Source organism: Ensifer sp. EB106-05-01-XG146 (assembly GCF_058791875.1).
The window spans coordinates 450321-506959 of the sequence record NZ_JBYTDX010000003.1 but is presented as its reverse complement, the minus strand read 5'-3'; the positions used below and the strand labels follow the sequence as shown (position 1 = coordinate 506959).

Annotated in this window: 57 protein-coding genes and 1 pseudogene (2 of these 58 cut by a window edge); 24 read left to right on the top strand and 34 right to left on the bottom strand. The window is 60.7% G+C overall.

The features are described 5' to 3' along the window. Window positions 1-197: the final stretch of an FAD-binding oxidoreductase gene (locus AC3WVQ_RS31105; RefSeq protein WP_192444530.1), read on the top strand. The gene continues 889 nt to the left of window position 1, outside the view; only the last 197 of its 1086 coding nucleotides appear in the window; its start codon lies off the left edge, out of view; the stop codon is at window positions 195-197. Between the two features lie 45 nt (window positions 198-242). Here AC3WVQ_RS31105 and gfa read toward each other — a convergent pair whose 3' ends face one another. From gfa to AC3WVQ_RS31075, 6 genes are all read right to left on the bottom strand, one after another. Continuing rightward, window positions 243-815 (bottom strand): S-(hydroxymethyl)glutathione synthase, encoded by a 573-nt coding sequence (gfa, locus tag AC3WVQ_RS31100; protein WP_060609992.1) that lies wholly within the window; start codon window positions 813-815, stop codon window positions 243-245. A gap of 118 nt (window positions 816-933) precedes the next feature. Then, entirely contained in the window at window positions 934-2061 is a 1128-nt protein-coding gene (locus AC3WVQ_RS31095) for an S-(hydroxymethyl)glutathione dehydrogenase/class III alcohol dehydrogenase (RefSeq protein ID WP_077961485.1), read from the bottom strand. 91 nt (window positions 2062-2152) lie between these two features. Next, entirely contained in the window at window positions 2153-3094 is a 942-nt protein-coding gene (locus AC3WVQ_RS31090; RefSeq protein WP_192444531.1) for an electron transfer flavoprotein subunit alpha/FixB family protein, read from the bottom strand. 22 nt (window positions 3095-3116) lie between these two features. After that, window positions 3117-3866: an electron transfer flavoprotein subunit beta/FixA family protein gene (locus AC3WVQ_RS31085; protein ID WP_192340531.1), complete on the bottom strand. Its 750-nt coding sequence runs from the start codon at window positions 3864-3866 to the stop codon at window positions 3117-3119. 45 nt (window positions 3867-3911) lie between these two features. Beyond that, complete coding sequence (locus AC3WVQ_RS31080; protein ID WP_060607854.1) at window positions 3912-4517, bottom strand: dimethylsulfonioproprionate lyase family protein; 606 nt, start codon at window positions 4515-4517, stop codon at window positions 3912-3914. Between the two features lie 2 nt (window positions 4518-4519). Continuing rightward, window positions 4520-6556, bottom strand: coding sequence for an NADH:flavin oxidoreductase (locus tag AC3WVQ_RS31075; protein ID WP_060607857.1), 2037 nt, complete (start codon window positions 6554-6556; stop codon window positions 4520-4522). A gap of 147 nt (window positions 6557-6703) precedes the next feature. Here AC3WVQ_RS31075 and AC3WVQ_RS31070 point away from each other — a divergent pair, with 147 nt between their 5' ends. The 7 genes from AC3WVQ_RS31070 (at window position 6704) to AC3WVQ_RS31040 (ending at window position 14400) form a co-directional block, all read left to right on the top strand. Continuing rightward, complete coding sequence (locus AC3WVQ_RS31070; RefSeq protein WP_034799984.1) at window positions 6704-7333, top strand: TetR/AcrR family transcriptional regulator; 630 nt, start codon at window positions 6704-6706, stop codon at window positions 7331-7333. Between the two features lie 7 nt (window positions 7334-7340). Then, the gene (locus AC3WVQ_RS31065; protein WP_034799983.1) at window positions 7341-8141 is read left to right on the top strand and encodes a pyrroline-5-carboxylate reductase family protein; all 801 of its coding nucleotides are present in this window, start codon (window positions 7341-7343) and stop codon (window positions 8139-8141) included. Window positions 8142-8206: 65 nt separating this feature from the next. Continuing rightward, a complete protein-coding gene (locus AC3WVQ_RS31060) occupies window positions 8207-9208 on the top strand; it encodes an ABC transporter substrate-binding protein (protein ID WP_060519180.1) in 1002 nt (333 codons plus the stop codon). Between the two features lie 103 nt (window positions 9209-9311). Next, window positions 9312-10199, top strand: a complete 888-nt coding sequence (locus AC3WVQ_RS31055; protein WP_060519178.1) for an ABC transporter permease — start codon at window positions 9312-9314, stop codon at window positions 10197-10199. Further along, on the top strand, window positions 10192-11271 hold the full coding sequence (locus tag AC3WVQ_RS31050; protein WP_060607859.1) for a quaternary amine ABC transporter ATP-binding protein: 1080 nt from the start codon (window positions 10192-10194) through the stop codon (window positions 11269-11271). Before AC3WVQ_RS31055 ends, AC3WVQ_RS31050 begins: the two co-directional genes overlap by 8 nt. 122 nt (window positions 11272-11393) lie before the next feature. Continuing rightward, a complete protein-coding gene (locus tag AC3WVQ_RS31045) occupies window positions 11394-13379 on the top strand; it encodes an oxidoreductase (protein WP_192357281.1) in 1986 nt (661 codons plus the stop codon). A 1-nt stretch (window position 13380) separates the two neighbouring features. Further along, on the top strand, window positions 13381-14400 hold the full coding sequence (locus AC3WVQ_RS31040; RefSeq protein ID WP_192357283.1) for an Ldh family oxidoreductase: 1020 nt from the start codon (window positions 13381-13383) through the stop codon (window positions 14398-14400). A 62-nt stretch (window positions 14401-14462) separates the two neighbouring features. Here AC3WVQ_RS31040 and AC3WVQ_RS31035 read toward each other — a convergent pair whose 3' ends face one another. The 3 genes and pseudogenes from AC3WVQ_RS31035 to AC3WVQ_RS31025 all read right to left on the bottom strand — a co-directional run. Further along, on the bottom strand, window positions 14463-14597 hold the full coding sequence (locus AC3WVQ_RS31035; protein WP_083523726.1) for an FCD domain-containing protein: 135 nt from the start codon (window positions 14595-14597) through the stop codon (window positions 14463-14465). A gap of 189 nt (window positions 14598-14786) precedes the next feature. Further along, entirely contained in the window at window positions 14787-15608 is an 822-nt protein-coding gene (gene proC, locus AC3WVQ_RS31030; protein ID WP_192444532.1) for a pyrroline-5-carboxylate reductase, read from the bottom strand. A gap of 261 nt (window positions 15609-15869) precedes the next feature. Continuing rightward, window positions 15870-16184: pseudogene (locus AC3WVQ_RS31025) on the bottom strand (AMP-binding protein); the annotation flags it as partial. A gap of 276 nt (window positions 16185-16460) precedes the next feature. On the opposite strand from AC3WVQ_RS31025, the gene AC3WVQ_RS31020 reads away from it, so the two are divergent. Next, a complete protein-coding gene (locus AC3WVQ_RS31020) occupies window positions 16461-17432 on the top strand; it encodes an antitoxin Xre/MbcA/ParS toxin-binding domain-containing protein (RefSeq protein ID WP_492383433.1) in 972 nt (323 codons plus the stop codon). A 415-nt stretch (window positions 17433-17847) separates the two neighbouring features. Here AC3WVQ_RS31020 and AC3WVQ_RS31015 read toward each other — a convergent pair whose 3' ends face one another. Further along, on the bottom strand, window positions 17848-18057 hold the full coding sequence (locus AC3WVQ_RS31015) for a dodecin (RefSeq protein WP_034799975.1): 210 nt from the start codon (window positions 18055-18057) through the stop codon (window positions 17848-17850). A gap of 272 nt (window positions 18058-18329) precedes the next feature. Here AC3WVQ_RS31015 and AC3WVQ_RS31010 point away from each other — a divergent pair, with 272 nt between their 5' ends. The 5 genes from AC3WVQ_RS31010 (at window position 18330) to AC3WVQ_RS30990 (ending at window position 24007) form a co-directional block, all read left to right on the top strand. After that, window positions 18330-18608 carry a hypothetical protein gene (locus tag AC3WVQ_RS31010; protein ID WP_034799974.1) on the top strand — a complete coding sequence of 93 codons (279 nt, stop codon included), beginning with the start codon at window positions 18330-18332 and terminating at the stop codon, window positions 18606-18608. Window positions 18609-18628: 20 nt separating this feature from the next. After that, complete coding sequence (locus AC3WVQ_RS31005; RefSeq protein ID WP_162766055.1) at window positions 18629-18820, top strand: hypothetical protein; 192 nt, start codon at window positions 18629-18631, stop codon at window positions 18818-18820. Between the two features lie 415 nt (window positions 18821-19235). Further along, window positions 19236-20048 (top strand): aminoglycoside 3-N-acetyltransferase, encoded by an 813-nt coding sequence (aac(3), locus tag AC3WVQ_RS31000; RefSeq protein ID WP_192357285.1) that lies wholly within the window; start codon window positions 19236-19238, stop codon window positions 20046-20048. 785 nt (window positions 20049-20833) lie between these two features. Continuing rightward, window positions 20834-22777 (top strand): hypothetical protein, encoded by a 1944-nt coding sequence (locus tag AC3WVQ_RS30995; RefSeq protein ID WP_060607870.1) that lies wholly within the window; start codon window positions 20834-20836, stop codon window positions 22775-22777. A 3-nt stretch (window positions 22778-22780) separates the two neighbouring features. Then, window positions 22781-24007, top strand: coding sequence for a transporter substrate-binding domain-containing protein (locus AC3WVQ_RS30990; protein ID WP_060607873.1), 1227 nt, complete (start codon window positions 22781-22783; stop codon window positions 24005-24007). Window positions 24008-24540: 533 nt separating this feature from the next. On the opposite strand, the gene AC3WVQ_RS30985 is transcribed toward AC3WVQ_RS30990, so the two are convergent. From AC3WVQ_RS30985 to AC3WVQ_RS30945, 9 genes are all read right to left on the bottom strand, one after another. Continuing rightward, window positions 24541-25722 carry a T6SS phospholipase effector Tle1-like catalytic domain-containing protein gene (locus AC3WVQ_RS30985; RefSeq protein WP_060607876.1) on the bottom strand — a complete coding sequence of 394 codons (1182 nt, stop codon included), beginning with the start codon at window positions 25720-25722 and terminating at the stop codon, window positions 24541-24543. A gap of 65 nt (window positions 25723-25787) precedes the next feature. Next, complete coding sequence (locus AC3WVQ_RS30980; protein WP_192444533.1) at window positions 25788-27542, bottom strand: glycoside hydrolase family protein; 1755 nt, start codon at window positions 27540-27542, stop codon at window positions 25788-25790. 1142 nt (window positions 27543-28684) lie between these two features. Beyond that, complete coding sequence (locus tag AC3WVQ_RS30975) at window positions 28685-29740, bottom strand: ABC transporter substrate-binding protein (protein WP_060607884.1); 1056 nt, start codon at window positions 29738-29740, stop codon at window positions 28685-28687. Between the two features lie 17 nt (window positions 29741-29757). Then, window positions 29758-30900, bottom strand: a complete 1143-nt coding sequence (locus tag AC3WVQ_RS30970) for an NAD(P)/FAD-dependent oxidoreductase (protein WP_060607885.1) — start codon at window positions 30898-30900, stop codon at window positions 29758-29760. Further along, window positions 30897-32300: an FAD/NAD(P)-dependent oxidoreductase gene (locus AC3WVQ_RS30965; RefSeq protein WP_060607888.1), complete on the bottom strand. Its 1404-nt coding sequence runs from the start codon at window positions 32298-32300 to the stop codon at window positions 30897-30899. Before AC3WVQ_RS30965 ends, AC3WVQ_RS30970 begins: the two co-directional genes overlap by 4 nt. After that, window positions 32293-32607 carry a (2Fe-2S)-binding protein gene (locus AC3WVQ_RS30960; protein WP_060519053.1) on the bottom strand — a complete coding sequence of 105 codons (315 nt, stop codon included), beginning with the start codon at window positions 32605-32607 and terminating at the stop codon, window positions 32293-32295. The genes AC3WVQ_RS30965 and AC3WVQ_RS30960 overlap by 8 nt, the downstream gene beginning before the upstream one ends. Window positions 32608-32613: 6 nt before the next feature. Continuing rightward, a complete protein-coding gene (locus AC3WVQ_RS30955) occupies window positions 32614-33408 on the bottom strand; it encodes an ABC transporter permease (RefSeq protein ID WP_060607891.1) in 795 nt (264 codons plus the stop codon). Between the two features lie 4 nt (window positions 33409-33412). After that, on the bottom strand, window positions 33413-34285 hold the full coding sequence (locus AC3WVQ_RS30950) for an ABC transporter permease (RefSeq protein WP_060607894.1): 873 nt from the start codon (window positions 34283-34285) through the stop codon (window positions 33413-33415). Next, on the bottom strand, window positions 34285-35343 hold the full coding sequence (locus AC3WVQ_RS30945; RefSeq protein WP_060607897.1) for an ABC transporter ATP-binding protein: 1059 nt from the start codon (window positions 35341-35343) through the stop codon (window positions 34285-34287). Before AC3WVQ_RS30945 ends, AC3WVQ_RS30950 begins: the two co-directional genes overlap by 1 nt. 335 nt (window positions 35344-35678) lie before the next feature. On the opposite strand from AC3WVQ_RS30945, the gene AC3WVQ_RS30940 reads away from it, so the two are divergent. Both AC3WVQ_RS30940 and AC3WVQ_RS30935 read left to right on the top strand, forming a co-directional pair. Then, a complete protein-coding gene (locus tag AC3WVQ_RS30940) occupies window positions 35679-36503 on the top strand; it encodes an IclR family transcriptional regulator (RefSeq protein ID WP_060607900.1) in 825 nt (274 codons plus the stop codon). Between the two features lie 12 nt (window positions 36504-36515). Further along, entirely contained in the window at window positions 36516-36791 is a 276-nt protein-coding gene (locus tag AC3WVQ_RS30935; protein ID WP_082566333.1) for a helix-turn-helix domain-containing protein, read from the top strand. Here AC3WVQ_RS30935 and AC3WVQ_RS30930 read toward each other — a convergent pair. The 10 genes from AC3WVQ_RS30930 to AC3WVQ_RS30885 form a co-directional block, all read right to left on the bottom strand. After that, a complete protein-coding gene (locus AC3WVQ_RS30930) occupies window positions 36715-37458 on the bottom strand; it encodes an amino acid ABC transporter ATP-binding protein (RefSeq protein ID WP_034799947.1) in 744 nt (247 codons plus the stop codon). The genes AC3WVQ_RS30935 and AC3WVQ_RS30930 overlap by 77 nt on opposite strands. Beyond that, window positions 37455-38429, bottom strand: a complete 975-nt coding sequence (locus AC3WVQ_RS30925; protein ID WP_034799945.1) for an amino acid ABC transporter permease — start codon at window positions 38427-38429, stop codon at window positions 37455-37457. The genes AC3WVQ_RS30930 and AC3WVQ_RS30925 overlap by 4 nt, the downstream gene beginning before the upstream one ends. Before the next feature lie 58 nt (window positions 38430-38487). Beyond that, window positions 38488-39318, bottom strand: coding sequence for a transporter substrate-binding domain-containing protein (locus AC3WVQ_RS30920; protein WP_060607905.1), 831 nt, complete (start codon window positions 39316-39318; stop codon window positions 38488-38490). A gap of 139 nt (window positions 39319-39457) precedes the next feature. Next, window positions 39458-39847, bottom strand: coding sequence for a carboxymuconolactone decarboxylase family protein (locus AC3WVQ_RS30915; protein ID WP_034799942.1), 390 nt, complete (start codon window positions 39845-39847; stop codon window positions 39458-39460). Then, window positions 39840-40649, bottom strand: a complete 810-nt coding sequence (locus tag AC3WVQ_RS30910) for an alpha/beta fold hydrolase (protein WP_034799940.1) — start codon at window positions 40647-40649, stop codon at window positions 39840-39842. Before AC3WVQ_RS30910 ends, AC3WVQ_RS30915 begins: the two co-directional genes overlap by 8 nt. Window positions 40650-40651: 2 nt before the next feature. After that, window positions 40652-41728, bottom strand: coding sequence for an LLM class flavin-dependent oxidoreductase (locus AC3WVQ_RS30905; protein WP_192444538.1), 1077 nt, complete (start codon window positions 41726-41728; stop codon window positions 40652-40654). A 34-nt stretch (window positions 41729-41762) separates the two neighbouring features. Then, window positions 41763-43277, bottom strand: coding sequence for an aldehyde dehydrogenase (locus tag AC3WVQ_RS30900; RefSeq protein WP_060607908.1), 1515 nt, complete (start codon window positions 43275-43277; stop codon window positions 41763-41765). A 1-nt stretch (window position 43278) separates the two neighbouring features. After that, window positions 43279-44274 (bottom strand): flavin reductase, encoded by a 996-nt coding sequence (locus AC3WVQ_RS30895; RefSeq protein WP_060607910.1) that lies wholly within the window; start codon window positions 44272-44274, stop codon window positions 43279-43281. Window positions 44275-44454: 180 nt separating this feature from the next. After that, on the bottom strand, window positions 44455-46257 hold the full coding sequence (locus AC3WVQ_RS30890; protein ID WP_060607913.1) for a helix-turn-helix domain-containing protein: 1803 nt from the start codon (window positions 46255-46257) through the stop codon (window positions 44455-44457). A 171-nt stretch (window positions 46258-46428) separates the two neighbouring features. Continuing rightward, window positions 46429-47772: an amidohydrolase gene (locus AC3WVQ_RS30885; RefSeq protein WP_060607915.1), complete on the bottom strand. Its 1344-nt coding sequence runs from the start codon at window positions 47770-47772 to the stop codon at window positions 46429-46431. Window positions 47773-48071: 299 nt separating this feature from the next. Between AC3WVQ_RS30885 and AC3WVQ_RS30880 the strand changes: the two genes are divergently transcribed. From AC3WVQ_RS30880 to AC3WVQ_RS30865, 4 genes are all read left to right on the top strand, one after another. Beyond that, entirely contained in the window at window positions 48072-48674 is a 603-nt protein-coding gene (locus tag AC3WVQ_RS30880) for an amino acid synthesis family protein (protein WP_060519031.1), read from the top strand. 37 nt (window positions 48675-48711) lie between these two features. Next, the gene (locus AC3WVQ_RS30875; protein WP_060607921.1) at window positions 48712-49188 is read left to right on the top strand and encodes an Lrp/AsnC family transcriptional regulator; all 477 of its coding nucleotides are present in this window, start codon (window positions 48712-48714) and stop codon (window positions 49186-49188) included. 746 nt (window positions 49189-49934) lie between these two features. Next, entirely contained in the window at window positions 49935-50192 is a 258-nt protein-coding gene (locus AC3WVQ_RS30870) for a hypothetical protein (protein WP_192444540.1), read from the top strand. A 101-nt stretch (window positions 50193-50293) separates the two neighbouring features. After that, entirely contained in the window at window positions 50294-50554 is a 261-nt protein-coding gene (locus AC3WVQ_RS30865) for a Y4lK-related protein (protein WP_234798879.1), read from the top strand. Between the two features lie 118 nt (window positions 50555-50672). Here AC3WVQ_RS30865 and istB read toward each other — a convergent pair whose 3' ends face one another. Then, on the bottom strand, window positions 50673-51464 hold the full coding sequence (gene istB / locus AC3WVQ_RS30860) for an IS21-like element helper ATPase IstB (protein ID WP_089046329.1): 792 nt from the start codon (window positions 51462-51464) through the stop codon (window positions 50673-50675). After that, a complete protein-coding gene (gene istA, locus AC3WVQ_RS30855; RefSeq protein ID WP_034804431.1) occupies window positions 51461-52759 on the bottom strand; it encodes an IS21 family transposase in 1299 nt (432 codons plus the stop codon). Before istA ends, istB begins: the two co-directional genes overlap by 4 nt. Window positions 52760-53110: 351 nt before the next feature. Here istA and AC3WVQ_RS30850 point away from each other — a divergent pair, with 351 nt between their 5' ends. Further along, complete coding sequence (locus tag AC3WVQ_RS30850) at window positions 53111-53353, top strand: hypothetical protein (protein ID WP_034799922.1); 243 nt, start codon at window positions 53111-53113, stop codon at window positions 53351-53353. Window positions 53354-53441: 88 nt separating this feature from the next. Here the strand turns inward: AC3WVQ_RS30850 and AC3WVQ_RS30845 are convergent, their stop codons facing one another. Next, entirely contained in the window at window positions 53442-53570 is a 129-nt protein-coding gene (locus AC3WVQ_RS30845; protein ID WP_255382115.1) for a hypothetical protein, read from the bottom strand. Window positions 53571-53791: 221 nt separating this feature from the next. Between AC3WVQ_RS30845 and AC3WVQ_RS30840 the strand changes: the two genes are divergently transcribed. The 3 genes from AC3WVQ_RS30840 to AC3WVQ_RS30830 all read left to right on the top strand — a co-directional run bounded on the left by AC3WVQ_RS30840 (window position 53792) and on the right by AC3WVQ_RS30830 (window position 55352). Beyond that, the gene (locus AC3WVQ_RS30840) at window positions 53792-54175 is read left to right on the top strand and encodes a transcriptional regulator (protein ID WP_192445500.1); all 384 of its coding nucleotides are present in this window, start codon (window positions 53792-53794) and stop codon (window positions 54173-54175) included. Window positions 54176-54266: 91 nt separating this feature from the next. Then, entirely contained in the window at window positions 54267-54788 is a 522-nt protein-coding gene (locus AC3WVQ_RS30835) for a hypothetical protein (protein ID WP_127890335.1), read from the top strand. A gap of 39 nt (window positions 54789-54827) precedes the next feature. Next, window positions 54828-55352, top strand: a complete 525-nt coding sequence (locus AC3WVQ_RS30830) for a hypothetical protein (protein ID WP_127890334.1) — start codon at window positions 54828-54830, stop codon at window positions 55350-55352. 527 nt (window positions 55353-55879) lie between these two features. Here the strand turns inward: AC3WVQ_RS30830 and AC3WVQ_RS30825 are convergent. Together AC3WVQ_RS30825 and AC3WVQ_RS30820 are read right to left on the bottom strand one after the other, a co-directional pair. Then, window positions 55880-56071: a hypothetical protein gene (locus tag AC3WVQ_RS30825; protein WP_034799920.1), complete on the bottom strand. Its 192-nt coding sequence runs from the start codon at window positions 56069-56071 to the stop codon at window positions 55880-55882. A gap of 367 nt (window positions 56072-56438) precedes the next feature. After that, window positions 56439-56639 carry the 3' portion of a methyl-accepting chemotaxis protein gene (locus AC3WVQ_RS30820; protein WP_244496854.1) on the bottom strand. Its footprint extends 1878 nt past the window's final position, so only the last 201 of its 2079 coding nucleotides appear in the window; its start codon lies off the right edge, out of view — the gene reads right to left on this strand; its stop codon occupies window positions 56439-56441.

Below are 56639 nucleotides of genomic sequence, written 5' to 3'. Positions count from 1 at the left end.
TTTCCTGCGCAAAGAAAGCGGGCGTAAAACTCGCCTCATCGTGTTCGAACGGCGTCTGCGGCACGTGCAAGTCCAAGCTCGTATCGGGTTCGGTCGAGATGAACCACAATGGCGGGATAAGGCAACGAGAGATCGATGCTGGGCTTTTCCTTCCTTGCTGTTCGAAGCCGCTCAGTGATCTCGTCGTCGATCGCTAGGCTTGGCCTAGCGATCGACATAGCGGACAGTCAGCGGTCTGACTATTAGGCAGGAAGCGCGCCGCTCTTCTTGGCCGCCCAGGTGGCGAGAACGTCCATCAGGACTGGGTTGAGACAGTCATAGGGTTCGAGGCCCAGTTCGCGCAGCCGCGCGCGCATGCTGTCCATTCCGGCCGGGTCATAGCCGCTCTCGATGATCGACGATACGAAGGCGGCAAAACCCGGTTTTGCCCAGCCTGCCTCCTGGAAGCGCTCAGGATGAACGAAGGAAAGCCCCTTGAACGCGTGGTCACGCTCGACCGGGCCGTACATGTGTACGCCGCAATCCTTGCACGCATGGCGCTGGATCAGCGCCGCCGGGTCCACGACCGCAAGCTTGTTGCCGTTTTCCAGCACCTCGACGTTGGCCGTCGGTGCGACGGCAACGACCGAAAACACCGCACCTTCGGGTTTCCAGCACTTTGTGCAGCCGCAAGCATGGTTGTGGGCGATATCACCCTTGACGCGCACTTTCACGGGATTGCTCGCGCAGTTGCAGACCAGCGTGCCGCCGGAAAAGGCAGCGTCCGTCGCCTTGAACCCGCTGTCGAGGGATGGATGGATCGCAATGCTTGGCATGGGCTTCTCCTCCTTCTGGCCGGCGCACAATGCCCGGCTGCTTGTTGGCGCCGCCGGCTAGATCACGCTGCGGCGCAAAAAGTGCATTTGCAGTCTGGAAACGGTCCTCAACCCGCGCTCAGTATAACACCACGCTGCGGATGCTCTCGCCCGAATGCATCAGTTCGAAACCCTTGTTGATGTCTTCGAGCGGCATCGTATGGGTGATCATTGGGTCGATCTCGATCTTGCCTTCCATGTACCAGTCGACGATCTTCGGCACGTCGGTGCGGCCGCGCGCGCCGCCAAAGGCGGTGCCCATCCAGCTGCGGCCGGTGACGAGCTGGAATGGCCGGGTAGAGATCTCCTGGCCCGCGCCGGCAACGCCGATGACCACCGACTTGCCCCAGCCGCGATGCGAGGCCTCGAGCGCCTGGCGCATCACCTTGGTGTTGCCGGTGCAGTCGAAGGTGTAGTCGGCGCCGCCGATCTGGTCGGCTCCGCGCTTGGTCATGTTGACGAGGTAAGGCACGATGTCGTCGCCGACCTCCTTCGGGTTGACGAAGTGGGTCATGCCGAAGCGTTCGCCCCAGGCCTTCTTGTCGTTGTTGAGGTCGACACCGATGATCATGTCGGCGCCGGCAAGACGCAGGCCCTGAATGACGTTGAGGCCGATGCCGCCGAGACCGAAGACGATCGCAGTCGCACCCATTTCCACCTGTGCCGTGTTGATGACGGCGCCGATGCCGGTCGTCACGCCGCAGCCGATGTAGCAGATCTTGTCGAAGGGGGCGTCCGGGTTGACCTTGGCAACCGCGATCTCCGGCAGCACCGTGTAGTTGGCGAAGGTCGAGCAGCCCATGTAGTGGTGGATCTTGTCCTTGCCGATCGAGAAGCGCGAGGTGCCGTCGGGCATCAGGCCTTGGCCTTGCGTCGAGCGGATCGCGGTGCACAGATTGGTCTTGCGCGACAGACACGACGGGCAGGAGCGGCACTCGGGCGTGTAGAGCGGGATGACGTGGTCGCCCTTCTTCACCGAGGTCACGCCCGGGCCGACGTCGACGACGATGCCGGCGCCTTCATGGCCGAGGATCGCAGGGAACAGGCCTTCCGGATCGGCGCCGGACAGGGTGAAATCGTCGGTGTGGCAGATGCCTGTGGCCTTGACCTCGATCAGCACTTCGCCGGCCCGCGGGCCTTCGAGCTGAACCGTCATGACCTCGAGCGGCTTGCCTGCCTGAACGGCAACGGCGGCGCGTACATCCACTGTGGTATCCTTTTCGTTGATGCTTCAATCGCGTGGAAGGGCCAACCGAACCACGGTCAGCCCACCTGGGTTCGGTCGCTTAAAAACGGACCTACGAAGCCTTCTGCAACTCCGGCAGAGCGTCGAAGAGATCGGCAACCAGTCCGTAGTCGGCGACCTGGAAGATCGGCGCCTCTTCGTCCTTGTTGATGGCGACGATGACCTTCGAGTCCTTCATGCCGGCGAGGTGCTGGATGGCACCGGAAATGCCGCAGGCGATGTAGAGATCGGGGGCAACGACCTTGCCGGTCTGGCCGACCTGCCAGTCGTTCGGAGCGTAACCGGCGTCGACCGCAGCGCGCGAAGCGCCGACGGCAGCGCCGAGCTTGTCGGCCACCGGCAGGATCACTTCCTGGAACTTTTCCGACGAGCCGAGCGCACGACCGCCCGAGATGATGATCTTGGCAGACGTCAGCTCCGGGCGGTCGGACGACGACAGCGCGTCGGCGACGAAGGAGGAAACGCCAGGGTTGGCGGCAGCCGAGACGCTCTCGATCGCGGCCGAGCCGCCTTCAGGGGCGGAAGCGAAGGAAGCGGTGCGCACGGTGATGACGCGCTTGGCTTCGGTCGTCTGTACGGTCTGGATGGCGTTGCCGGCATAGATCGGACGTTTGAAGGTGTCGGAAGAGACGACCTCGATGATTTCGGACACCTGGGAAACGTCGAGCAGCGCTGCAACGCGCGGCATGACGTTCTTGCCGACCGAGGTGGCGGCGCTCACGATCGTGTCGTAGCTGCCAGCGAGCGAGACGATCAGGGCAGCGAGCGGCTCGGCAAGGTTGTTGGCAAGCGAGGCGTCGTCGGCAACGAGCACCTTGGAAACGCCTGCAAGCTTGGACGCCTGTTCGGCAGCCTGCTTCGCGCCGGCGCCGGCAACGAGAACATGCACATCGGCTCCAGTCCCACTGGCGATTTTCGAGGCCGCGCTCAGCGCCTTGGCGGTCTGGTCGGAAAGGTGGTTGCTGTCGTGGTCAGCCAGAAGAAGAATGGCCATGATAAAATCTCCCTTCCTTAAATCAGAGGACGCCGGCTTCGACTTTAAGCTTTTCGACGAGCTCGGCGACCGACTTGACCTTGATGCCGGCCTTGCGGCCCGACGGCTCCTCGGTCTTCAGCACCTTGAGGCGGGCGGCGGTGTCGACGCCGAAGTCGGCCGGGGTGTGTCTGTCGAGCGGCTTCTTCTTCGCCTTCATGATGTTCGGCAGCGAGGCGTAGCGCGGCTCGTTCAAACGCAGGTCGGTGGTGACGACGGCCGGCAGCTTGATGTCGATGGTCTGCAGACCGCCGTCGACTTCGCGCGTCACGGTTGCTTTGCCATCGCCGATCTCGACCTTGGAGGCGAAGGTGCCTTGCGCCCAGCCGAGCAGGGCCGACAGCATCTGGCCGGTCTGGTTCGAATCGTCGTCGATTGCCTGCTTGCCGACGATGATCAGGCCCGGCTGTTCAGCCTCGGCCACGCCCTTGACGATCTTGGCGACAGCGAGCGGCTCGACCTGGTCTTCGGTCTCAACCAGGATGGCGCGGTCGGCACCCATGGCAAGCGCCGTGCGCAGCGTCTCTTCGGCCTTGGCCGGACCAACGGAAACGACGACGACTTCCTCAGCCTTGCCGGCTTCCTTCAGCCTGAGCGCCTCTTCGACCGAGATTTCGTCGAACGGGTTCATCGACATCTTCACGTTCGCAAGTTCGACGCCCGAACCGTCTGCCTTCACCCGGATCTTGACGTTGTAGTCAACGACCCGTTTCACCGTCACAAGTATTTTCATGGCAAACCTTTCTCCCGCGCTCGGTCTCGGCCGAACGCCCTTTCGTCAGTGCCTCGGTCGATCAGGCAACAATGCCCAGAATGCAAACAGCGGTTTTTCACCCGACCGCATGGCGTGTCTGACGCCAGGCGGATTGTAGAAGGAACCTCCGATCCCGGGTGAGAACCATTCGGAATCGCCATGCTGAAACTCGCCTTCCGACAGGACGAGGTACGTCTCTTCCGGGGCGTGGTCGTGGTCGGGATAACGCACATACGGCGCCATCAGCGTCGCGCCGAGCCAGAGGTCCCTCCGGTCCTCCAGGCCGCCCGGTCCGGCGATCATCGCATTGGCGTGGCTCACCAAGAAATTTTCGCTGGCCGTATGGTCGTAGACCGAGCGCCACTTCCATTCGAGCATCGGTTCAAGGTCCGAGAAGCGTCTGATTAGCGTATCCAGGGACGATCGGCCGGTTTCTGCAGCCAGCACACTGTCGAGATGTTGGCTGCAGACCGGGAGGCGCTTGCCGATGTCCAGACGTTGCGGTTGCGGCGCTTCAAGCTGGGCAAAAATCTGCATGAGTGACTGGCGCGCCCTCAGATCCTGTGAAAACTGGTTGAACGCGACAAAGGCCGCGTCCAAAAACGCTTGCAAGGCGTCAAACCGCGCCATTCTCAGATGTCCTTGGCAAGACGCAGCGCATCGTAGATGGCCGCATGTGTATTGCGGGCCGCAACGGCATCGCCGATCCGGAAGAGTTGATAGGCGCCCTCCGGGTTGCGTTCGACGGACTGCGGCGTGCCGGCAATAAGCTCGTCGTAGGAGACTTCGCCAAGGTTCCGCGAGCCAGGCTTCAATTCGAAATAGAGGTCGTCCAGCGGGATGGTTCCGTGGTTGACGACGATCTGGTCGAAGGTCTGCTGCTTGGCAACGCCGCCATAGTCACTGCCAACATGGGCGATGATCTGGTTGCCACTCTTTTCAACCGACTCCAGCCGGTACGTGACTGTGAAGGTGACGTCGAGTTTCTGCAGCGAGCGCATGTAAGGAACGAGGTTCATCGCCATGACTTCGGGCGCGAAGGAGCGGTCCGGTGTCATGATTTCCACCTTGGCACCGGCCTTGGCGAGGAACTCGGCAGCCTGGAGGCCCGCATGGTCGCCGGCGTCGTCGAAGATGAGCACGTTGGTTCCAGGCTTCACATCACCGGAGATGATGTCCCAGGAGGAAACGACGAGTTCGTTGCCCTTCGACAGCACCTCTGTGTGCGGCAATCCACCGGTAGCGATAATGACGACATCGGGCTTTTCGGTGAGTACCGTCTCAGCCTCGGCCCAGGTATTGAACCGGAAGGTGACGCCGAGCTTTTCGCACTGGCTCATGCGCCAGTCGATAATGCCGATCATTTCCCGCCGGCGCTCGCTCTGGGCCGTCAGGCGGATTTGACCGCCCGGATTGTTCGCGGCCTCCAAAACAACGACCTCATGACCCCGTTCCGCCGAGACGCGAGCAGCCTCAAGGCCGGCCGGACCGGCACCGACGATGACGACCTTCTTGCGAACGGCAGCCTTCGGGATCCGGTGCGGCATCGTTTCTTCGCGACCGGTCGCCGCATTGTGAATGCAGAAAGCCATGCCACCTTGATAGATGCGGTCGAGACAGTAGTTGGCGCCGACGCAGGGGCGAATATCATCCTCGCGCTTTTCCATGATCTTCCGCACGATATGCGGGTCGGTCATGTGGGCGCGGGTCATACCGATCATGTCGACCTTGCCGGCAGCGATTGCGTGACGAGCCGTCGCCACGTCCTGGATCTTGGCGGCATGAAAGGTTGGAAACTTGGTTGCCGCGCGCACATCGCCGGCAAAATCCAGATGTGGTGCGCTCGCCATCCCCTGAATCGGGATGACATCTGTGAGGCCCGGATCCGTATCGATATGACCGCGGATGACATTCAGATAATCGATGAGGCCGCTTTCCTTGAGACGACGGGAAATCTCCAGGCCTTCGGCCTTTCCTGTCCCGCCGGGAAGACATTCGTCTGCCGTATAGCGAACGCCAAGGATAAAGTCGCTGCCGACCCTTTCGCGCATGGCCCTGAAGACGTCGAAACAAAAGCGCAGGCGGTTATCGAGCGAACCTCCATAAGGACCGTCGAGTTCGTTGGTGAGCGGCGAGGTGAACTGGTCAATAAGATGCCCGTAGGCTTCCAGCTCGACACCATCCATACCGCCCGCCTTCATCCGTTCGGCGGCGTCCGCAAAGTCCTTGATAATGCGCTCGATATCCCAGTCTTCGAGCTTCTTGGGAAAGGCTCGGTGCGCTGCCTCGCGATGATGTGAGGGTGCAACGACCGGGAGCCAATCGCCCTTGTCCCAGCGGGTACGCCTGCCGAGGTGCGTGAGCTGGATCATGATCGCAGCCCCCTCTTCATGCACGGCGTCGGTCATTTGCCGGATCCAAGGCACGATCTCGTCCTTGTATGCGAGCAGGTTGTTGAAGACCGGAGGGCTGTCCTTGGACACTGCCGCCGAGCCGGCGGTCATCGTCAGCGCCACCCCGCCCTTGGCCCGCTCAACGGTATAGGCGCGGTAGCGGTCCTTCGGCATGCCGTCTTCGGGATAGGCAGGCTCGTGAGACGTAACAATGATGCGGTTGCGCAGGGTCAAATGCTTCAACTGAAACGGCTGAAGCAGGGGATCGTTCGACATGCGACGGGCTCCGGTTTATGGGAATTTATCGCAACGGTAAGCGGAAATGTACATAGGTGTCAATAATCAAAAACACCGTGGTTCAGATATTCGACACATATGTACATTTTGCTTGAAACGGCCGTTTGGATTTGTTAGGAGGCAATCATGGAACAGGCGATGACTGACACTGGCTGGCGCGGTTCTCAGGAGGGATGGCTCGAGGCCGCCTATGACTCCCTGCTCGAGTCGGGCGTGGACTCGGTGAAGATCCTGCCGTTGGCCAAACGGCTCAATCTTTCCCGGACCAGCTTCTATTGGTTCTTCAAGGACCGGGAGGAACTGCTGAGTGCCCTCGTCGCGCGCTGGAGGGAGAAGAATACCGGCAATCTGGTCAAACAGTCCGAAGCCTATGCGGAGTCCTTGGCCGAGGCGATGCTGAACGTTTTCGACTGCTGGGTGAACAAGGAACTGTTCGACTCCCAGTTCGAGTTCGCCGTTCGCAGCTGGGCGCTGCAATCGCCCGAGATACAGGCCGAAGTCCATGAGGCCGATCAGGCGAGAATGGAGGCGCTGGGCCGCATGTTCATGCGGTTCGGATATGACGCGGGACCGGCGGACGTTCGCGCACGAACGACCTACCTGGTCCAGATTGGATACATCTCGATGCAGTCCAAGGAGGATCTTGCGCTCCGCATGAAGCGCATTCCGGAATACATCGCGATTTACACCGGACAAACACCACAGCAGAGGGAGCTCGATCGCTTCTTCGCCCGGCATGGCTACAAACCAGAGTGAGAGAAGCATGGAAACGGGCGGGCCTTTGAGGGTTGGCGTAATTGGTGGTGCGGGATGGCTGGGCGGAGCAATCGCCGACGCCATTCTCGACGCCGGCATCGTCGAGCCTCAGAACCTGTCGCTCTCCTATCGCAGCGAGCGCCCCGACCGTTTCAACCGCTCCTTCTGGACATCGGACAATCAGGCACTTGCCGACCGCTCGGACGTCATCGTTCTCTCCGTCCGTCCGGCTGACTGGCTCAGCCTGAACGTTGTCGCCGAGGGCAAGCTTGTCATCTCCGTCATGGCGGGCATCCGCCTCAGCGCCCTTGTTGAGCATCATCGGACGGACCGCGTGGCCCGAACCCTGCCAAATGCGGCGGCCGAAGTCCGCAAGTCCTACACGCCGTGGGTCGCAGCCGCCGGGCTGCAGAACGACGATCGAGACATCATAAGGGCGATCTTCGATGCTTGCGGTTCTCAGGATGAAGTGCATTCAGAAGCGGAAATCGACTATCTGACCGGCCTCACCGGATCCGGGCCTGCCTTTCCGGCGCTGCTCGCCGAAGCGATGATGGCAGACGCCGTCTCGCAAGGACTGGCTCCCGAGATCGCCAAGCGTGCCGTCAATACCCTTATCACGGGTGCCGGTCGGCTGCTTGAGCAGCGTGACGACTGTCCGACCGACATTGTCCAGACCTTCCTCGACTATCGCGGCACCACCGCGGCCGCGATAGAGGAGATGCGCGCGGCCGGATTCGATACCGCCGTCTCACGCGGATTGAGGGCTGCGTTCAGGAAATCGGTTCGCATGGGAGAAGCCTCCTAGCGTCGTTGAGACGGGGTCCGCGGCGCCCCGCCTCAGAAGAAAAGCCGCCAAAAGAGGGAACGATAATGAAAAGCTTGCTTGCATCGACATGCCTGTTCCTTGGGACCGTCGCCGGTTCGTCGCTCGCCAGCGCGGCAGACTGCGGCAGCGTCACCATCGCCAGCATGAACTGGCAAAGTGCCGAGGTCATTTCCAATCTCGACAAGATCATCCTCAATGAAGGTTACGGCTGCAGCGCCGAAATCACCATCGGCGATACCGTACCGACGATCACCTCCATGGCGGAAAAAGGCGAGCCGGATATCGCGCCCGAGGCCTGGATCGATCTGCTTCCCGACGTGGTCAAGAAGGGAACCGAAGAAGGCCGTATCGTAAAGGTCGGGTCTCCGCTGCCCGATGGCGGCGTTCAGGGCTGGTGGATCCCGAAGTATTTCGCCGATGCCCATCCAGACATCAAGAGTATTCCCGATCTCCTGAAGCATCCCGACCTCATCAAGGATCCTGAAGACCCGAGCAAGGGCGCGATCTTCAATGGTCCACAGGGTTGGGGTGGAACGGTCGTGACCGCACAGCTCTACAAGGCCTTCGAAGCAGAGAAGGCCGGCTGGACGCTGGTCGACACCGGCTCGGCAGCAGGCCTCGACGGCTCGATTGCCAAGGCCTATGAGCGCAAGGAAGGCTGGGTCGGCTATTACTGGGCACCGACCGCCCTGCTTGGCAAATACGAGATGGTGCAGCTTGAGGCAGGCGTCCCCTATGACGCAGCCGAGTGGAAGCGTTGCATTACGGTTGCCGAATGCACTGACCCGAAGCCGAGCGCCTGGCCGGTCGATACGATCGTGACACTTGTCGCCAAGCCCTTTTCCGAAAAAGCTGGCCCCGAGGTCATGGAGTACCTCAACAAGCGCTCCTGGAGCAACGAGACAATCGCCAAGTTGATGGCCTGGATGACCGACAACCAGGCGAGCGGCGAGGAAGGTGCAAAGCACTTCCTCGAAGAAAACCCGGATATCTGGAAGAAGTGGGTCTCCCCGGAGGCCGCCGCCAAGATCGAGGCTGCGCTGTAGTCAGCACGGCCGAAAACCCGGTGCGGTGTGCCTTCAGCATATCGCACCGTTCTCGCCGACATAACAACAAGAACGCATCGGCTCTTTCGAGAAGGGGAACCGAATGGACTGGTTTTATCAATTTCCCAGCATGGACGACAACGCGCTTCGAAACCTCAAGAAAGTCATCGACGAAACGTTTCGCGGCTTTACCCGAAACTACGGTGATCTGATCGAGGGCTTCTTCGCGCCGCTCCAGCATTTTCTAATCGCTTCTGAACGGTTCATGACCAAGACGCCCTGGCCGATCATCACGCTCCTCATCCTCGCCATCGCCTGGTCAGCGACCAGAAGCATTCGCATCGCCGCCGGCTGTCTCGTGACGCTGTTGCTCATCGGCTACTTCGACATGTGGGACGATACGATGCGGACGATCTCGATGATCTTCGTCTGCACGATCCTGTCGATCGCGATCGGCCTGCCGATCGGCATTCTCATGTCGCGCTCCGACAGGGTCCAGCGGGTCGTCAACCCGGTGCTCGACGTCATGCAGACCATGCCAAGCTTCGTCTACCTGATCCCCGTCGTCATGCTGCTCGGCATTGGCAAGGTGCCGGGCCTGATCGCCGTCGTCATCTACGCGATCCCGCCGATGATCCGGCTCACCAATCTCGGCATTCGCCTGGTCGACAAGGACGTACTGGAGGCGGCCGATGCCTTCGGCGCCGACAACCGGCAGAAGCTCTTCAAGGTGCAGCTCCCGCTTGCGCTGCCGACCATCATGGCAGGGATCAACCAGACGATCATGATGGCGCTTGCCATGGTCGTCATCGCCTCGATGATCGGTGTTCAGGGTCTTGGCCAACCCGTACTGAAGGCGATCGCCAACCAGTACTTCACGCTCGGTATCTTCAATGGTCTTGCGATCGTCGGCATCGCCATCATGTTCGACCGGGTCAGCCAGGCCTATGGCGAACGATTGCAGAAGCACCGGGAGGTGGTCCATGGCTGAGCACGCTTTCGGCGGCATCGCAATCCGCCATCTCTATAAGATCTTCGGACCGAATGCCGGGGCTCATGTCGAGGCGGTTAAGAACGGCCTCACCAAGACCGAACTGAACGAGCGTCACGGGCACGTGCTCGGCCTTCGCGACATCAACATCGAGATGCCGTCGGGCTCGATCCAGGTGATCATGGGGCTTTCCGGCTCGGGCAAGTCGACGCTCATCCGGCATATCAACCGGCTGATCGATCCGACGGCCGGCGAAGTTCTCGTCGACGGCGTCGATGTGGCGAAGATGCCAGAGGCGGAACTGCGCGAGTTCCGCCGCCACCAGACCGCCATGGTGTTCCAGAAGTTCGCGCTGCTTCCGCATCGAAGCGTGCTCGACAACACGATCTTCGGCCTTGAAATCCAGGGCGTAGCGCGCGCACAAAGCATCGATACTGCCATGCGCTGGCTGGAACGGGTTGGACTTAAGGGCTTCGAGCACAAGTATCCCAATCAGCTCTCCGGCGGCATGCAGCAGCGCGTCGGGCTCGCCCGCGCGCTTGCCAACGACGCACCGGTGCTTTTGATGGATGAGGCCTATTCAGCCCTCGATCCTCTCATCCGCACGGACATGCAGACGGTGCTTCTGGACCTGCAGAAGGAGATTAAAAAGACGATCGTCTTCATCACCCACGACCTCGACGAAGCGCTGAGGCTCGGTGACCAGATTGCCATTTTGCGCGACGGCGAGGTCATCCAGCAGGGCACGAGCCAGGATATCGTGCTGAGGCCTGCCGACGACTATGTCGCCAATTTCGTCAAGGAGGTGAACCGGGGCCGCGTTGTCCATGTGGAGGCGATCATGGCACCGCTTGGTGCAACTGCAGCCGACAGTGGGCAACGGATTGCCGCCGATCTCACAATCGAAGAAGCGGTCCGTACGCTCGCCTCTGCACCCGAAGGTGATATCACCGTCGTCGATCCGTCCGGAATGCCTCTCGGCACTGTCACCTTCCGCCAGCTCGCGGGCGCCATGGTCAATGCGCACGAGACGAACGATCGCGCAATGGCAATCGCGGCCAACGCGGCGTAAGCGCGGATCGGCCGGCGAATGCCATTCCTCCGTGCGGCCGGTCCTCCGCCCGGAAAAGCGCCAAGGGTGGCTCCTCCCTCATTCCATTCCAGTCCCGACCCCTCCCCGCCAGGAGTTGCGCCATGTCCAAGAAATTTCCTCGGCTGTTTTCCCCTCTCAAACTGCGGTCCCACACGCTGAAGAACAGGATCGTGTTCGGCGCGCACACGGCGAACATGGCGGTCGAGGGTCTGCCGACCGAACGACATACCGCCTATTACCGGGAACGAGCGATCGGCGGCGCCGCGATGATCGTCGTCGAACCCATGCCCGTCCATGCCGCAGCCGTTTTAACTCGCGGCAATTTTCGCCACTCCGATGACAGTGTCATCCCCCATTTCAAGAAGGTGGTCGAGGCGATCAAAGGGCATGGAGCCATAGCGATCCAGCAGCTCTATCACGTCGGAGCGCATGGGGATTCCGACAATTCGTTCCATCCGCATTGGTCGCCTTCGGGCGGGCCGAGCTATCATGACAGCGACGGCTCGCATCCGATGACCGAAGCGGAAATCCTGGAAACGATCGATGGCTTCGTTGCGGCGGCACGTCGCTGTCGGGACGCCGGCTTTGACGGCGTCGAAGTATGGGCTGCCTATCTCGGTTTGGTCGACCAATTCTGGACGCCATGGTGCAATCGGCGCGACGATCAGTGGGGCGGTTCGCTTGAAAACCGCACGCGGATGTCTCGGGAAATCCTGACGCGGATCAGGGACGTCTGCGGGCCGGATTTCATTGTCGGCCTTGCCGTCAGTGACGAACCGGACGTGAAGGTTGCGCTTCAACGCGACGAGCTTGCCGAAATCATCCGCCTGCACGACGAACTGGGCCTTATCGATTATGTCACCTGCGGCTCTGGCGGCTACCTCGATTTCTACAAGCTGATGCCCACGTTCCTCTATCCGGAAAAACTTGGCGCCGATCTCGCTTCAGTCCTGAGGAGTGTCGTCAAGAACGCGCTTGTGATCGCCGAAAGCCACATCCGCACCCCCGAAAACGCCGAAACGGTGCTCGGCCAGGGAGCAGCCGACCTCGTTTCGATCGTGCGCGGGCAGATCGCTGATCCGCATCTTGCAAAGAAGGCGGCCGAAGATCGCCCGGAGGACATTCGCGGCTGCATCTCGTGCAATCAGATGTGCTGGGGACGCCGGTCGCGCGACTACTGGATCAGCTGTCTGATCAACCCGTCCGTCGGCCGCGAGGCCGAATGGAACGGCGACCGCTTTTTGAAGACCAGCGATCCCCAGCGCGTGCTGGTCATCGGTGGCGGCCCAGCCGGACTGGAGGCCGCCCGGGTGGCCGCCGAGCGTGGCCACGAAGTCGCGCTCGCCGAGGCGTCGAACCGGCTCGGCGGTAACTTCCTGCTCGCAGGCATGCAGCCACGAAGGGCCCAGATCCTCGATCTCATCGCCTGGTATGAGCGCCAGCTCGAAAAACTCGGTGTAGAGGTTCGCCTCAACTCCTATGTCGAGGCCGAGGACATCGATCCTTCCGAGTTCGGGCGTGTCATCGTCGCCACCGGCTCCTATTCGCCGGAGACGGTGTTCCAGAAAGCGCTGCCGGCGGTCGAGGCGATGCCGGGCCTGGCGAAGGGTAACGTCTTCACAGTCGAAGCCGTCATGGCGCGGCAGGCAAGGCCGGGCAAGCGCGTTCTGCTTTTGGATGAAGGCGGCGGCTGGCGCGGCTGCGGCACCGCCTGGAAGCTCGCCGAGGAGGGCCACGAGGTGGCGCTCCTGACGCCCGACCCGTTCGTCGGCAAGGAGCTGCAGCGAACCGCAGCCGACGTTCCGATGCGGCAGGCGCTCAGGAAACTCGGCGTCACATGGATCGTCGAAGCCAGCGTCATCGAATGGCACGGCAACGGCGCGACCATCGTCGACCACACCACGGGAGAGTGTCGCTTCATCGACGCGGATGCCTTGGTGACGGCCACCACGAATGCCCCGGCCGACTGGCTGATGCCGGGGCTCGCCGAACGCGGTATCGCTACGCGCCAGATCGGCGATTGCGCCGCACCGCGGCAGGCACCCTATGCGTTTTATGAGGGTAGGAAAGCGGGACTGGAGATCTGAGATGGAAGAGGTCGAACTCAACCAGAGGCAAGCAGAAGATCTGGCGATGAGAGCTTGCCTTGGTGCCGGCGCCAATCCGGCGAGCGCCCGATCGCTCGTGGACGCAACAGTGTCGGCCGCCCGCTTCGGCCCGAGCGCGGTCGGGTTTCCGCACCTCGTCGATTATCTGAACAGTTTTCGCGAGGGGCGCATCAATTGCGATCCCACGCCGGCCGCCACGCGCCCCTTCCCCGCTCACATCACCTGCGATGCCGACCGAGGCATCGCGCAGCTCGGTTTCGACCTTGCCTTCCGCGATTTCGTGGATGCTGCCCGCAACTTCGGGATCGCGCTCTTCACCCAGAAGAACAGCTATACAACGGGCGAGCTCGGCTACTACGTGCGCAGGCTCGCGCTGGAAGGCCTGAGCGGTCTTGCGGCGACCAACGCGAATGCCATGGTCGTAGCGAAGGCAGGAGGACCGGCTGTCTACAGCACGAACCCCATCGCCTTCGGATTTCCGCTCGGCGCCAACGCGCCGCCACTCATCGTCGACCAATCGTCAAGCGCGACTGCCTACGTCAACATTGCCGCCGCCGCCGCCGAGGGGCGAGAAATCCCGGAAGGATGGGCGGTCGACAACGAAGGCGCCGATACCCGGGACGCCGAAAAGGCACTCTTAGGCGCGCTGCTACCCTTCGGTGGCCGCAAGGGTGCGAACGTCGCGCTCCTCGTCGAAATGCTGTCGGCCGGACTTTCCGGTGGCTCCTGGTCGCTGGACGCATCAAGCTTCAGAACGGGCGATACCTCGCCCGCCGTGGGTTTGACGGTGATTGCGATGATGCCGGGCCCGCCAGGGAGCGACCACATCGCCCGCGCCCACCAACAGGTCCGGCGGCTCAAGGAACTTGGTGTCTACGTTCCAGGCGTTAGCGGCAGGCCTCGCTCGATTGACCAGCCATTTCGCGTGTCGCGCGCTGTCTTCGACGTCATTGGTCGCTTCGCGTCCAAGTGGGATCAATCGACTGGCGCACGAACGTAAGAATACCTGCCGTCTCAGATACGCTACACGCCGAGAGAAATCGCCATCCCTTCCTGGGCGGCCTACACCGCCATGTTCTTGCGCGACAGATCGAGGTGAGCGCGAACCAACGCCTCAGCTCGGTCAGGATCGTGGTCCGCAATTGCATCGATCATTTCGTCGTGCCGGCGTGACGCTTCGTGCAACTCTACCAACATGATGCCATATCCGAACGGCAACCTGTTTGAGCCATGGACAGCCGTGTCCGGTCATGACGCAGGCGACCGCAGAATTCATCGGTGCAACGGCACTCGAAGCGCCAACGCTCTAGCGAGGGCGACATCGCTATCCTTGAGCGAATGAACGAGGCGCACCGGTCCGTCATTGTCTCGCACAGGCATTACCGCTCAACCGACCACAGCAAGCTCGAGAGCCCGCTGATGCGCGGCCGCGGCTGCCTCCCTCAGCAAAGCCGCCAGACTCGGCTCGGCCATGAGGACCTCAAGTGCCGCAGCAGTCGTGCCGTTCGGGCTGGTTACTTGCTGGCGGAGCTCCGTGGGAGAAAAGACGCTGGCGCTGGCGAGAGTTGAAGCACCGTCAACCGTCTGCTTCGCCAACGCATGCGCAGTCTCTACCGGCAGACCGACAGCGATACCTGCCTCGGTCAAGCACTCGATGAAATGGAAGAGGTAGGCCGGCCCCGACCCCGATATTGCAGTCGCGGCATTGATGAGCTCTTCTTCCGGCAGCCAATGGACGTTTCCGACGGCTGCCAGAAGATCACTCACATAGGCAATCTGAACGTTACCGGTGTGCGCGTTGGCAAAAGCGGCAATAACTCCCATGCCGATCGACGCCGGCATGTTGGGCATGGCGCGCACGATCGGCACCGCACCAAGCGTCGCCTCGAAGGTCGCGATCGGCACGCCGGCGGCGATGCTGACAAAGGCGGCGGTTGCGCTAAACCGCCGGTATGTCGCAAGCATCGAGCCGATGACCTGCGGCTTGACGGCGACAATGAAGGCGCGCGGCTGCAGTGCCTGCGGCAGCTCGGACGCATCCGCGTAGGCCGCAGCGCCCGCTGCCACTGCGCGCCGGCGGAGGGCCTCCACCGGCTCGACCACATGAATTCGGTCAGCGGCAATGCCAAACCGGGCCACCCAGCCTTCAAGCAGCGCAAAACCCATGTTGCCGCAACCAACCAGCACGATTTCGCCAGACTGATCCATACCGTCGCTTCCCTTCATGCGCGCACTCGGCCCAAAGCACGCCAGCCCTATTGCTGCGCCAGTCGGTCCCAGCAATCGCCGAGTGCGACAGGCGACCGATTCTTCATGATCCGCTGGCTCGGCGTGCGTTCGAACTCGTCGACAACGGCGATGTTGCGCGAATGAGCCGGAATCGCCGGTGTGCAGCGCGCCCTCCAGCGAAGTGCGCACGACGATCTCGCCCCTGCCCCCTGTCGGCACCGGCTCGCCCTTTTCGTCGAGGATATCGACCGAGAACCAGGGCATCGGTTGACCCACGGCGCCGACAACGCCGGTGGCGTTGCAGGTGGTGATGCTGGAGGCTTCGGTCATGCCGTAGCACTCGCGCATATCTATACCAAAACGCTCCTTGAAGAGCGGCCACACCTCCTTTGGGCAGCCGCCGCCCCACGCGACCCGCACCGGATGCTCGCGGTCACCTTTGCTTTCGGGTTGCTTTAGGAGAATCTGGAGAATCCCGCCGAGGTAGTGGATGGGGGTGGCACCGTAGGTTCTCACCTGATTCCAGAAGCGGCTGGCGCTGAACCGGTCGACCATGGCAAGTGACAGGTCCTCGACGATCGGCAGAACGATCGACTGCGACGGATAGGGCAATTCGATTGCGAATTTCGCAAGGCATGCCTATTTTAGCGGCCTACAAGGCCAAATCGTTGGCTTCGAAGCGCAAACGACCGTCAAATCCAATTGACTATAAGCCCTCCCAACACTATGTTGGCAGTTAACAACTAACCCAGCATCCTGAGAGACATGGGCTCCGGGCGGTTGGGGGAAAAAGCCGGCGCAAGCCGGTTTTTTTATGCCCGGGAGCAAGGAGTGCCAGCGTTACGAACACGCGTCTATATCGACGGCTATAATCTCTATTATGGATGCCTACGCAAGACCGCGTTTAAATGGCTCGATGTTCTCGCCCTATTCGAGGCGCATATACTGCCGAGCATCCTTTATCGTCCCGAACCGGGCGCCGATCCGGCGACGATGATCCTGCACCCGGACTGTGCGATTAAATACTTCACGGCGAAGATTATCGACAGCGCGGCCAAGGGAGAGGATTCGGTCTCGTCGCACGCTCACTACCACAATGCCCTGACGGCGCATTGTGCCGGACGGCTTTCCTTCGTGATGGGCTATTATTCGCTCTACAAGGCCAACCAGCATATCGTTCCGGCGGATGATCCGAAACGCTGGCCGCGTGACTGCGACAAGATCCAGGTGTGGAAGCTTGAGGAAAAGCAGTCGGATGTGAATCTGGCGCTCCAACTCTACGACGACGCGCTGAGCGGGGACGTCGACCAAGTGGTACTTGTCACCAATGACACGGACCTGGCGCCGGCACTTGAGATGCTGAAAGCGCGTTGCCCCCATATCGTCCGTGGGCTGGTGATCCCGACGCGCAATGTCGGCGCTGGCGGCGATCTTGAGCGCGAGGCGAACGTCTCGCTTGCGAAGCTCGCCCATTGGGTGCGGCGGCATATTTTGGATGAAGAGCTGCGCGCCTCGCAATTGCCGGATGTCGTTCCCGGCCGCCGTCGTGCCAGCATCAAGCCACACTCATGGTATGCGAAGCCGCATCACCTTGCGAAAATGCTGGAGATGGCGCGCCCGGTCCTGCGAGGCGAAGGCGAGATCCTGAAATGGGCACGCAGAGAAAGCGTGCATCTCGGCGGCCGTCGGCCGATCGATCTGATCGCGACGGACGCAGGCGCGGCCGAGGTCTTCGACTACATCGAATCCTATATCCGGGAGCAGATCGAAAAGGCCGGGGAGCCTGACGATTTGTCGTCCTGAACTTGATGGGCGGAAGGTAGTTCGAGGGGTGGGGTTTCGGGGCAAAACTTACCTTACGTCGATGGTGTTCAAGTTGCTCGGTCTGGCAAAGACGACGCTCAGCCTGTACCGCACCTTGCTGCGCACCTGCGCGGGAAAGACAGCCGGCGAGCGTGGTTCCGCGGAACCTCGCCATGATCTCGCGCCCGCGTTCGTTGACCAGCGTCCTGGCCACCACGTCTTCTTTCGCTCTGCAGCAGCGTGCCCGCAGGGGCTCCATGGCACACCCCTGTCATGCGCGGAGCTTTATGCTGGAACAGAATGTAGCCCTTACTAACCCTGCACAATCGACTGAGCCGCGTGTTTTACCGGCGTGGCGCAACGATCGTTGCTGCAAGCGCCAGTCGATCCAAGCTGGCGCCCACGCGTCGCCTGTTCAGTCGTCAATACGAAACCCGACCTTCATGACCACCTGGTAGTGCGCGACTTCGCCATCCTTGATGTGTCCCCTGATCTGGTCGACCTCGAACCATTCCAGGTTTCTCATGGTCTTCGATGCACGCGCGATCGCGGTTTCGATAGCGTCTGTAACAGACGACTTCGAACTGCCGACCAGCTCTACCTTCTTATAGACGTGATCACTCATAACAACCTCCCGTTTGCTTTGAGAAAGGACATCCTACAGGCAAGCTGCAATCCTTGCGCTAACAATCAGCGCAAGGAAGTGTCTGGCTCTATTGTCGCATCAATCTTTTAGCGACCTGTAATTTTTAAATGCCAAATGCATAAATCAAAACTATTGCTTAACACTGGTATGTACCAATTCCGATACGCGCACTTTCGGACATTCTTCCTGGCGTGCGGTCTAGAGCTTCTTGTCTGTCGTTGGTTTTCGCAAAGAGAGAGGTTTGCAAGCACATGAACGACTGGAGTACGGACGGGCGTGGCAATGTCAGGTCCTCGACCATCGTCGGCTGGAAAGCCGAGCCGGCAAAAGGCGATGAAACGGGCGACGTTTTCTTGAGGATCGAATTCAGCGTCGACCCTAATCTCACGGATGTGTCGGCGCTGCAGTTCAGATTAACCAGACAACAGGCCGATCACATCAGTGGGACGTTGGGAGGCCTTGCGGATCGGTCTTCATCGCTGCGGGGTGTCTGCCGGGAGGCCGGCGCGCTCGCCCTGCAACGAAAATGACCCAAAGCAAAGGGACGTTCGTGACCACGCGGAAGGAAATCGCCGATCGCGTCGTTGCGAAATGGGCAGAGTGCGGCATGGCGATCGAGCGTGATGCCGAGGTCGAGGTCCTGCTCAAGCTGCGGTTCACCGGCGATGTGCCCATCGATTGCATCCGGCGCAGATACCTCAAGTTACTTCAAGAACGCCGGCCAGGGCGCAAGGTCGATTGAAAGCCCTTGGCGGACCAAACCAAATGCGGAACGGGAGGCGACGCTGATGGGATATGACTGGAACGGCCGTCGCGAACGCCGTATGAAGATCGCGAGACTTGGAACAGCCGTGGCTTTGGCAGCGCTCCTGGTATCGATGGCGGCCAAAGTCGCGAGCGAGGCCCTCTAGGCCACGGTGCTCGCTACGGCTCGTCGGGCGTCGCTTTAAACATCGCATGGAACACGCCTATGCATCCAGCCTCAATTAAGCATTGTTTGCTCGGAGAGGAGACAGTTCATGCCTACAATTGGCAAGTCGCCCGCCGGCCTCCGCACAAGCATGCTGGCTTTGACCTTCGCCCTCACTGGTAGCGTGGGTACTCGTGCTGGCCCTGGCGGCCTGATTTCAAGACCTCGGAAAATCTGAACTGGTTCGATGAAAACCCGGACTGAAATTACGACGGATCTTCGACAACTGGGCGTTCGAACGGGCGATCTTGTGATGGTTCACGCCTCCTTGAAAGCCGTTGGTGCTGTCAAAGGCGGGCCGACGGCCATTGTCGGCGCACTTCTCGATGCGATTGGATCATCGGGCACCCTTATGGGCTATGCCTCATGGGACCGCTCACCCTACGAGGAAACTTTGAATGGCGCCCGGATGGCTGATGAAGCGCGTCGTACTTGGCCGCCGTTCGATCCCGCAACCGCTCGCACCTATCCGGGTTTCGGCCTGCTCAACCAGTTTCTTGTTGAAGCGCCCGGCGCACGCCGTAGCGCTCATCCCGACGCATCTATGGTTGCGGTTGGGCCACTTTCCGAGACGTTGATCGAGCCTCATCGGCTTGGCCAGGCCTTGGGAAATGGCTCGCCAATCCAACGATTTGTCGAACTAAGGGGAAAAGTGCTCTTGCTGGGCGCCCCTTTGAACTCCGTTACCGCTCTCCACTATGCGGAAGCCATCGCCGACATCCCCGGCAAGCGGCGCGTGACTTACGAGATGCCGCTTCTTGGTCCGAATGGTGAAACGGTATGGGAGACCGCCGAAGACTTTGACACCAACGGCATCCTTGATCGTTTTGCGGTCGCGGGCCAGGCCGACGCGGTCGAAACGATTGCGAATGCCTACGTTGCCACTAGCCGGCACCGGAGCGGGACGGTCGGAGATGCGTTCTGCCACCTCTTCGACGCGCGGGACATCGTGTCGTTTGGTGTAGCATATCTCGAAAGCCGATTTGGCAAGGGTGCGTAGGCACCGCGAAACGGATCCACGAATACGGCGGTGGTCGCGGTGCCGCTCAGACGGACAAAGTGGGTGTACCAGGCGGCGGCCGCGAAAGCGAACAAAGCCGGTTCGCGCGAACTGTCCGCCCGATCCGCGATTGCGCAAGTCAGGTTCTTCTTCCGTGCAGCAGCCATTCCCTACCTCGCCGTGGAGCGTCCCTTATGGTGCCATGAGGACCGTCTCGTACCAGCTGGCGCCAGCCAGTGGCAGGCCTCCCAGTCCATAACGATGCGGGCCGCCCCATTCGGACGGAAGACTTGGTCCTATCCGGTCGGCGTCGAATGTCAGCGACGGCTCAAGCGCCGCTGCTGAGATATTCCGCAGCAGCCCGCGGCTGCGCTAGAGATCCATCCATCCAGCTTTCGCCGGCGCGTTGCCTGGAGATCCGGAGATTGGTGACCGCGCTGGCGATGGCGCGGAACGCACAGAGACCGATGTAAATTACACCTGCCCAGAGACTTCAGGTGTTACGAACGTAACATCCACGCCGTGACGCGTTTGGTATCATACAATCGGGAAAGTAGTTCCTTGAACACTCGGTTGTCTTGCAACTTATGCCTTTCGACAACGCGACTTGTTAACTGATCGCTTCCTGCATCAAAAAGCAAAATCGCAAGGGAGGATGCCATGATGAAGCTATTGCTCGTGCTCATTGCCCTGACGTCATTCGTGCCTGCGACGGCAGCTGCACAATGCAACCCGGCGGTACAGCAGTGCCGTTAAGGCACTGCCCCAAACTGTGATTTACCACCATGCCGAACCTTGTCGCGCTGCTCTTCGGAGCGGCGATAGTCCTATTTTATTCTTACGGGCGCTTCAACCGTGTCACCTACGAGGGCGGGCGGCAGATGGAGCGGCTTGTCAACCTGTTGTCGCCCGACAAGCTTCGGGCGCGGCGCATCGTCATGCACGCCTACGCATGCTACGCGCTCATACTTCTGATCATCTACTTCTTCCTCTGCGCCTACGCGGAACTCCTCCCAATGCTCGGTGGCCCGGATCTTTCGATCGGTGCGAGCAAGCTTCCCGTTCCTTCCGTCGATGCCCCGGTAGCGATCACCACAGGCTTCACCCCGGGCAGCAACAGTGCTGCAAGCACCTGGATGCAGCCTCTGTCCACCATCGTCGTTCCGTCGGTCGTGCGGGACATCGATATTGGCATCGACGCATCGGTCTCGCTTGCCATCGCGCTGATCATGGTCGGTCTGGCACCCAGTTTCCCGCTTCTGGGAAGCTTCGAGGACTGGATGCGAAGTGCTGCCCACCGCCTGGCGGGTATTCCCACCCGCGTCATCGGCGCCAGTGAAGATCTGCGCCGGAAGGACCTCGCGATCTCGGCCGACAGCGCGTCATCCCTCGAAAAGAACACCCTCCTCATTCCGCGCAGCAATTGGGAGCGTATTGATCATTATCAGGCGGCCGCGAAGGATCAGTTGAGCGAACCCGAGGACTTTCGTCTCGATCTGGAACTGATCTTCTCCGTCTCTGCCTGGATCCTCGACCGCAAGCTGAAGCTCGCCAACGCCCCCGCGCGGGAGCGTTTTCAGAAACTTGAGGAAGAGCTCAGCAAGCGACGGGATCAGTTGGTCGTGGATCTGGACGAGAGGTCGGGCTACGGGTCAGGCGCGGCGAAGGAAGCGCCTGTCAGCAACGGAGCCGCCGATGCAAGCCTCGGCGAACGCAAGAGGGCGACCTGGGAGCGATTGGCGTCGGATGCCGACGACCTTGCAGACGATCTTTGCATCCTGCTCGCGCTCTATGTCGAGCACGAGATCATCGTCGTCTCGCCGGCGACGGCAGACGAGGCGGCGGCACATCAGCAAGTCGTTGCCCGGAAAAAGCTCGAGCAGTTCCTCGGCGCCCTGTTGCACCCCCATTTAAGCGCTGGCTATCGCAGATCCTACGCGACGTTGACTGCGCTCTGGGCCCTCGGCACCGTGCTCTTCGTCAGCCTCTTTTGGAGCCTGCTACCCGGTCGGTTTGAAAGCGAGCTCGTATGGGGTAGCCCCGTCAATGTCTATTCTCGCACGCTGACCTACATCTTCTACGCGTTCAACAACTACTGCATCCCGATGATTGTGACGCTCGCGCTTCGCGACGCAGGCATGCAGTCGCGTCGTTGGCGGAACATGCGCGAGGCGCATTGGACCTCGTGGTTGCCGCAAGCCGTGCTCGTCGTTTTCGTGTCCTGGGCCGTCGCCGCCGTATTCGTCATGGGGCTGCAGCTCTGGAAAACCGGCCTCGACACAGGTTGGGCCGCCGGCGATCAAGGCCTCTCGCTGTTCCTGCAGCTTTCGTTCGAATACAACGCGCCGACGGCCGTTCGCGGCGCCGTACTTGCCCTGATCGTGGCGTTCCTGCTCGATGCATGGTTGGCTCGGGCACTGTCACTCTCGCTGCAGCCGACGTATCTCTCAAGCCTGATCTGGGCGGTCGGCGCATCGGTTGTCATGGCCGTCTGCGGAGGGGCGACCCGTTACCTGACATCATGGGCAACAAAGCCCGCAACCACTCTGAGCCTCGACGCAATCGATAGAGGTCTCGTCGTCTACTCGGCGATGTTCTCGGCGTTCATCGGCTTCGTCGTCGTGTTTTGCGTCACGGCTGCTCTTCTCAACCAACGCGGCGGCGCCGAGCGCTTCCGTTCGGGAAAGACGCCCGCACGCGTGGCGTCAAGACCAACACCCGCGGAGTAGCCGATGCGCCCACTGCTCGCCAAATTCGTCGTCGCCGCACTCGTCCCAGCGCATGTCCTCTCTTACACTGCGCGTGCTGAGACGCTTGACAGCGGTGAGATTAGGATTGGGGTGCGCGAAGATGCGCGACCCTTCATCTGGCGGGACCGAGACACCAAAGGCTATCTCGGCTTCTTTTGGGATATCTGCACCGAGGCCGTCCAGCGTGCGGGATATCATTTTAGCGAAGAGGGCGTGGACGCAAAGAAACGAGCCGCGTTCCTGAAAACAGGCGACGGCGACTACGACCTACTTTGCGATCCGACGACGATCACGCTCAAGCGGATGCAGAACTTCGCCTACAACGGGCAGGCACCCTATCTTGCGTTCTCGCCCATCGTCTTCGTGGCGAACGGCTCATACGTCAAGGCGCATCTCGATCCACGTTCGTCAGAGGCAGCCGGAGACCTTCCCAAAGACGCACCGCCCAAACCGACCTGCACGGACGTGTTCAATTGGCTGAAACAGGCAAAGGGCGAAGATCCGAAGACGAGAAGATGGTCGTCGGTGCCCGCGAACCAAGCCACCCCGCCCAGTACGACCCAACCTGCAGCAACCGCCGGAAACGGCCTTCTCGGCTGGCTGGAACAGAAGTTTGATTTCACTCTCCAGCAGCCCACGAAGGAAAACACCGAGAAGAAGAGAACCTTTGAGATCTGGGGCTACGTCAAGGGATCTACGATCGGCGACACGCTGAAAACCAATGCGGCGCACCTGACGCAGGACAACTGGATGATCTGCCCGCGAGAAATCGACTCGCATTCCGAGGCGGCGGACGAATTTTGTAACGGTCGGCTGGCCCGCTATTTCGGGGATGTCGATATCATCAAGGCCGCACTTGCCGACTATGGCGAACGTACCGGTACCCGTTGTGCTGCCGACACCACACCGACTACGGAAGGCACCTACGAGCCCTACGCCCTCGTGGTCTCATCTCGCCGTTTCCCCGATTTCCCCGAGCGCATCACACTTGCGCTTTACGGCATGTTCGAGGACGGAACCGTCGAGCGGCTGTTCTCAGGTCATTTTCCCGGGACGCAAAAGTCTCAACATCTCGCCACCCTGTTCCGGATCAACAGCATTCCGGCGGGAAGCGACATGACTGAGAAGCCTGGGTCTGGTGCCGGTGCGCAGCAAGATCCGGTGCATTTGCCCGAGGTTTCGCAAAGCATTTCGAAGACGGACCGCTAGCCGGCGCCGACGACGCCATATGTGGGCCGGGATCCGTAAGCTCAAGAAGACGGACGAGGCGACCGGCGTCACGGTCACTGGGACTAACCACCGATCGCCTATTCTGCCTCGGCAGCGTGACCGCAAGCCCGCAAGGGCCTAGAACGTGCCTAGCCGCTCGCTTACCGGCGGGCAGTGCACGATTGCTGGCAATGCTGGTCCGTGCGGACACGTGAAGCGGATTGGACCATGGCAGTAGGTCACGGGCACCACCTGGCGATCTCTTTTTTGCGGCGCATTCTCGGGTGGGCCATCAAGCGAGGCCCCCTGAAAGTTGCTCGGCCCCAAACGCTGCGGCACGGACGTCCGGCTCCACAAAACCGATGACGGTGCAATGCGGTTGCGAATGTGCAGTGTCGCCTTGACCTCCGGCTCAGGTGAAATCCATTCCAGCTTTGGCTTCACGAGCGGCCAGACGAAAATGCACGGCAAGACCTCCTCGTCTTGCCGTGCATCGTCCCGTCCAGCCCCATGAACCGGGCGTGTAGGTGTTTTCAAACGGTCGCGACCTGGGCAGTCTGAGCCGCGATCACATTGGGCGCCACTGGGCGCTGCCCCCGAACCGGGACATTGAAAAGCGGAGCGAGATTTCTGGGCTTGTAGACTTGCTGCGCGCGCGCCGACGGATCGTCGTCCGGAGAAAAGGAAACTGTCTGCCCATAGCGCGCGATCACGCTTTCATGAAGGGATTCGTTGATCGTGCGTTGAGCGATGCCCTGTCCATCGCGCGGCCGGTAAAGCGTTTCGTAGTAATTCACCCTGAACGGCTTCTCGCAGATTTGCCGGAATGTCGGCGTCAACCGGTCCTTAAGCGACCAGCCTGCACGCGAGTCGTGATGCGGGGCGCTGACGTCGAGTCCTTTCGGGAGCATCGTCCAGTCCATCACAAGCCCGCAGGCCTGCGCCTTTTGCGCCATCCAGACCAGCGGGATATCGGCCAGTGAACGGTCGACATACCCTCCGCCAACGTCTCCATGGCTGCCTGCGAACCAGACCTGCTCTATCGTGCAATTGGCCGGGACGTCGCCTGTCCAGAGCGTCGGCACGAACTCGTCTCGCGACTCATCGATGGCCATCGCGTGGTAGGCGTGGCGCGTTATCTTTGAGGCCGTGGTATTGTGGAATCCATATTCCCTGCAGTTGAAGCCACTGAAAATGTGGCTGGGAACGCCGAGCGCGCCGACCGTGTCCCAGACCCCGAGCATCGTGACTTCGACATCCAGGTGCGCATCCGTCGAATATCTATCAACGAAATCCTTCGGCGACCGGTCCTCGGTGGTTCTGTAATACTGCCAGGCGTTGCGCAGATCCCCGAGCCGCTGCCGTCTGAGAAGTCCGCATGAGGCGATCAGCCCCGCCAGGCTGCGCGCGGAAAAGGCGCCACGCGAGAAACCGAACAGATAGATCTCGTCGCCTGAAACATAGTTCTGGGCGAGGAACATGTATCCGGAGCGGATGTTCTCATCGACGCCAGTGCCGATCGCGCCATCCAAAAGGCGTTGAATTTGCAGGCCGGACGATCCGATACCACGCAGGTACAGGACAGATTGCGGAATACCGCCTCTTTCGTCCTGGCAAGCGCGAATGGCCCTCGCGATCCGCGCGACATTCGTTTCGGAACGGGCACTATCGGCGTCGTTCCAGGTTCCGTCGAAACAAACAACCAAGCGTTTCATCTCTTTTTTCCTTTATGGCCCTGATGTGCGTTTCCCTGTTGTCTTGGCGTGAGCAGCCGCGGTTCTCACGCGGCCGGCGCTTCAAGCCCGCCCCGAAGGGCGCGGACCCATTTTTCAACCTTGCCCATCACGCCCCAGCCGCTGATCGCGGCAAAGACAGGGAAGGCGGCCGTTACAAGCTCGCTGCCGAGCCCTCCGCCAGCATGCGTCGCCGCCGCTGTGGCGCCCGCGTTCGCCGCCCCCTCGATCAAGGGTGCAGCGATCGCCGTGACCGGCGCCAGCTGCGGGAAGAAGATTGGCAGAAGGGTCGTGGCGAGCATGCCGATGGCACCTATCGCGGTCTTGCGGCCGTCGAGCGCATTCCCGAGCGTCTTTCCGAGCGCACCGTTGACCGGCGTCAGGTCAGGGTCGCTGACCGATGCGAGCGGGTCCGGTTTCGCGCCATTCAGGACAACGCCATTGATCGTCGGTTGGGTGACAAGTGCCCGCAAGACATCGACCAGCCAGGTCATGTCGCCCTGGTTCGCGGGCTTGTGTCCGCGCGACATCGCAGCGAGCGCGAGGATCTGTTGCAGCAATTGTGCGGGGTTCGCCTCGGTCGTCGCCGGAGCCGGTGCCGGCTGCGTGATAACAGGCATGGTCGTTTCCTCCTGTGGGACATCGTCCTGATCGACGAGCAAGTAGTAAAAAGTCTCCTGTCCATGCTTCTTCAGCAGACCGTCTACGAGGGTCTTGAATTCGTTCCACTGATGCGGTGGGACCGTCTGGCAACCGAGGCTGGAGGTGGACGTGACGCCGCCGCGGTGGAGATTGATCCAGAAGCGGCCATCCTGCGAATCCGTATCCTCACCGGTTTCATCGCGAATGACCGTGCAGTCGCTGTCCTGCCGGAAGGCGGGATAGGGTCCGTTCTTGCGCCCAAACCCGTGTAGACCGGGTCTGTACCGGATCGCCTGGCGTGGCTTCAGCCGCGCGATACCGCGACCGAAACGGCTGGGGTCCGTATTGGCGTTGAAGTTGTGGACACCGCTCGGCTCGACGATGAAGATCGCGTCGTCGTAGACGCCGCGATCGTTTGCGCTCTCCTTGCCCATCGAGTTGAGGTAGTAGCCGCGCACGGCGACCAACGTCACAGCGTCATCACGCCCCTCTTCCGGGATGAGGTTTCTAAACTCCTGAAGCACGGTGTTCGTGAGCGCGGCGGATTGCTTGGGCCGGTTGAGCGGGAGAAGCTGCGAGATCGGATTGGCCAGCAGTTCTTCGGTGGTCTGTTCTTCTTCCGAGTTCGGGGCACCCCCGAGGAGCGTCTCGATCTGGTCGGCGGTGAAGATTTCGTCCGGGCCGCCCCTGCTCTCCAGAACGCGGATCTTCGGGCTGCCATACTCTCCCTTTGCGAACATGGCTGCTTCACGCTCGCGACGCGCGACCAAGCCGTCGAGCACCTTGCCGTTGCTCTTGTTCCAGCGCGCAAATTCGGCGGCCGCGCCAACAGCGTCTCCGGCATTGAGCTTCTGCGTCAAGCCTGCCTTCGATATCGCGCCCGTATTGAAGTGCCACGACACAAGGGCATCGAACTGATGCTGCGCCAGTGGGGTCCTGACGGCTGCCTGGACCTGCGCCTCGAACTTGGCAAGATCGGTGCGGAAGATGTTGATCGCCTCCGTCAGGGTGATCGTCAGGCCGGAGCGGGGAACAGGTGGACCGGCCGCCGCCGTATGTCCGGCGCCGACCGTCATGGTTCCTGTGCCATCGTTGTAGGCTGATAGGACGATTGCCTCTTCGGCGAGCATGGCGCATATGCAGCGTACACTTGTCTTCACGGAAGCCTCCCATCGTTTTTGTAGCGCGCTGTTGCCCGCTAGTTCTGCCGCGGCTGATGGTCGGTTTACTGTGCGTTCAAGTTGGCACGGTCACGCCACGCGGGACCTGCCAATCGCCCAGACCAACGCCAGGGCATGTCCAACCGCCGTCGGGCTCTGCTTCACATTGGGACAGAGCCGTCAGTTGGTCGTCGGGTTTCGTATGCAACACTATGGAAAAGATCCACCTCGTTAAAAATTCAACGAGAAACGTTTACTTTGGCGACAAAACAAGGATATCCGTCGGATTTTCGGACGAAAATCCCTGACATTTAGTATCGGACATAGCCTTTGACTGAATTTATTCAGCCAGCCTTTCCGCACTTTACATGACGAGTGCCGACGAACCTGTTCCAAATGTAACAGTTAATTCCAACAGGGCTCGTTACAATTGTGAATGATATACGCGACAGCTCGATTATAGAGCGGGGGCAGCCATGAGCGCCATGCCGCAAGCATCCCACTGGCTGTGCTGCTTACGCGGATGGCATAAGTTCAAAAACAATTGCACGACGTTGGTGATTTGCGCTGTTTGTTGCGAGACTAGGTCGCGACCGTCGGGAGAGGCACTACATGCGTTACCGCTTCGCCTTTCCCCAATGATTTGATCGTTTCAGTGTACATATTGCGAGCGCCGATGCCTCACAGCCACGTCGCAATCACTAACGTGGCGGAGCCGCCCCGACGAAACGTTACGCGATTTTTCTAGCGCTCGCGTCGCGTCATTGGCTAATCCCAATGTATTACGCAAAGTGTCCATTTGGGCGAGTTGCTATGCGGTTTCCCGATTGGCAAACTGCATCTGCATTTGCACACACCGCCATCCTATTTCGACGCAGCCGCCGCTGCGTTTACGGTTCATGTTTCCGTGTAACTGCTTGATATTTATAAAACTTGTTACCGACAATATTTGAGCGCGCGAGCCTCCGCCCCCCTGCGGAGGCTCATTTTCGTTGTGCGCACGGCGTACGCTTCAAGCAAGCGCGCCAGCACCTCGTTCGCGCCGTCGTTGACTGGATTTTCCGGTGCATTGCCCGGGAACCCATGTCGCACCGCCAGGCGCGCCTGCGCGCCTGGCGGACCGATAAGCGTTCCCGCCATACCTACCGTTCGATCATGCGGTTCCAGCGCTTGTTCCATTCCTGCCGGTTCTGGTTGATCGCATCCCAATCGAGGACCTTGGCGGTCTCCATGTTGGCCTTAAACGTCGAGAGCTTCGCGTTTGCCGCATCTGTGCCGGCCTTGGCGTTGATGTTTGACGGGATGATGTTGCCCTGATCGAGCGCCAGGCTCTGTGCCTCGGCGGAAAGCAGGTAGTGGGCGAGCTTCTGACTGAGTTCCGGTTCGCTGTTGTTGGCGATCACGCATTCGGTGACGGCGAGCACGACGGAGCCTTCCTTCGGCTGGGCGTATTCCACTGGAATGCCCTTGTCTTTGAGGTTGTTGACGGCCGTTGGGGTCAGCGGGAAGATCGCTGCCTCTCCGGTCTGCACCATTTCGGAGATCTTCGCCGAACTCGGGATGAACTCGATGACGTTCTTGCCGATCGTATCGGAGAACTTGTCGAAACCCGGTTCAACGTTGGTCTCGTCGCCGCCCTGGATGCGGTTGAACATCAGGAAGGCGTGCAGGCCGAAGCTCGATGCGGAAGCCGACTGGAACACGACGGCGTTTTCGAACTTGGGATCGGCCATGTCCATCCACGAGGTCGGCGCCGGCCAGCCCTTCTCGTCGAAGAGCTTCTTGTTATAGGCAAGGCCAGTCATGCCCATGTCGACGCCGATCGCCATGTCGTCTTTCAGGCGGGCAGCCATTTGGATCTGGTCAAGCACCGGATCAGCAGCAATCTTCTGGCAGAGACCGCCGCCGATGGCGCGCACCATTACGCCATCGTCAAGCAGCATGACATGCATCTGCGGATTGTCCTTGGCGGCGGTTGCCTTGGCGAGGATGTCGGCGGATGTGCCGGGTACGACGACGACCTTGACGTCGTTCGCCTTTTCGAAAGGCGGCAGCACGTGCTCCGTATAGGCGCGTTCGAAGTTTCCGCCGTTCATGCCGATGTAGAGCGTCTTGGTTTCCGCCGAGGCACAATTGTGCTGCACAACGAACACCAGCAGTGCGAGGGCCGTGGTTTTGGTAAGCCGTTGGTCGATCATGGTATTCCCCTTTCTGTTCACAACGAGGCTGCAGTTTCGGCCGCCACCTTGCGGAAGCGGCCAATGGAAAAGGCGTCTATCGGCGTAGTGCTGCGGCCCGCGGTGACGAGTTCTGCGAGCACTTCGCCGACGGCGGGCGCGGTCTGAAAACCTGCGCCGCAGAAGCCAAAAGCGTGGAAGAGGCCTGATGTCGTCTCGCTCGGGCCGATCACCGGGTTGCCGTCGGGCATTTCCGCCTCGGTTCCAGACCAGAAGCGGATGACCTGGGCTTCAGCCAGATGCGGAAAGAGCGTGATTGCACGCTGCATGACGGAGGATGCAGCCGTCACCGACGGACGCGAATAGTCGGGATCTCCAAGGGGCAGGCCGCGACCGCCCCCCATGACGTAGTTGCCGCGCGCCACCTGCCGGCCATAGAAGCTGCCGCCCTGTTCACCCATGCTGACGGGCAAACGCAATGGCAGAGGTTCGGTGACCACCATCGAGGGATAGATACGTGTCAGCGGTACAGGCTCGTTGAAATTCGCGGCAAAGCGGTCGGACCAGGCACCGGCGCTGTTGACCAGTTGTTGGCAGCGGATCTCGATGCCGTCGCCGGCGAGGATCTCGAAACCGTTTCCGGTCGCAGCGACGTCGCGCACCGGCGTCTGCTCCAGTACCATCGCGCCGGCGCGCTCGGCGGCTCTTGCGAAGGCGGGCGCAACGAGACGCGGATTGGCGTGGCCGTCATCGGGGCAGAGCGACGCGCCGACCGCCTGGGCGGAAAGCCAGGGGAACCGGTGCGCCAACGCCGAACCGGCAACGAGCTCAAGCCCCAACCCATAGTCCCGAACCGTCTCGGCATAGGCTTCGAGCTTGGCAAAATCCTTTTCCGTGCGGGCGAGCTTCAGATGGCCGGAGCGCATGTACTCGGCATCGATGCCGACCATTGCCTTGAGTTGCGGCCAGATACCGTGTGCGCGCTGCGACAAAGGCAATTGTTCGGGGGCGCGGCCCTGCCGGCGCACGCCGCCATAGTTCACCCCGCTCGCCTGCGCGCCACAATAGCCCCTATCGATGAGGGCGACTGAAAGCCCCGCTTTACGCATGGCAAGTGCTGCGGAGCTGCCGACCAGCCCGCCGCCGATGATCGCGACGTCGACGGAGATGCGCCATCTCATGACCGAGCCTCCGCTTCTACGGCAGCACCGAAACCAAGCGGGATCGGCTTGACCGGCGCCTGAGCGCGAAGGCGACCAACCTCACCGGGCGAAACGCCACAAAGCCCGCTCAAGAACTCGGTGGCAGCGGCGGAACACATGCGCCCCTGGCAACGTCCCATCCCGACCCGGCTCAGCGCCTTCAGGCGGTTGATCTCGCTGATGGAGCCGCTCGCAATGGCGCGGCGTCCTTCTGCAATGGTAATCTCCTCGCAACGACACAGCGTCGTCTCGTCCGGGACCGTCTCGAACCAATCAACCGGGAAGGGAAAGGCACGTTCGAGGATATCACGCTGCCGCAGGATCGCTTCGCGAGCCGCCATCAGGCGCGCTCCATCCGCTGATGCTTTCCCCGCATCCTCGAGCAGAGCGGCCGCGGCGAGCTCGCCCGAGACTTCCGCCGCATCGGCGCCGGCAATTCCGCTGCCGTCACCGGCAACGTATACGTTGGCCCGGCTAGTGCGCCCCATGGCGTCTCGCTCAGGCAGCCACACGCGATCGCGCTCGTCAAAACAGAAACGGCAGCCGGCAAGATCGGCAAGCTGGGTTTCTGGACGAAGGGCAAAACCGTAGGCGAGCGCGTCGCAGGATACCGTCTCGACGACCTCACCTTTGCTTGCCCGCCGACGGAAGCGAAGACCCTCGACCTGGCCCGTCCCGAGGACCGCCTCCGGCCGCACGCCGTTGCGGATCTTCACGCCGGCCAGCTGGAGCTGGAGCCCGTAGAAAACACCAAGCCCGACGATGCGCGGCGCATGGATGGCAAGCGACAGCAAGTGTCGCTTCGACGTGATGGGTGCTGTGTCGAGCACCGCCTCCACGCACGCGCCGGCCTTCATATATTGCCAGGCAACGAGGTAGAGCAGCGGACCGGAGCCCATGAAGACGATGCGGTCGCCAATTGTGCAGCCCTGGGCTTTCAGCGCCACTTGGGAGGCGCCGAGCGTGTAAACTCCAGGCGTCGTCCATCCCGGAAATGGCAGCACGCGATCGGTCGCGCCGGTGCACAGGATCAGTTGCGAAAAGCCGATCTGCCGATGCACGCCGGCCAAAAGGACATCGAGCTGATTGCCGTGCTCAGCCGCCGAAACATTCCAGACCAGCGTTTCGGGGCGATAGTCGATCGCAGGCAAGAGTGCCTCGAAAGCCTCGTGTAACCTTCTTGCCTTGCCGGCTTCCGAACCATAGCGGCTGCGATAGGATCGACCGTCGTCGATCAGCGGGCGTCGATAGATCTGCCCGCCAGCGCGCAGACCTTCGTCAAGCACGATCGGCCTGAGACCTGCGCGCACGAGGCGCTCGGCGGCGCGTATGCCCGCCGGTCCGGCGCCAACGATGACGGGCTGCAACGGCTCAATCATGGGCCGTCTCCGACACCGCGCCGAGATCGGTGATGAAAGCCATGCCCGCGAGCAAGGCGGTGCTGCAGGCGCGGACGCGGCTGCCTTGCGCCGTCATCACATAACAATCCTGACAGGCGCCGATCAGGCAGAAGCCGGCCCGGTTCTCCCCGGTGAATTCGCTCTGTCTCAGGCGACCGCTCACCGAGAGTATCGCCGTCAGTACCGTGTCGCCGCGGCGCCCGGTTTGGGCCGTCCCGTTCAATGTGAAGGGCACGAGTGTCTCGTCCAGGCGGTAGCGCCGCCGGAGTAACGGGTTCATCGACATCGGATATCAGCCCTTGCCCACAAGCAGCCGGTCGAGACCGAACAGGCGATCGAGGATGATCATCGTAACGGTGGCGAGTCCGATCATGAGCGTCGAAACGGCCGCCATCATCGGATCGATGGATTCGCTTGCGTACATGTACATGCGGACCGGCAGCGTTACCGTCGACGGCGAGGTCACGAAGATCGACATGGTCAGCTCGTCAAAACTGTTGATGAAGGCGAGCAACCAGCCGCCGCTGACACCTGGCAGCATGAGCGGCATGGTGATCCGGCGAAACACCGTCCACTCCGCAGCCCCCAGCGTGCGCGCCGCATTTTCGGCATTGCGGTCCATGCTGGTGAGTGACGCCAGGATCAGCCGCAGCGTATAGGGGGTGACGACGATCGCATGGGTGGCGACAAGCCAACCGAAGGACCCGCCCATGCCCATCAGCGAGAAGAGACGCAGGAAAGCGACGCCGAGGACCAGGTGCGGAATGATCAGTGGCGACAGGAAGAGCGCGTTCAGCGCCTCACGGCCGCGGAAATCGTAGCGGGTGATCGCCAGCGCCGCCGGAACCGCAAAAACGGTGGAGATGGTGGCTGACAGCAGGGCGAGCCTTACGCTGTTGCCGAAGGACGACATAAAGTCGGCATGATGGAAAACCGCCTTGAACCACCGTAGCGACAGCCCATTCCAGGGCATCGCCAGGGTGTTTTCCGGCGTGAAGGCCACGAGGCAGACGACCACCATCGGCGCCAGCATGAAGACGACGACAAGGCTATGGAATGCGAGAGCGATGGGTCCGTTTCTCTGCATGGCTTCAACCCAGCTTGCGCTTCGCCTGCCGCTCGATGAGGCGGTTATAGGCGAGCATGATGACGAGATTGGCGACAAGCACGATGATCGCGATGGTCGCACCGAGCGGCCAGTTCAGCTCGATCAGGAACTCGTCGTAGACAAGTGTTGCCGCCATTTTCAGCCGCCGACCGCCAAGCAGGCCGGGGATGGCAAACGAGCTTGCCGAGAGTGCAAAGACGATGAGGCTGCCCGAGAGGATGCCGAGAGCCGCCTGCGGAAAGACGACGCGACGAAGGGCGGTGAAGCGCGAGGCGCCGAGGGTGAGCGCTGCCGCCTCGACCGTCGGGTCGAGTTTCTGCAGAACGGTCCAGACGGGGATGACCATGAACGGCAGCATGATATGGACGAGACCGATGACGATCGCCGTCTCGGTGTAGAGAAGCTGCACCGGGTCAAGGCCGACAATGGCAAGCGCGCTGTTTACAAAGCCGTTCTTGCCGAGCAGCATGCTCCAGCCGAAGGTGCGCACCACCACAGAAACAAGCAGCGGGCCGATGATCACGAGCAAGAAGATCGACCGCCAGGGCTTGCGCATGTTCGAGAGGACGTAGGCCTCCGGCACACCGATCGCCACCGCGATGACCGTCGTCAGAAGCGCAAGCCGCAATGTCCGCCAGAAGGTCGAGAGATAATATTCGTCCTGCAACACCGTGAGGTAGTTGGCGAAGGTGAAGTCGCTCTGGATCCCGGCGGTATAGTCATAGCTGTTGAAGGAGAGGATCACCGTCAACAGAAGCGGCAAGAGCACGAGGCCGATGAAGAACAGGGTGGTCGGCCCGGAAAGAGCCAACGGCGCGAGCTGGCGCGGCTTGATGGCGGAGGTAGCGGCGCTCATCACTTGGCCGCTCCCGCCAGCACACGACAGTCGGCACTCTGCCAGGCAAGCCCAACGGTTTCGCCTTCCATCGGCGGCGGCGCACCGAGATTGGGAACAGCAACGGCAAGAACGCCCGCCGGTGTCTCGGCGCTGACCAGCCATTGGCTCCCCATGAAATAGCGTGTCGTCACTTTGCCCTGGATCTGGCCCTCGCCCGGCTCGGTCAATCGGAGCTTTTCCGGGCGGATGAAGATCGAGACTTTGCCATCCGGCTCGCGGCGGTCGGTGTTGAAGCGGATCGGCGTGTTGTCGATGCAGATCGACGCGCCCTTGCCGTTGAAGGACGAGGTCGCACACATGAAGTTGGACTTGCCGACGAAGGACGAGATGAAGTCGTTGCGGGGATGCTCATAGAGTTCGTAAGGCGTATCGACCTGGGTGATGCGCCCCTTCTCCATGACGACGACGCGATCGCTGATCGACAGCGCTTCAGCCTGATCATGGGTCACCATGATCGTCGTGATGCCGACGGTCTGCTGGATGCGGCGCAATTCGAACTGCATCTCTTCGCGAAGCTGCGCATCGAGGTTCGATAGCGGCTCGTCAAGCAAAAGCACCGGCGGATTGATGACAAGCGCCCGGGCAATCGCCACGCGCTGGCGCTGCCCGCCCGACATCTCGCGCGGGTAGCGATCGGCAAGCGCCGAGAGATGGACCAGCGACAGGATCTCCTTGATCCGTTTGTCGCGCTCCGGTTTTGCGACCTTGCGCATTTCGAGGCCGAAGGAAACATTCTGCGCCACGGTCATATGGGGGAAGAGCGCATAGCTCTGGAAGACTACGCCCAGTTCGCGTTGCGGCGGCGGCAAATGAGTGATGTCGCGCCCGCCCATGGTTATCGTGCCCGAGGAGGGACGCACGAGCCCGGTGATCATCTGCAGGGTCGTCGTCTTGCCGCAGCCCGAGGGCCCGAGCAGCGAGATAAACTCGCCCTTTTCGACCTCCAGATCGAAATCATGAACGGCTGCGACCGATCCATAATACTTGGAGACCTTCTCAAGGTTCAGGAAACTCATGCTCATTCTCCCCTGGGTCGCTACCCCTGAGATCGCCTGCCCCATTTTTCTTGTCGGCGATCCCGGCGGCTGCGACACGTCGTCAACCATCGAACCTTCCTTCAGGCGTTGAGATCTCCGGCGTACGCGAGTGCACCGATAAAGGCACGGTTTCGCTCTCGGAATAGCCTCTCGGCTATTCACGTCTGGCACATCCACCCCTTGAAGAAGGCTTGTGTGAATTAACTCCAGGAAATTGACGAAAAACACAAATGCAATTTTCTATTTCGGAATTTTTTGTTAGAAAAATCCGATATACGGAATTATGCCACGCAGATTTTGAAAGATTTTCGCAAATGTCGGAATCAGAGAACGCCGGAAGCTCCAGCCTCACCAAGGCGATCCACATCCTGAAAGACCTCGCAGATAACGCGAGCGAGGGTGTGCGGGTCATCGATCTCGCGCGGAGGCTGAATCTCAGCCAGCCATCGGCGCATCGGCTATTGAAGACCCTGATTGCCGAAGGCCTCGTGGAGCAAATGCCAGAGGGGAAATCCTACCGCCTGTCGCTGGAGTTCTTCTCGATCGCCTCGCAGGCGCGCAGGCGAGAAGGCATCCTCGACATCGCCCGGCCGTCGCTCTTGAGGCTGTCCGCCACCTTCAACGATACGGTCTTTCTGCTGGTGCGCAGCAATTTTGACGCAATCTGCCTCGACCGCGTCGAGGGTCCCTTCCCGATCCGCTCCTTTACCGGCGACATCGGTGGCAAGGTGCCGCTCGGCATCGGCCAGGGCAGCATCGCCATCCTCGCCCACCTGCCAGAGGAAGAACGCGAGGCGATCATCAAGTTTAATATGCCTCGCATCATGGACCGGGCGGCGATCGACGAGGTGGACCTGCGCATCAAGATCGAGGAGGTCAGGCGGATCGGCGCAGCCCAGATGAATTTCGAGATGATCGAGGGCATGGCTGGGCTCGGCGTGCCGGTAATTGACCGCAACGGCATCGCCGTCGCCTCCTTGAGCATCGGCACGCTGGCATCGCGCCTGACGGAAACGCGAAGCGGCACGATCACCGATCTCTTGAAGGCAGAGGCGCAAGCGATCAGCAGTAAGCTCAATCCCTTCGACCCGACCCTACGTTATCCGGCCTCCGCCTTGCGGGCCGCGCAGAAGGGCTGAACCTTTAGGAACATGCGACTGAACTACGGGCGGTACCTGCTTTCCGGGGGCTCGCTGACTGTGATGGAAATTGCAAATATCACAGGCTTCGCGGACACAGCGCACTTCTCGCGTGAGTTTCGCAAAGCGTTCGGAGACACGCCGAGCGCGTTCCGCGCATCAGAACGCACCAACGAGCATCAACTGGTAGCTGAAACTGTTGGGCGCCGAGCTAATGCTTCAGGATCTGACCGAGAAACAGCTTGGTCCGCTCGTGTTTTGGATTGTCGAAGAAATCATCGGGCCTAGCCTCCTCGAGAATCTGTCCCGAGTTCATGAAGATTACGCGATCTGCGACGGCCCTGGCGAACCCCATCTCGTGGGTGACGCAGACCATCGTCATGCCGTCCTTTGCCAGGCTCGTCATGGTATCAAGGACTTCGGACACCATCTCGGGGTCGAGCGCGGATGTCGGTTCGTCAAACAGCATCACGGCCGGCTGCATGCAGAGCGAGCGCGCGATCGCGACGCGCTGCTGTTGGCCGCCGGAAAGCTGGATTGGAAACTTGTGGGCCTGTTCCGGGATGCGTACCCGATCGAGGAATGTGAGCGCCCTTGCCCGCGCCTCCGCTTCCGGCACGCCGTTGATCCACATCGGTCCGACCATGCAGTTCATCAGCACGGTCATGTGCGGGAAAAGGTTGAAGTGCTGGAACACCATGCCGACGTTGCGGCGCACATCCGAGACATTGCGCATCTTCGGATGCAGGTTGATGCCGTTGACGACGATCTCACCTTCCTGGTGCGCTTCCAAGCGGTTGAAGCAACGGATCAAGGTAGATTTGCCGGATCCGGACGGACCGCAAATCACGATGCGTTCGCCCTTGCGGACCGTCAGGTTGATGTCGGTCAGCACCTGGAAGGCGCCGTACCACTTGGAAACATTTTTGACGTCGATGATGGTCTCGGCGCTCATCTGACCTTGCTCCTGGCATAGTGACGTTCGATGCGGGACTGGATCAGCTCGAGAACGATAGACATCGTCCAGTAGAGCATGGCGGCTGATATGAGCATTTCCATATGCTGGAAGGTCTTCTGGCCGAGCGTCCGTGCGAGAAACATGAGCTCCCAGACACCGATGACGGAGACCAGCGAGCTGTCCTTCAGCATGGAAATGAACTGGTTACCGGTCGGAGGGATGATGACCGGCAGCGCCTGAGGCAGGATGACCTTGCGCATCGTCAGCCCGAAGCCGAAGCCGATAGAGCGCGACGCCTCCCACTGGCCACGGTCGATGCTCTGGATGCCGGAGCGGAAGATTTCTGTCATGTATGCGCCGTAGCAGAGCGAAAGTGCCAGAATACCGGCCGGCACCGCGTCGATGATGAAGCCGAGCTGCGGCAGGCCGAGATAGATCAGATAAACCTGCATCAACAGCGGCAGACCGCGAAAGAAGGACGTGTAGAAGCTCGCAATCGCATAGGCGAAGCCGTTGGTCGAGAGCTTGGCCACGGCGCCGAGGATGGCGATCGCCGAGGCAATCACAATCGAGATCGCCGAAACATAGACCGTCGTCACCAGCCCTTGCGTGATGAGGAACGGCAACTTTTCCTCTATGAAGGGCAGGCTGAGATCGAAGGTCTGGAAGAAGGCGAGGAACAGCGCCAGCAACTCGAGCCAGACGACCACGATCTGGACCCTGAGGCTCGCAAAGCCGATCAGGACGATGTTGAGGCAGAAGAGCACCGCCACGACGAAGGCGGTCGCAAAGCGGCCGTAGAATCCGCTTTCGAGCGGCTCGCCGATCACTGGCCGCATCAATTCGCCCATCGTTGTGCCGGTCAGGCCGAAGGCCGTGAAGGCAATGAGGACGGCAGCGAACATGCTGGCCACGAACCATGGTTTGTGGACGAGTATTTCGGACTCGACAGTATCGGGATAAAGCATCTTTGGTCCCTTTGGACAACGTGCGGTCCGGCTGCCCGGACCGCCAGACATGGCTGCCTTACTTCACGACGGTGTAGTCGACGCCGTACCATTTCTCCGACAGCTTGCTCAGCGTGCCATCGTCCTGCATCGCCTTGATCGCTTCGGCGATCTTGTCGCTCAGCTCCTTGTCGCCGTGTTCGACAGCGACTGCGAGCGGTTCGTAAAAGACCGGGTCGCCAACCTGCTTGATCGGATAGCCGGCCTTGATTGCGTCGCGAATGCTGGGCAGCGACGATACGACTGCGTCGAGCCGCACGCCGTCACCGAGGCGCAAATCATCGAATGCGGTCGTCGAGTTGGCGTAGGACTTCACCTCTTTCGGCTTGAAGGTGTATTCGAAGGCAGGTGCGCCAGCAGCGTCGAGGGTCAGATCCTGTTTGGCATAGGCTTCGAAGGTGGACGTCGCCGTCGCGCCGACGACCTTGTCGTCCAGATCGATCAGGCCGACCACAGGGCTGTCCTTGTGCACGGCCACGGCGGCCGGGGTGTAGTAGTAGACGGCCGGGAAATCGAAGACCTTGGCACGCTCCTTTGTCGGCGTCATCGAGCCGACATGCATGTCCCAGCGCCCCTGCCAATTGCCGGCCGTGATGATGTCCCAGCCGGGGGTAACAAACTCGACACCGACACCCAACCGCTTGGCGAGTTCCTTGGCGACATCGACATCGAAGCCGTCCATCTCGTTCTTTTCGTTCATGAAGGACTGCGGCGCCCAGTTGGCGTCGGTCGCTACCTTCAGTGTCTTTGCATCGAGCACGTGGTCGAGTACGGCCCCGGCGTGGGCCGGAACGATCGCGAGCGACAAGGCAAACGATGCCGCCGCGGTGAGTTTTGCGAATGTGTTCATGTTGTCGTTCCCTTTGTCGTTCTGGTTTTTGACAGGGTCCTCTTCCTGCCATCGGGTTGATCTTGAGTTCTGAGCCCGCCATCCGTCTTCCGGCGATACGAGGTAGCGCGGCGCTGCCCCTTCCTAGAAAACGTGGAAGTCAGCGCTCTCCTTTTTCAGCCATCTCGTCGCGGACGCGCCGGGCCACACGGAACGCTTCGACGCCTGCGGGAATGCCGCAGTAGATCGCGATCTGCACGAGTGCTGCGCGAAGCTCTTCGTCGGTCAAACCGTTGCGGATCGCCCCGCGAAAGTGGACGCCGAATTCGTGCATGCGGTTGAGCGCTGCAAGCATTCCGAGGTTCAGTAGGCTGCGGCTCCTCAGGTCGAGGCTTTCGTCCGTCCAGACGGTGCCCCAGCAATGTTCGTTCAACAGATCCTGAAACGGCCGCGAGAAGGCATCGCTGCTGCCAATTGCCCCATCGACATAGTCATCGCCAAGCACCTGGCGTCGGATGGCCTCTCCCCTTGCTCGCAGTGCTTCATCCATCGACCGTCTCCCCCTGGCTCATGAACTCGCCCATCAGCGTTGCCACGACGTCGGGCGCCTCGATCAAGATGGAATGGCGAAGGCCCGGCAGGATACGAAGCTCGGACCCGGGAATGCGCTCGTGCATGTAGCGCGCCATGCGCGGGTTGGAGCCGGCATCGTCTTCGCCGGTAGCAATCAGCGTTGGGCATCGGATCTGGTCGAGAAAGCCGCCGAAATCCGTTTCCGCCAACACACGATAGGCTGCCGCGTAGCAGTCGGGGTCGTTTTCGGCGTCCCGCGCCCTTAGCCGTTGGATCACCTGCGGGTTGTTCTCCTGGAACTCTTCCGTCAGCCAGCGCGACAGCGAGGCATTGTGATGGTCGGCAGGCGTTCCGTCTCTGAGGGCGGCGAGGCGGTCGAGAACCCGCTCACGCTCGGCCGGCGTGCGGCCGGCGACGGTCGACAAGAGCGCCAGCCTGCGCAGACGTCCAAGGTGGGTCAGAGCGAGACGCTGGGCGATCAGGCCGCCCAGCGAAAAGCCTGCAAGATTGAAGGTCGGGAAGCCCGCTGCGTCGGCAAGCCCCAGCGTCTCGTTGACGAAGTCGTCGATCTCGTAGCGGCCCTTGACCCGGCTGGAGCGGCCATGACCACGAAGGTCGAATGTCAGGATCGTGAACCGGTCCTTCAAACGTTCGACCACGCCCGACCACGCTTCGAGATAGGAGCCGACGCCGTGGATGCAGACGAGCGGTTCGCCTTCTCCCTCGATGCGGTAGTTGAGCGTCACCTCTCCGACGGTATGGCGCTGAGCTCCTGCCATGTTCAGGCACCCACCGCGATACGCTTCTGTTCCTTCTCACGGGCCGCGAAGAAGGGCATGATTTCGCTGACAAATAGCTCCAGCGTCCGCTTCTGCAGCTCGAACGGCAGATTGAAGGTCAGGCCCAGGCAATACTGGTCCACACCGGCGGCCTCATAGACCAACAGCTTCTCGATCGCTTCGTCCGGCGTGCCGAACATCAGGTTCTTGCGGATGTTGTCCGGATTGTAGTTGTCCTTGCCCTTGACCGCTTCGTAGGGCACTGCCTCGGGGAAGCCGTTGTGCACCGTGCCGATGTTCTGCATGAGGTTTTCGAAAGCGCGGCCGTAGTCCATGCTGTGCTTGACGGCATGTTCCCACCCATCCGGCCGGTCATAGACGCAGGTGCGGCGCTGCATCATAAAGCGCGGGCGCGGCACCTCCGGATGATCGGCGACCGCCTTGCGAAATTTCTCGGAGAGCACGTGGATTTCGGCTTCCGGCGCGGAGAGCGGCGTCGATAGGATACTGGCGCCGTTTGCGATCGCCCAGTCGAAGGTTCCGGGATCGCGCGCCGCCACCCAGATAGGCGGGTGGGGTTGCTGCAGCGGCTTCGGCACTGCCGCCGTGACCGGAAACTTCCAGTATTGTCCCTCATGGGCATAGTCGCCGGACCAGAGCTTCTTCACGGCCGGCACGATCTCCTTCATGTAGGCCACCCCCTCCTGCTGCGGAATACCACCCGCCATACGGTCGAACTCGTACTGGTAGGAACCGCGCGCGATCCCGAACTCAAGGCGGCCATTGGTCAGGTGATCGCAGAGCGCCGACTCGCCGGCGAGCCGGATGGGATTCCAATAGGGCGCGACCAGAGTGGAGGTGCCAAGCCGGATGCGATCCGTGTGCTGCGCGAGCCAGACCAGCGTCTGGAACGGATTGGGGGAGATCGTGCATTCCAGCGTATGGTGTTCTGCAGTCCACAGCGTTTCGAAGCCGCCTTCGTCGGCAAGCCGCGCGAGTTGCAGCAAGTTGCTCTTGACCTGCTCCATCGGAGTATCGGGGGAGAAGCGTTCCATCGTGAGGGAGACTGCGAACTTCATGTTTTCTGCCTTTCCTGTGCCCGTGCTTTTGCTGTCACTTCAGACGGATGACGAAGGGGTCCTGCATCGCGCCGGAGTAGTCGACGATGACGTTCTTCAACCGCGAGAACTCGTGCATGACCTCGAACCCGCCGCGCCGGCCGTAGCCGCTTTCCTTGAAGCCGCCGTTGGCAGACATGAAAGACGCGGAGCGGTAGGTGTTAATCCAGACGGTCCCGGCATCGATCCGGTTGGCGAACCGCAGCGCCCGGTCGATGTCCTTTGTCCAGATGCCGGAAGCCAAGCCGTATCGCGTATCGTTGGCGAGCCGGATCATCTCTTCCTCGTCGCGGAACGGCATGACGCCGACCACCGGACCGAAGAGTTCGTCGCGCATGAAGGTCATGTCGTTTTGCGCATCGACCATCACTGTCGGCTCGAAATACCAGCCCCCTGACGAAAGCCCTTGCCGCTGCGGACGCCGCCCGCCGGCGGCAACGCGCGCCCCTTCCTTGACGCCGGAGGCCACGTAGGATTCAACCTTGGAGAGCTGATCGGCGAGCGCGAGCGGACCGATGTCGGTGTCCTCGACCGCCGGGAGACCGACCCGTATGCGTTGCGTTCGGGCGACGAGCGCCTCAACGAAGCGATCATAGATGCGCTCCTCGACGAAGCAGCGGGAGCCGGCAACGCAAGTCTGGCCAGCGGCTGCGAAGACCCCGGAGACGACGCCGTTGACCGCATGTTCGATGTCGACATCACCAAAGACGACGTGAGGCGACTTGCCGCCAAGCTCCATCGAGCACGGAACAAGGTTCTGCGCGGCGTTGCCGGCGATGCGCCGGCCGGTGGCCGTGCTGCCTGTGAAGACGTATTTCGCAACGCCAGGATGACGCGTCAGCGCCTCACCGGCGCTCTGGCCCGTACCCGTCACGACATTGACGACGCCGGCGGGAAAGCCCGCCTCGTGGATCAGTTCCGCAAGCGCCAAGGTCGAGGCGGTCGCGTGTTCCGAGGGCTTGATGACGACCGTATTGCCGATTGCAAGGCACGGTGCCAGCGTGCCGGTCAGAAGCATCAACGGCGAATTCCACGGCGTGATCATGCCGACGACGCCCAAGGGCTCGCGCAGGTTGAAGTTCAGCGTATCGAGACGATTGATTGGAATGGTCTCGCCCTGCAGCTTGTCGGCCATGCCCGCGAAATAGTGATAGCTGTCTGGCATCGAGCGCATCTGCGCCCGGGTTTCCTTGAGAAGCTTGCCGTTGTCGCGCGTCTCGATTTCCGCCAGCCTATCGGCATTGGCGCGAACAAGTTCGGCGAGACGGCGCATCAGCGCGCCGCGATCGGTCTGCGTCATGCGGCGCCAGGCCGGGTCGCGGAAGGCGGCGGCGGCAGCAACGACGGCTGCCCCGACATCGTCCGCACCTGCTTCAGCAAAATGATACCAGGGCTCGCCCGTCGTCGGGTCGAAACTGGCGATGTAGTTGCCGTTCTTCGGTGCCACGAACTGCCCGCCGATGAACAGCAACTGGCGCGAACCCTCGATGGAACTGACCGTCGTCTTCATTTCAATGTCCTTGGTCTTGGGAGGTCTGAAGCCAGGTGCGAGCTTCGCCGTCGATCATCGCCACACGGCCGCCGTCGTCGGAATCCATGTAGATGCCGAAGCGGCCGGCTTGCCGCTCGCGCACGTAGCGGCGCAACATGGATCGCAGTTCGTGCGTCGCGATCGCATCGTCAGGAAGATCGTCGAGCGGGAAGAAGCGCAGATCGGATGGCAGGCTCTTGCCGGCGCCGCCCTCACCCGCCAGCCGTGCGCGATAGACCAGGTAGCCCGGATCGCTGTCGGCGACATCGAAGACCGAGTAAAGGAAGGTCTCGTCCGGGACGAGGCTGAGCGCGTCGCCACCGTCGATGACGAGCTGGCTGTCGGCTTTGCGGCGCCGTGCTGACGGCAGAACCCAGCCGCCCTTGCCATCCGAACGCAGCAGCAAGCCTTCACCGGCCTCGATCAGATAGCCGATGATCATCCCATGCGACGCAAGCCAGCCGTTTGGCAGCGGGTCCTTCACACTGGCATAGCGGCCGCGGCAAAAGCCGAGCGGTGCGGTGGGACTGGTGCCGAATGCGCGAACCTGGCCGATCAGGATTGCATGGTCGCCGGCGTCCACGGTGTTGTAAGTCGTGCAATCGAACCAGGTCAGGCTGTCAGTCAGGACCGGCGCGCCCGTGTGGATATGATCGTGGGTCACCGACTGGAATTTGTCGGGGGATTTCGAGGCAAAGTTTCCCGAGACGTCGACCTGTCCTTCATGGAGGATATTGACCGCAAAACATCCCGCATTCGTGAAGGCAGGAAAGCTCGACGCGGATTTCGCGACGCAGACCAATAGCAGCGGCGGATCGAGCGAAACCGACGTGAAGGAATTCGCCGTCATTCCACGCGGCGTGCCGTCTTCGTCGCGGGTGGTGATGACGGTGACACCGGTTACAAACGTGCCGAAGGCGCGACGAAGCGCAATCGGATCAATCGGCACGTCCGTCGATGCTGCTGTCTCAACCATGCGCTTTTCGCCTCCTCACCATCAAGTTGGTTGGAGGCTAACGCCGTGATGGCGACCATGCTTCCATGGCTTCAAAGGAGGAGCGAAGGAACTTCTCCATCGATCCCGAGGAGACCATCAAAGGCGCAGAAGATCGGTGGCGACGAGGTCACAAGGCGATACTTGGCCGATGAAGATAAGCTAACTGCTGGCGGTAGAGCGGTTGTCGATGACGCCGTGCAGGCGGATCGCGAGCTCGACGGCAAAGCGCTTTTCCGGCGTCTCGACATCGACGCCGAACAGTTCCTGGATGCGCGCCAGCCGATAGCGCAGCGTCGTCACATGCAGGCCCATAGCATCGGCACAGGCCTGATTTCGGCAACCTTCCTGCAGATACACCGACAGGGTTTCGAGGTAAGGAGTACCGTTGTCCCGGTCGTGATCGACAATGGCGCCCACGCTCTCCTGCACGAAGCCGCGCACGTCGACCGCCTCGCAGGCGGCGACCAGCATCGGCAGCGGGCCGAAATCCTGGGCGGAGACCGCCCCGGTCAGGCCGAATGAACGCCCGATGCGGATCATCCGGGCGCAGCGCTCCCAGGCCGGCGGATAGTCCGAAAGGGCCGCACACCGATTGCTGGCGACGACGATAGGTGCCTCGTCGAAATAGCGGCCGAGTTCCTCGGCGATACGCCGCGCGAGCTTTGTCGTGCGCTCTTGCCGCTTACCCGTATCATGAGGGACGAGGCAGACGACGCCGCCCTCGACCGCGATCAGGTTTGCCTGGACGGATGCCTGCTGCATGACACGCGAGAGCGTGTGCTCCACATCGACAGAAGCGCCGCCAAATGCCTTCGTCTTATCCGGAAAATCGACGACGATCATCTGCTGAGGCGTTGAGAAGCTGAGCCCGAGCCGTTGAGCCCGCTGGGCGACATCACCGGCATTACGCCACCGCGCCTCCACGATCTCGAAAAAGAGTTCGGTCTGCGTCCGCGTCTCGAAGCGAAACCGGATGAAGCTTCGCATCATCTGCACGCTCAATGCAAACTTGGCGCTGTCGAGCATCAGGAGATCGAGATCGCTGAATTCGCGGGTCGTCGGGAAAATGATGAGCGCCCCAACCAGTTGATTGTCGACCATCAGCGCTTCGATGCGGGCCGTTATTTTGAACCGTTGCGTGCCGTCGTCGAGGTAGAGGCTCACGGCGTCGGCCGTCCCGCGCTCGACGGCATCACGGGCCGCCTTCATCAGCGGCCGGCTAAGAACGGTAGCGGCCGCCTGCTGCCAACCAGCCTCGTCGTAAAGCGCATTCGGCGACCGGCCAGCAACGACCTGATTGGCCGTGAAATCAACGACGACGGCCGGGTTCGGCAACATCTTCCCAACCATGCTGGAAAGCGATGCGACCGACCCGTCGCTCAACACATGTTCGAGCAGCGACGTATGCGCCTCCAGCGCGCGTTCCAGCCGCTGGGCGGATCGCTTCTCAGCTTCGAGACGGTGTTCCCGTTGGACGGCGATGGCGCCGAGGTGGATGATCGTGCCGAGAAAAGCAAGGTCGTCCTCCGACACTTCAGTCACCTCGCGGGCGATGACGCTGAGCACCATCGGGCGGCCCTCAGCATCCCTGCAGTTCATCGGCATGACGAGCACCGTTCGATAGTCGCGCTCGAAGGCCTCTTTTCTGTAGCCCGGAAACTCGCCCGACGCACGCGCGTCCCTGATATAGACGGGCTCATTGCGCTGCAAGGCGATCAGGGAGGGGCTGGTCGCCAGCTCCCACTTGTCGGGCAGCTGCCGCTCGATCAGCGTTGGATCATGGCGCACGATGACATACGCATACCCATGCGCAGCGTCGATCCCCATGATTGAGCCTAGGGCCCAGTTCGCATGGCGGCATGCAGCGGCGATGAGCTGCTGCAATGCCGTCTGAAGATCGCTACCGCTGTTAATCTGGCTCGCGATGTCGCGGAGCGACAATATCCGGGACTTCTGATCCAACTGCCTCGCCTCTTGATTTCTATCAATCAACATGCGCGCCGGTAGTGGACAAGTCTACTTCGTTTCGATGGATATCTTCGGCCAAACTTTCTATGAAAGGTAGTATCTTCAACGCCGAGTTCGAGGTCATCGAACTGGCGATGACCTCGAAGCCGCTATCCCATTCAGGCTTCAGTCAACGCCGGCTTTTTCGAGCACTGAGATCGCCAGAACCTTGGCCCCCGTCTTGATGGAAATCTCCGGGGCCGGAGCGAAAAATGGCGAATGATTGGAGGGAACGGGCCTGTTCTCTTGGCTGGCTTTTTCAACCTGTTCGGGTGAGGTCCCGCCAACCCAATAGAAAATGGAAGGCACGCCTGCTTCTATGAACTCGGGATAGGTCTCGACGCCCAACGTCGGCTGGACCGCGGTCGGGACGTAGACGACGCCGTCAAAGGACGCATCCAATGCCGGCCTGACGTCGCCGATCAACTCTGACGAGTTCGTGCCGGCCACAGCGCCGCCGCCGATGCGCAGCAGTTCGGGTTCCGGCGCCATGGCCGATTGCGCCGTCGTCTTGGCGACGCGCTGCATCGCCTCCAGCAGCAGCTTGCGCGTCTCCGGGGTGGTCGAACGCATGGTCAACTTCAGCTTGGCCTGATCGGGGATGATGTTGCCCGCAGTCCCCGCCTGAAAACTTCCGACCGTAATCACGCCCGGTTCGCGCGGATCCTTCTCACGGCTCACAACAGCCTGGATATCGGTGACGAAACGGGCCCCCTGGACGATCGGATCGATCGAGAGATGCGGAGCGCTGCCATGCGCCCCGCGACCCTTGAAGGTCAAGTCGAACGTATCGGAGTTTCCGCTGAAGGCACCGTCCTTCACGGTTATTTTGCCGGCGAGATCACCGTTCACGTGCATGGCGAAGCCGAAATCTGGCTTCGGAAACTTCTCGAACAGGCCGGCCTTGAGCATGGCCGTTGCGCCGCCGCCGATTTCTTCGGCCGGCTCACCGACGAGGAGCAGCGTTCCATGCCAATCATCCTTCATCTCGACCAGCAATTGGGCCGCCCCAAGCCATGACGCCATATGGATATCATGGCCGCAGCTATGGGCGACAAAGACCTTTGCCGTCTCATCTGAGTTTCCAGGCCATTGGGTTGCCGGCACCTGTACGCGGCTGGCGTAATCGAGCCCGGTCTTTTCCTCCATCGGCAGCGCATCGAGTTCGGTTCGCAGCATGATCGTCGGGCCGTCGCCATTCCTAAAGACACCGACGAGAGCGGTACCCGCACCCAAGCCGACGGTCACCTCGAAGCCAAGCTTCTCCAATTCTGCCGCCAGACGCTTTGCCGTCCGTGTCTCATGAAAGCCGAGTTCAGGATTGGCATGGAGTTCCTTGTAGACCTTCTCGAGTTCCGGATACTTCTGGTCGATGAGCCTATCGAGCCGTGCGCTCGCAGCGTAAGCTGTGCCCGCGGAAAGCTGCAGGACAAGCATCAAAGCGGTCGTGTTCGCCAGTAACGTCTTCATTTGGTTCCCTTCCATCTGGTGGTCGCCTGTTGGCGGAGCCATGATGGGCGGGCGCAGAGACGGGCGCATTCTCACGGACGGAGGAAGACTGATGCCATTTTTTCTCCACTCGGAACAAAGGCCCGAAATTTCCTCCAAAAAGAAGACGATCTAGATTTCGCTCATTGAGCGGAGTCGTTCAACGCGGGGATCTCCTTGTCTTTGCAGCAACGACCGGTGCCCACTTCCTCGAAACAGAGGAAGAAATGCCCAGGCGAGCCGGTAAGTTGTCGCAAGTTTCCACTATCAGCGGCGTCCCAATGACACTCGGCATCCGAAAAATTTGCACCTTCCTGGAAGAAACCCTTATCGAAGGCGGCAAGATAGCGCCGCGCCCGGTCAACGTCGTCTTGGTGGCTGCAGTGATCCAGAACCCCTGGGCAGGGCGAGGCTTTGTCGAAGATCTGCGGCCGGAAATCACTCGCATCGCCGGTGAACTTAGCCAGGAGATGACGGGCCGGCTGCTCCGCCAGATGCCTGCGGATAAGGTCGAGGCTTGCGGCAAGGCCGCGGCCGTCGGCATCGCCGGTGAGATCGAACATGCCTCGGCGATGATCCACACGCTGCGCTTCGGCAACCCCTTCCGCGAAGCGATCGGCGGCACGAACTACCTCGAATTTGCCAACACTCGTAATGCGCCGGGCGCTCTGTTATCGCTGCCGATGATGCACAAGAGTGAGAACGGCAAACGATCGCATTTCCTTACCGCCAACTTCCAGATCGCCGACGCCCCCGGCCCCGACGAGATCATCGTTGCTATCGGCGCTGCCGATAGCGGTCGCGCGCACGCGCGCATCGCCGACCGTTTTCAAGACATCGCGGAAATGGAAGCAGAAAAGGCGGCATTGCTCGGAAGCGCTTGACGCAGACCAGAGCGCGATACCGCCTCAGGAGTTTGCCATGAGACTTGACGCGATCGACCTACGCATCCTCGACGCCATCCAACGGGATGGCCGCATCACCAAGCTTGCACTCGCAGAAAAGGCGGGCCTTTCTGCCACGCCCTGCTGGATGCGGCTACGCAGATTGGAAAAGGCCGGCATCATCAGCGGATATCACGCGCGCCTATCTCTTCGACGGGTAGCCCCCGTCGCAAGCGCCATGGTCGAATTGACACTTGCCAGCCACCGCCAAGTCGACTTCGACAGATTCGAGCGGGTTGTTCGCGACATTCCCGAAATCGTCTGCTGCTGGTCAGTCGGCGGTGGCGTTGACTATGTCCTGAAGATCGTCGCTGCCGACATCGACGCCTACCAGCGCCTGATCGACACGCTTCTCGACTGGGAACTCGGAATCGCCCGCTACTTCACCTACGTCGTCACGAGGACCGTCAAGGAAGACCCAGTTGTGCCAGTGTCGCTTCTCGTGGCGACTTGACCCTTTTGCGAATTGGCGCCTTCACCTTTTCGGAACAAGACGTTTCCTGCACCTCGCTCGAGGCCATCTTTTCTTGCTGAGATCCCGGAACGATTTCGCGATGCGGGCGTTTCCACGTTGTCTTGATTCTGTTTCCCCAATCAGGGTCAGCCACAAGGCTTCACCAATGTCCCCCAGTGAAGTCTCTTCGATAAGAGCCTCTGGCCTCGTCGTGCCCCCGACGGGGCCATACTTTTTAAGACAGCTCTTTATCGGAAAGCGCTTTGATAGGGCGAGTGCGGCTTCCAGGCTTTGCGACGAAAATTGCAGAAAACGCGCATGGAAACGTAGGGTGCGGGAAAATGTTCCGCCATGGGACTTCAGTCTGATAATCCCTCCGCAATGGTCCTAATACCGTAGCTGCCAGCGCCAGCCGCCCTAAATTTTCTTTTAGCCCATGGCCAGCTCCCCTGCGCGCTGCGGGCGAACAACGACACCAGGGCGGCCTATCGTCCCTTCGGTTCGCCCTGGTGTCGCTGATGATCGAAGGAACACAGGATGTACGAGCAATACCGGTATAACCAACCAGAGCGAAAATTCTCGACAGGGCTTCCGATCGGAGTGATGCTCCTGGCGATGGTCGTCATCGGCGGCTACCTGTTCGTGGGCAGCGCGCTCTCGAACACCCCTCGCCAGCAAGTCGCCACTGTCCTTCCAACGTCGGTCGCACCCTCGAATTAGGCTCTGGCGGAAACGGGGGGCCAGCCATGAGACTCATGCACCTGGGACGAGCCCGCCTGGAGATGGCTTTACCCCGCCATCGCCCCCAGCTGCGCCTTGCGAAATACCCTGATCTGCTCGATCTCTTCGAGGCTTACGCGCTCGCCGCCTCGGCTCTCGACGATCTTTTGCAGGAGTACCCGGCTCGCATCCAGCTGATCACTGAATATCAACAGATCTGCGCCGACTTGCAGACAGAGGTCGTGGTCCTGCTCACTCTCACGGATGAGCGACTGTTTCCATGATCGACCGCGGCCCAAGCCCATGCCTTTACGAAGGGACAGGGTTCTCCCTGTCGCACAAAGGGATCGAACCCTGACAAACGAGTACAGCGGAGGGTCGAGCCATGACCGAACGACGCCAGATGGACGCCAGCGAAATACCGGCATTTGTGTTCGACGTCCTCGAAGTAGGCTGCGACATTTGCGCTGTCGGCCACGACAGCTACGTAATTGGCGAAATCGACGAGCAGACCCAAGCGAGCAGAACCCTTGATCGGATACTAGAGAAATACGGAAACCGCGACCCTCTGAGATGGCAAATTGTTGCCTATCTTTGGTCAATCGGCCGCTTCGTGGAGCTTACGTCGGAGCCCACACGGCATTGATTGCACGTAGAGCCAACCACGCTGCCGGCATGTCCCAATGAAAACATGTATCGCCGCTATCAAGCGTCATCGTGAACTGGTCCTTAGGCGACACGCAAATCTGGTCCGCCAAGGGTGTTTAGTTACTCTCCATACCGGCTGCCGTCGTGGACTTCTGTAGAAGCCCGCTACGGCGCTTTTCTCGTAGCCTGTAGCTGTCGCCACGGATTGTGATGACGTGGCTGTGATGCAGCAACCGATCAAGGATAGCAGTTGCCACGACGGGGTCGCCGAACACTGTTCCCCATTCTCCGACACTGCGGTTGGAGGTGACGAGCATTGCACCCCGCTCGTAGCGCCTCGATACGAGCTGGAAAAATAAGTGGGCTGCATTGGGCTCGAGTGGAAGATAGCCAAGCTCGTCGATGATGAGCAGCTTGGGCTTGGCGAGAAACCCAAGTCGTTCTTCCAGGCGTCCTTCGCCATGTGCTCTCACGAGCGTTGCGACCAATGCCTGCGCCGTTGTGAACAACACCGTGTAGTTTTGACGGATGACCTCTCTTCCAAGCGCAATCGCGAGATGGGACTTCCCAACGCCAGGTGGACCGAGCAGCAGCAAGGCATCACCATTTGCCACCCAACGGGCGGTGGCGAGTTCTCGTATCTGTTGCGGATCGACACTGGGCTGCGCCTCGAAATCAAATCCCTCGAGATCTCGTGCATGCGGGAAATGCGCGATCTTCATCGCCATGATGATGCGTCTCTCGTCCTTCCTTGCAATCTCGCGTTCGCACAGGAATGCGAGCGTCTCGCGAATGGTGAGATCCGCGCGCGAGGCTTCGTCAAGAAGGTTGTCGAGCTGGTCGCGGATGGCGGTGAGCTTCAGCCGGCTCAGCCAGCCGATCAGCGTGTCGTGATCAACTGCCATCACCATTGCCCTCCGATCAACCGCTCATATTCCGACAGTGGGCGAAGAAGTTCGGGCAGCTTGGGAGCGGGCGGATCGGCCTGCGCGGCTTGCTTGACAGGCATGCCGAAGCCGCTGACGCCGACAAAATGGGCGGGATCCGTCAGGCGACGATGACGCCCGTGTGACTCGGCGTGGCTCGCGACAAGCTGACCAGCATGGAATACGCGGACCTGGCCACCGCTGATCGTCACCTCGACAATCTCGCCGATGAGCCGCCACGGGACTGAGTAGGCGTTGGTGTCGACCTCAACGGCGCAATCGGCGTGGACCTTGCGCAGCAGTTCTCGGATCTGACGAAATGGCGGCCTGCCATTTAGTGGGTGTAGCGTCATAGCTTCGTCGCGGACAAAGCGCTCAAGTGGTGGTTCGCCTGTCGTGCCATGGCATCGAAGATCGGCAACCGTGCGCATCCACCACGCAAGGTGCAGGTGAAGGCCTTCCATGCTGTCAAAGCTGTGTCCGGCAAGTGCGTTGTGCTTCACATACCCGACGCCTCGCTCGTCCTTGCCTTTGGTACGAGCCCGGTATGGTGCACATGCGCGAGGACGGAAGTCCCAATAGCGGGAGAAGGCATGCAGCCGATCGTTGAACACGACCTCGCGGGTCACCGCGTCGTGCCGTGTTACCAATGCCGCAGCATTATCGAGAAGGACCTCGCTTGTGACACCGCCAAAATGCCTGAAGGCTGCCTCCATCCCATCGAACCAGGCAGACTGACGGTCGTGGAGAAACGCCGTCGCGTATGTGCGACGCGAATAGCCAAGCGTTGCCACGAAGATGTAGACGCGGACTTTCTCGCCTCCGATCTCCATTCGCTTCTCGCCAAAATCGATCTGTATCTGATGGCCTGGCGGTGTCTCGAAGCGCATCGTCGCTAAAGCCGATGCCGCCAACTGCTGCCGATACCCCGCGACCGCTCGCTCAACCGTGCGCAGACTGACCTCAATGCCGAGTTCTCGAGCCAGATCCTGCCGCACGACATCAGCATTGCCGCCATGGCGAAAGAACCGCTCACGGACCCACGCTTCATGCTTCGAGAGCTGCGTTTCCCGGCGGGCTCGCCGATACCCGCGCCAGCCACCCGTCTCGATGTATCGCTGTACCGTCGTGCGCGAGCATCCCAGCTCCGCCGCGATCCGCCGCGTGCCCCACCCCAGCTTCTTGAGCCGCAGCATCGCAGTCACCTCGTCCGGTTCGAGCATCGCTTCTCTCCGCGCCAATCTCGCGGAGATCTTCGTACCTGTCTCAACGTCCATTAGTCCCTCCTAAGGTCTGAAAGGGGGACCAGTTTTAGGTGTCGCTACCGGACCAGTTTTACATGTCGCCTGACAGCCGCGGTCGGCTGGTCCGACCACAGCCCGGGGATAGCCGAGAGGGCGGCGTCCAAGCCGTATCCGTCAGGCAATCTCTTAGAACCACGTGCCGACAGCCGGTTCTTGCGCGAGAAGCTTCTCTTCGAATGGTTACCGCCGACGGATGCCGTCAATTGCTTCGCACCGACAAGAGTTCCGCTGTCGGGTAAATGAGCCGTTGGAGCAATTGTTCAACTCGCTGGGAACAGGCGCCATGAAAGCTCGTTATATCGGTGAGATACAGAGGAGTCTTTCATGTCCGGTTTCGCAGACCTGCCTCCCCTTGCTGATGACATCGAAGCCGGGCTCGCGGCCTACATGACCGACCCGGAGCTTTCACCGTCCCCTGCCGGTCGAGCCGCCGCAATTGAGACTATTTTGCGCGACTGGCTTGTCGCACATAGTTACATGGGCGCCCCCCCGGATCCCGCCCCCATTCGGTTAGATTCCGAAGGTGTGAATCGAGAAGAAGTCCAGTATCCAGGTTTTATCAAATAGCACCCTGACGCAGGTTCGCCTCCCGCCGGCCCAAGTCAAGCAATCGAGCCTAGTCCCGAGCAGGTCCAACTCGCTGGATGCATGCTCCTTACCAGGCGCTATCGAGGCGTTTGCGCACGCGCCAGCGATCGGGCAATGTCGACGATGTCTTTTCCACCACGCGAGGCGTCACATCCGGATCGCCCTTCTCGATAAGCGCGCCGATCTCATCAAGCACTGCAGAGCCCTGACCAGCGGATAGGCTCCCCACTCATGATTGACGGGCAGACTTGACTTCCTTCCGACAACGTCGCCACATCTTCGTCGCTGGCAAACTTGCCTCGGTCGGCCTCGCGCAATGTAGCACTGATATCGTTGATGTCTCGACCGCGGGTGGTGTGGCTGTCATATTTCGCGCGTCGGACAAATGCTTTCGATCCGCAGAGAGGAAATAGACTTATGGCAGATGAGGTCAAATTGGACGACAACCAGGTTACTGCGACCGCTCCGGCGGAAGTGGCAGCGCCTAAGAAGCGCGGACCACGAGCAAAAAAAGTGGACGTTGCCACGGCAGAGTCAAGCCCCGCACCGAGCGCCGGGAAAGGCCGGAAGCGCAAGGAAACTTCGGCCGAGGCGAAAACTGCAAGTCAACCGAAGCGCGCCGCAAGGGCAAACGCCGCAAGGAAGAACGACGACAAGAGGACGGCCGCGCAATCGCAAGTACATGACGAGATCGCGGATCTTCTTCAGCTGGAGAAAGAGAATTCGCGGCTTCGCCGGGAGCTCGGCGATAAGTTGCGGGCCGAGAATGCTGAGTTGCGCAAGCGGCTCGGGCTCAGCTGAGTGTTAATGAAAGACCGATCGTCTACGCGATCGGTCTTCGTCAAAGCATCCTTCGGAGATGGCATGGCGCAATCCTGGATGACGAGATATCATGAAATCACCATGGAAGTTCTTACTTGATCTGACCTCAAGAGGCAGAGCTGTCGAGCCCCGGGAATCTATATCGGAGCCCGTGAGCGAAAGCTCGGATGCGCCCTTGGCAGGAATGGATCCTCCTGCAAGTACTCAAACGACGGATGCGGTCACAAACGCTGCCGACCCGGAGCCGAGCGAAGTCAAAAACAATGTCCGGACCGGCGGAGCAAATGCGGTTGATTTCGAGACCGCCAGCCACAGCACAAACCTTTTGGGCGGTCAGGCGCCCGAGCAGGCGGATCGACCCGCACGCAAACCACACCGACGGCAAACAAGAGACAAGAGATCAAGCGCCTCCGTTGCGGTGGATCCTCGGGTCGAGTATGGCTCACCGAGCCTCCGTGCTCCCAAGCAGCCGATCTCTTTAGCCGATGACGTGGCCGCCCTGGATGAGGAAATAAGAATGCTAAGGCGTCAGCTTTCGGAGAAGCTGGTGCTACAGAACGCCCAACTCAAGAAGATGCTAGAGCGATTTTGACGCTTTACGCGCTGAACCAGCTTTGGTCCCTGGATATCGATGAAGCCACAACAGCGAAAGTTCATTGTCGAAGTGAAATCGGCGCGCCGACGTTCGACAGGTCGACCAGCCTCTATTTGGGGCGACACCGATCTGAAGGCATTTGTGCGTGAGGCGGAGGCCGAAGTCCCACATCTGTTTCTTGCTGAAGCTCGAATTGGTGACCAGCCACCGGAGGTTACGGAACCGCTCAATTCAGTGGCTGCGGCGGTCGATGATGCCCCAACAACCGCTAGTCAACCAGAAGTGCCAGAAGAGAGTGTCGTCCCCAAGACAAGCTCGGCAGATGCGTCAGCCAACGCCACCTTCCCGGTAAAGCCGCCCGAGCGTTCGAAGCGTCCTCGTTCGACGGGTTTGGCGCGGCGCGTGCCAACAAAGTCAGTGCACATTGCAATTGCAGTCACTGTTGACGAGCTGGCGTCACTCCAGGATGCAAACCTCCGGCTGAAAAAGCGTCTGGTTCGGAAGCTTCGACAGGAAAATGCGGTACTTCAGAGTATGCTGGATCGGTTTGAGGCGCATTAAATGCGAGCTGGATCGCCCCCATCTTGGTCCCGCTTTAAGGAGCGTCGCGATCGACATCTTGCGTCGGTTTAACGGCTTCCTATCTCTGTGGCGTCTTCGACATGGAGCCCCGAGATGAATCGACAGACAACCCGTGCCAGTTCTGACCGACAGATCGAAATTCTTCCGCCTGAACGCGAGCCACGAAACACGTCCGATACCGTAGTGTGCCTCTGTTGCCAACAGAAGCACCTCGCCTCACTGATGGATGTCGACGGTTGCGGCATTTGTGAGGACTGCCTCGCACCTCGTTAATCCTGAACCCCACTCGGCGACCTCTGTGCAAGTGGCTGGGAGGCAGGAAGTACTTCGCAGCGCTATTGGACGCGGCCCGTCAGAGGGCGACGTCCGCGGGCAGACTGCTCCAACTTCGATGTTGCAGCAATCCGGTGGAACGATGACGGCTTGCGAAGGGTCCAAAAGCTGATGGCGCCGATGCACCCTCAGCAACTGTTCCCGCGAAATGGCCGATGGGAAGCCATCGGCTCCTACTGCTGCTTGGCGAGCGCGTCGATCAACCCGATCTGAGAACGAACGCCTCTTCGATACTCGTTGATGAGGATTTTCGCTTCCGCTGTGGCGTCTTTTCGGCTGATCTTTTGATGACGGCACCATGCGTCAAGCACGCTCTGGAGCAGCGCAACGTCGTTCGGTGCGATGCTCGAATTCTCCAGGTTCATTTGTTGCTCTCCCAAGACGACAAATTGCCCCGAATGACGCCGCCCCCGGCATCAAGGCGATGATACTCATGGAGCAGCCGTTAGGAAGTAAACGATTGGTGAGGAGCAAACTAAATTCAGTGGCATCGGATCGCGGGTTTCCCGCAAGTCGATTTCCTGTGACTGAGCAGTGCTGCAGGTGCCCGCATGCGTTGTGTTCCGCCATACCGAGACCTAGCTGCGATCCAAATTGAACGACGTTGACCATGGATCCTGAAATGGTCAACGTCGCACCTTGGAACCACAGAAGGGCGCCAGCTAAAAGCAGCCAGCAAACCTGGCAAACTTGCCAGGCCCGTATTTCTACCTGCTTTGACGGCCGGGCGGCTCAGAACTCCTGCCAGTCGCTGCTGACATCGAGTGCTGCATTGCCGTGGTAGGCTGCCGTCCTACGCGTCGACCGATGCGGCTGAGAGCTGTCGTTTCTTGTGGTCGTTCGCCCGTTCGCCAAGGGACTCTGAGTTGCGCCTTGGAGTTTGAATTGGCTGACAAGTCCTCTGAGGCGCACCGCCTCATTCGCAAGTGTGTT

Coding starts and splice junctions, on each gene's coding strand:
- AC3WVQ_RS30865 (WP_234798879.1), top strand. CDS start 50,294: ATGACCGAACGACGCCAGATGGACGCCAGCGAAATACCGGCATTTGTG.
- AC3WVQ_RS30830 (WP_127890334.1), top strand. CDS start 54,828: ATGAAGCCACAACAGCGAAAGTTCATTGTCGAAGTGAAATCGGCGCGC.
- AC3WVQ_RS31040 (WP_192357283.1), top strand. CDS start 13,381: ATGGAAGAGGTCGAACTCAACCAGAGGCAAGCAGAAGATCTGGCGATG.
- AC3WVQ_RS31065 (WP_034799983.1), top strand. CDS start 7,341: ATGGAAACGGGCGGGCCTTTGAGGGTTGGCGTAATTGGTGGTGCGGGA.
- AC3WVQ_RS31075 (WP_060607857.1), bottom strand. CDS start 6,556: ATGTCGAACGATCCCCTGCTTCAGCCGTTTCAGTTGAAGCATTTGACC.
- AC3WVQ_RS30950 (WP_060607894.1), bottom strand. CDS start 34,285: ATGAGCGCCGCTACCTCCGCCATCAAGCCGCGCCAGCTCGCGCCGTTG.
- AC3WVQ_RS31085 (WP_192340531.1), bottom strand. CDS start 3,866: ATGAAAATACTTGTGACGGTGAAACGGGTCGTTGACTACAACGTCAAG.
- AC3WVQ_RS30915 (WP_034799942.1), bottom strand. CDS start 39,847: ATGGATGAAGCACTGCGAGCAAGGGGAGAGGCCATCCGACGCCAGGTG.
- AC3WVQ_RS30875 (WP_060607921.1), top strand. CDS start 48,712: ATGAGACTTGACGCGATCGACCTACGCATCCTCGACGCCATCCAACGG.
- AC3WVQ_RS30880 (WP_060519031.1), top strand. CDS start 48,072: ATGACACTCGGCATCCGAAAAATTTGCACCTTCCTGGAAGAAACCCTT.
- AC3WVQ_RS30835 (WP_127890335.1), top strand. CDS start 54,267: ATGAAATCACCATGGAAGTTCTTACTTGATCTGACCTCAAGAGGCAGA.
- AC3WVQ_RS31035 (WP_083523726.1), bottom strand. CDS start 14,597: ATGTTGGTAGAGTTGCACGAAGCGTCACGCCGGCACGACGAAATGATC.
- AC3WVQ_RS31045 (WP_192357281.1), top strand. CDS start 11,394: ATGTCCAAGAAATTTCCTCGGCTGTTTTCCCCTCTCAAACTGCGGTCC.
- AC3WVQ_RS30990 (WP_060607873.1), top strand. CDS start 22,781: ATGCGCCCACTGCTCGCCAAATTCGTCGTCGCCGCACTCGTCCCAGCG.
- AC3WVQ_RS30995 (WP_060607870.1), top strand. CDS start 20,834: ATGCCGAACCTTGTCGCGCTGCTCTTCGGAGCGGCGATAGTCCTATTT.
- AC3WVQ_RS30925 (WP_034799945.1), bottom strand. CDS start 38,429: ATGCTTTATCCCGATACTGTCGAGTCCGAAATACTCGTCCACAAACCA.
- AC3WVQ_RS30870 (WP_192444540.1), top strand. CDS start 49,935: ATGAGACTCATGCACCTGGGACGAGCCCGCCTGGAGATGGCTTTACCC.
- AC3WVQ_RS31055 (WP_060519178.1), top strand. CDS start 9,312: ATGGACTGGTTTTATCAATTTCCCAGCATGGACGACAACGCGCTTCGA.
- AC3WVQ_RS30895 (WP_060607910.1), bottom strand. CDS start 44,274: ATGGTTGAGACAGCAGCATCGACGGACGTGCCGATTGATCCGATTGCG.
- AC3WVQ_RS30905 (WP_192444538.1), bottom strand. CDS start 41,728: ATGAAGTTCGCAGTCTCCCTCACGATGGAACGCTTCTCCCCCGATACT.
- proC (WP_192444532.1), bottom strand. CDS start 15,608: ATGGATCAGTCTGGCGAAATCGTGCTGGTTGGTTGCGGCAACATGGGT.
- AC3WVQ_RS30965 (WP_060607888.1), bottom strand. CDS start 32,300: ATGATTGAGCCGTTGCAGCCCGTCATCGTTGGCGCCGGACCGGCGGGC.
- AC3WVQ_RS30935 (WP_082566333.1), top strand. CDS start 36,516: ATGCGACTGAACTACGGGCGGTACCTGCTTTCCGGGGGCTCGCTGACT.
- AC3WVQ_RS30955 (WP_060607891.1), bottom strand. CDS start 33,408: ATGCAGAGAAACGGACCCATCGCTCTCGCATTCCATAGCCTTGTCGTC.
- AC3WVQ_RS30825 (WP_034799920.1), bottom strand. CDS start 56,071: ATGAACCTGGAGAATTCGAGCATCGCACCGAACGACGTTGCGCTGCTC.
- AC3WVQ_RS31015 (WP_034799975.1), bottom strand. CDS start 18,057: ATGAGTGATCACGTCTATAAGAAGGTAGAGCTGGTCGGCAGTTCGAAG.
- AC3WVQ_RS30930 (WP_034799947.1), bottom strand. CDS start 37,458: ATGAGCGCCGAGACCATCATCGACGTCAAAAATGTTTCCAAGTGGTAC.
- AC3WVQ_RS30945 (WP_060607897.1), bottom strand. CDS start 35,343: ATGAGTTTCCTGAACCTTGAGAAGGTCTCCAAGTATTATGGATCGGTC.
- gfa (WP_060609992.1), bottom strand. CDS start 815: ATGCCAAGCATTGCGATCCATCCATCCCTCGACAGCGGGTTCAAGGCG.
- AC3WVQ_RS31010 (WP_034799974.1), top strand. CDS start 18,330: ATGAACGACTGGAGTACGGACGGGCGTGGCAATGTCAGGTCCTCGACC.
- AC3WVQ_RS31060 (WP_060519180.1), top strand. CDS start 8,207: ATGAAAAGCTTGCTTGCATCGACATGCCTGTTCCTTGGGACCGTCGCC.
- AC3WVQ_RS30900 (WP_060607908.1), bottom strand. CDS start 43,277: ATGAAGACGACGGTCAGTTCCATCGAGGGTTCGCGCCAGTTGCTGTTC.
- AC3WVQ_RS31070 (WP_034799984.1), top strand. CDS start 6,704: ATGGAACAGGCGATGACTGACACTGGCTGGCGCGGTTCTCAGGAGGGA.
- AC3WVQ_RS30970 (WP_060607885.1), bottom strand. CDS start 30,900: ATGAGATGGCGCATCTCCGTCGACGTCGCGATCATCGGCGGCGGGCTG.
- AC3WVQ_RS30940 (WP_060607900.1), top strand. CDS start 35,679: ATGTCGGAATCAGAGAACGCCGGAAGCTCCAGCCTCACCAAGGCGATC.
- AC3WVQ_RS30975 (WP_060607884.1), bottom strand. CDS start 29,740: ATGATCGACCAACGGCTTACCAAAACCACGGCCCTCGCACTGCTGGTG.
- AC3WVQ_RS30985 (WP_060607876.1), bottom strand. CDS start 25,722: ATGAAACGCTTGGTTGTTTGTTTCGACGGAACCTGGAACGACGCCGAT.
- AC3WVQ_RS30960 (WP_060519053.1), bottom strand. CDS start 32,607: ATGTCGATGAACCCGTTACTCCGGCGGCGCTACCGCCTGGACGAGACA.
- AC3WVQ_RS30850 (WP_034799922.1), top strand. CDS start 53,111: ATGTCCGGTTTCGCAGACCTGCCTCCCCTTGCTGATGACATCGAAGCC.
- AC3WVQ_RS31050 (WP_060607859.1), top strand. CDS start 10,192: ATGGCTGAGCACGCTTTCGGCGGCATCGCAATCCGCCATCTCTATAAG.
- AC3WVQ_RS30885 (WP_060607915.1), bottom strand. CDS start 47,772: ATGAAGACGTTACTGGCGAACACGACCGCTTTGATGCTTGTCCTGCAG.
- AC3WVQ_RS31090 (WP_192444531.1), bottom strand. CDS start 3,094: ATGGCCATTCTTCTTCTGGCTGACCACGACAGCAACCACCTTTCCGAC.
- AC3WVQ_RS30920 (WP_060607905.1), bottom strand. CDS start 39,318: ATGAACACATTCGCAAAACTCACCGCGGCGGCATCGTTTGCCTTGTCG.
- AC3WVQ_RS31080 (WP_060607854.1), bottom strand. CDS start 4,517: ATGGCGCGGTTTGACGCCTTGCAAGCGTTTTTGGACGCGGCCTTTGTC.
- AC3WVQ_RS30910 (WP_034799940.1), bottom strand. CDS start 40,649: ATGGCAGGAGCTCAGCGCCATACCGTCGGAGAGGTGACGCTCAACTAC.
- istA (WP_034804431.1), bottom strand. CDS start 52,759: ATGGACGTTGAGACAGGTACGAAGATCTCCGCGAGATTGGCGCGGAGA.
- AC3WVQ_RS30840 (WP_192445500.1), top strand. CDS start 53,792: ATGGCAGATGAGGTCAAATTGGACGACAACCAGGTTACTGCGACCGCT.